Raw genomic sequence first — 56,376 nt, 5'->3', positions numbered from 1 at the left:
GCCGATGAGCCCGTTGCCGGTGGACAGCGCCGGTCCGGCGCCCCCGCCATTATCCGTGATCTCGACCTCCAGCCGGTCGGGGAGGTAGGCGATCCGGATGCGCGCGTCGGCGTCCCCGGCGTACTTGACCGCGTTGGTGAGGGCCTCCTGCACGATCCGGTAGGCCGACAGGTCGAGACCGGGCGCGAGCCGTACGGGCTCGCCCTCCGTCTCCAGCCTCACGCGAAGCCCCGAGGATCCCACCGTCGAGATGAGGTTGGGCACCATGTCGAGCCCCGGCTGGGGCAGCGCCTCGTCCTGCGGCATCCGCAGCGCGCCGAGCATGATCCGCAGCTCCTCGACCGCCTCCCGGCCCGCCTGCTCGATGCCGCTGAGCATCTCGGCCTCCGAGGACGGGCCGTCCTGCTGCCCCGCGCTCATCCGGCGGCGCAGCACACCGGCCTGCATGACCATCATGCTGACGCTGTGCGCCACCACGTCGTGCAGTTCCCTGGCGATCCGGTTGCGCTCGGCGGCGACGGCCTCGGCGGCCCGGCGTTCCCGCTCCACCTCCAGCCGCGCCGCCCGCTCGCTCATCCGGTGCGCGCGCAGGAGGTAGCCGCGCAGGGCCAGTCCCGTGGCGTACGCCGAGCCGAACATGACGGTGAGGTAGATGACCTCGTCGAACGGCAGGAACCGGTGATCGACGGCACCCGAATCGAAGATCAGGATGCCCGCGAGCGCCCAGGCTCCGCCGTGCCTGACCGGCAGACGGGCGCCGATCGTGTGGAAGACGATGAGCAGCGCGGCGAGCTGCCAGACGGGGCAGCCCGGGTGGCCCTGCCGGTGCCAGACGTACTGGGCGAGGATCATGAGGATGAACACCGCCACGGGAGCCCTGCGGCGATACCAGACCAGGACGCCGGTGACCAGCGCCTGCCCGACCCACCACAGCTCGGGCCGCGGCTCGCCGTACGCCGGAGCCACGGTGAACGCCTCAAGGGTGCCCAGCGCCATGATCGCGAGGCCGATCAGGAGGTCGACGCGGGGGACGGAGCGGAGGGGGGACAAGCGCATGCGCGCAGAGTAATCCCTGCCCGGCATAACGCGCATCAGGCAACAGACGCCCCGCAATCGGCCTGCAAGTCAACGTCAAGCGACGGCACGATCATCGCCCTGTATCAAGTGGGTGTCGGTCACGATACTCACCTTGTCGAGCACTGTCCGCGCTGAGACGCTTGAAGCGATCCGAACAGGCCTAGGAGAAGCAGATGCCCCGCCTGTACTCCCTTGTCGCGGGGCTGGGCGCGCTCGCCGCACTCGCGGTGCCCATGCACCCGCACCCCAGCGGTTCCACCGACCGGGTCACCCCCGGCGCCGTACGCGTGGAGTCCTCCTCGCATGTCCGCATCACGCTGCTCGACGACCGCGGCGTGATCAAGCAGCTCGCCCGGGACTACGACGTCGACCTGGCGAAGGGCAGCGGCTTCACGGTCACGCCCGACGGCGTGGTCGTCACCGCGACCCAGGTCGTGCAGGCCGCGGACGACCCCCGGGTGTACGCCGCCAACCGGGTGTTCGCCGAATACTTCAAGGTGAAGATCCCGGCCGACTTCAAGCGGCACTCACTGGACGACGCCGACCTCGACCGGCGGCTCCAGGCGTGCTACCCGCCGCAGCAGACCGACTCGACCTGCATCGCCGACGTCACGACGAACGTCAGTGTCTACCCCAACCTCGACCCGCCGCCGGCCGGGGGCCTGCCCGCGCAGATCCTCACCACTGGGGCGTCCCCCGCGGCCCCGGCCGTATTGAAGGTCACCAAGGGCGGCGAGAAGCAGTCGCTGCCCACGGCCCCGCTGGGCACGGCGATCGGCGGCGCGGTCGAGTCGCTCGACGTGATGACGCTCACCGGCAGGCCGTCGGCGAAGCTGCCGCCCAAGCTCGACACCGCGCACCTCGACCCGCCGGGCAGCCGGACCTTCAAGGAGCGCGACAAGGTCGCCAAGCTGCTGGACGACGGCGCGGCCGGCGCGGCCCTCATCGACGACGGCAAGAGCGAGGTGGTCGGGTTCGTCTCCGGGGGCGGCGGCGAGCCGGTGACCATCACCCCCGCCGACGACATCCGCAGCGCGCTGGTCGCCGCCGGGGTCACCCCCCGCCGCGGCCCGGTCGACGTCGTGTACGAGAACGCGCTCGCCTCCTACCACAACAAGCTCTACAGCGGGGCGATACCGGCGCTGCAGCAGGTGCTCAACCTGCGGCCCGACCACGCGGTCGCGGCCGACCATCTGCGGGTCGCCCAGTCCAAGGCGGGCACGGCGGAGGACGCCGGCGCCAGACCGGCGGCGCGCCCGGCCGCTCCCAAGCAGCCGAAGTCGTCGGTGCCGCCGTACGTGTGGGCGGCCGGCGGCGTCGTGGTCCTCGCCCTGCTGGCCGTGGGGGTCGTGCTGCTGCGCCGCAGGAGCGCCGCCCGGCCCGACACCGGCGGCCAGCCGGACCCGGGGATCGACGGGCACGGTTACGCCGCGCAGGGGGACTTCGCGGGCGAGGCCGGGTCCTACCCGCCCGGGGAGAACTCCTGGCCGCCGTACGCCGTGACGAGGGTGTTCGGGGCCGAGGCCGCCCGCTCTCCCGAGGTCATGGGACCGGCACCGGCGACTCCTGTGCCCGCGGATCCGTCCCCGCCCGGCGGGCAGGCGTACCCCGCGGACCTGTCGCCGCCGCACGGGCACGCGCTTCCGGCCGACCCCTCGCCGCCGCGTGGGCACTCGTACCCGCCGAACCCGTCGCCGCCGCGCGGACAGGCACAGCTGAAGTTCTGCACGCAGTGCGGCATGCGGCTGGGCCAGGGACACCGCTTCTGCGGCTTCTGCGGGAACCCGGCCGATTCGTGATCAACAGAACGTTCAAGGGGGAGACCGCATGACCGAGGGGCCCGTGATGCCGCCGCTTGTCGGGCGGCGGCTCGGCGACTACACGGTCGAGGCGGTCGTCGGGCGGGGCGGCATGGCGACGGTTTACCGGGCCCGCGACCAGCGGCTCGGGCGGGCCGTCGCGCTGAAGGTGCTCGCGCCCCAGCTCGCGCACGACGACCGCTTCCGCGACCGGTTCGTGCGCGAGTCCCGGATGGTGGCGAGCATCGACCACCCCAACATCATCCCGGTGTACGAGGCCGGCGAGCGCGACGACCTGCTGTTCATCGCCATGCGCTACGTCGAGGGCAACGACATGCGCAAGCTCGTGCAGTCGGAGGGCGCGCTGCCGGTCGGGCGGGCCAACCCGCTGTTCGCGCAGATCGCCTCCGCGCTGGACGCCGCGCACGCCCACGGCCTGGTGCACCGCGACGTGAAACCGGCCAACATCCTGGTCACGCGGTCCGACCACGTCTACCTGACCGACTTCGGGCTGACCAAGAGCTCGGCGGCCGAGGCCGGGCTGACCAGCCACGGTCACTTCATGGGCACCCCGCGCTACGTCGCCCCCGAGCAGATCCGGGGCCTGCCGGTCGACGGCCGGAGCGACCTGTACGCGTTCGCCTGCGTCGTGTACGAGGCGCTCGCCGGGCAGCCGCCGTTCCAGCGGGACACCGAACTCGCGCTGCTCTACGCCCACGTGTCCCACGACCCGCCGCCGCTCACGCCGTACCGGCCGGATCTGCCGCACGCGGTGAACGCCGTGATCACGCGGGCGCTGGCCAAGTCGCCGGGCGAGCGGTTCGAGACGTGCCAGGCGTTCGTGTCCGCGCTGCGCGACGCGATCAGCGGCGGCGCGGGCGACCCGGCGCCGGTCTCCCCGTCCTATCCCCCGGTCTCCCCGTCGTATCCCCCGGATCCCCCGATCTCCGCGGGATCCCCGGGGTCCGCCGGGGCCCGTCCGCAGGGGTCCTACCCGCCGGTCACGCCCTCCTCGTTCCCTCCCGGCACCAGGCCGCCCGTCTCTCATCCCTCCGGCTCGGTGCCCGCGGGGTCCCGCCCGCCCGTGAGCCACCCGTCCTCGGGGCCAGTGCAGGGTGCGGCGCAGGGTGCGGTGCAGGGGCACGGGTCGTACCCTCCCGCGTCGCCCCACTCGCAGGCGACGGTCGCGTCGGCGGCCTCGCGGGACCACCGGCGGGGGCTGCCGCTCGGGCCGCTGATCGGCGGCCTGGCGGTCCTGGTGTCCATCGCCGTCGCCGCCGCGCTGCTGCTCACCAAGGGAGGGGACACCGCCGCGACGTGGAAAACCTACCCGGGCAGCACAGCGGCGCCGTTCACCATGTCCTACCCCTCGGCCTGGGGCGAGGCCAAGACCAACGCCGACCAGTGGATGATCGCCTCCCCGGCCGTGGACGAGTTCAACGCGCTGTTCGCGGTGCCGGGCAACACCGACTGGTCGAAGGTGAACCCCATCATCACGGGCCATCCTGACCGGGCCACGGGCGTGTTCGCCCAGGTGAGCAACACCCTGAGCACGTCCGACTCGCCCATGGAGCTGCAGGAGAGCCTGGGCCCCGCGCTCCCGGGCGCGACCACCTACTACGGCGTGCCGACACCGACGACGGTCGGAGCCAGGCCGGCGTTCCGGATCGAGGGCGTGCTCAGCGACCCCCAGCAGGCCGGTCGGCTCGACTTCTTCGCCTACGTCGTCCGTCAGGGCGACGCCGGCACGACCGTCCTCGTCACGTTCTTCTGCCCGACCGGCCGGTGCGACCGATCGAACATCGACCACATGGTGAACAGCATCACGTTCACGTCCTAGCCCGCCAGGTTCGCCAGTCCCGCGCGCCGTCGAGGACGGCCCGGTGGACCGCGCGGGCGATCCGCGCGCCCCAGACGGAGCGCGGGCCGCCGAACGCCTCCGCCGGGCCGTCCTCCCGTACGGCGACGCAGACGGCGTCCGACGCGGTCCCGGTGCAGGGGAATCCCGCCTCCAGCAGCGCCTGCGTCTTCGCCTCGGTGACCGTCATGACGGCGTTGACCAGCGCCGGATCGGAGAACGCGACCGGCACGGCCACCAGGATGTTGATCGTCCCCGGGCGCGGCGCCCGCTCGCCGGCATCGCACACCCTGACGTCGCCCGCGCCGACGGCCTCCCGCGCCGTCCCGGAAGCGGCCGGGCCGGCGGCCTCCCGCCCAGCCTCCCGCGCGAGCTCCTGCCCGGTCTCCGGAGCGGCCGGCAGGCCGGGGTCGGGCACGCCCTCGGGCGCGGCCGCCCAGGTCGGCACGCCCAGGCCGACCGTGGCGACGGCCTCCGCTCCCCCGTCGACCGCCGCGGCGTACCGCTCCACCAGCGCCGCCGTCATCATGCCGACCCCGGCACCGCCGGGACCGAGCGCGTCCATGTGCTCGACCGGGTCCATGCGCGAGTACCCGGCGGCCACCTGCGCGTTCAACACCCACTCGCGGCGGCCGATGCCGCCGCCGAGCATCGCCGAGGAGATCATCCGCCAGCCTGGCCCGAACCGCCACAGCAGCGCGCCCAGCCGCAGTCCGTCCTCCACCCGGTGCGTCAGGGACGGCCGCGGGACGCCCGTCATGCCTCCTCCACCATCGAGGAGATCGACGGGCGGACCAGGTGGACGACCGGGCGCCCCTCGGGGCCTGGCTCCACCCGCACGCGGGCGCCGAAGTGCTCGGTCAGCAGCGGCTCGGCCAGCACCCGCGCGGGCGGCCCGGCCGCGACCGCGCGCCCGGCGGCGAGCAGCACGAGCGCGTCGGCGTACTGCGCGGCGAGGCTGAGGTCGTGCAGCGTCGTCACGACGGTGAGGTCGTCGGCCAGGCGCAGCCGGTCGACGAGTTCGAGCACCTGCTGCTGGTGGCCCAGGTCGAGCGCCGTGGTCGGCTCGTCCAGCAGCAGCACCGGCGCCTGCTGCACCAGCGCCCTGGCGAGCACGACCCGCTGCCGCTCGCCGCCGGACAGGTGCCCGAGCGGCCGGGACGCGAAGCCGTCCAGGTCGAGCCGTTCCAGCACCGACCGCGTCACCTCGCGGTCTCGCGCGCTCTCGCTGCCGAGATAGGGGATGTAGGGCGTACGGCCCAGCAACGCGTAGTCGTAGACCGTCATGTCGGGCGGCAGCGCCGGGCTCTGCGGGGCGTAGGCGATCAGCCTGGCCCGCCGGCGCGGGCGCAGGTCGTCCACGGCCGTCCCCTCGACGAGCACCTCGCCCTCCCTCGACACCAGCCCGGCGACGGCCCGCAGCAGCGTGGACTTGCCCGCGCCGTTCGGCCCGATGACCGCCAGCCACTGGCCGGGCGCGGCCGACAGCGTGACGTCCGTGAGCACCCGCCGCCCGCCCAGCGTGACGCCCACGCCGCGCGCCTCGACGGCCGGTACGGCGTGCCCGCTCACGTCTCCACCCGCCGGGTCACGCGCAGGACGGTGACGAAGAACGGCGCCCCGACGAACGCCGTGACCACCCCGATCGGCAGTTCGGCGGGCGCGAGCACCGTACGCGCGATCGTGTCGGCCAGCACGAGGAACGCCGCGCCGCCGAGGAACGACAGCGGCAGCACGATCCGGTAGGACCAGCCGGCGAGCCGCCGGACCACGTGCGGCACCACGATCCCGACGAACGCGATCAGCCCGCTCACCGCCACCGCCGACGCGGTGGCCAGCGAGGCGGCCAGCAGCACGACGAAGCGCACGCGTGCCGCGCGCAGGCCGAGGCTGACCGCCTCCTCGTCGCCCACCGACAGCACGTCGAGCAGCCGCCCGTGCAGCAGCATGACGACGGTCGACACCACGGCGTACGGCGCGATCATGCGGAGCTGGTCCCAGCCGCCGCCGACGTCGCCGAGGATCCAGGAGTAGATCCGCTGCAGTTCGTCCACCTTGAGCTGCTGCACGAAGGTCTGGATGGCGGTGAGGAACGAGGTGACCGCGACCCCGGCGAGCACGAGCGTCGCGGTGCCGCCGCCCCGGCCCGCCGTGTGGCCCAGCGCGTACGCGAGGAACACCCCGCCGACGGCCCCGGCGAAGGCGGCGATCGGCACCGCGGTCACCCCGGCGTCTCCGCCCAGGAAGACCACGACGAGCGTCACCGTGAGGCCGGCCCCGGCCGCCGCCCCGAGCAGGTAGGGATCGGCCAGCGGGTTGCGGAACACCCCCTGGTAGCCCGCCCCGGCCGTGGCGAGCAGCCCGCCCACGACGGCGGCGAGCAGCACCCGCGGCACCCGGAGCTGGAACAGCAGCCCCTCCTCGACCGGTGCGAGACCCGAGTGCACGGACACCAGCGGCAGCCGGTCGAGCAGTGCCAGCGCGATGGCGCGGGGCGAGATGCCCGCCGCGCCCGCCATCAGGCCAAGCGCGAGACTGGCCACCAGCACGGCGGACGCGACCAACAGCGCCCGGCCGCGCGGCCGGGCCGGCGTCATCACGCCACCACCGGCCGCACCGCGTCACCGCTCACCGCACCACCAGGGGCGTCCGCGTCACCACCGGCTCAGCTCGCCGCCTTCTGTACGGCGTCGCTGACGGCCTGGGCGAGGTCGGCGACCCGGGGCCCCCAGCGGGAGGCGACGTCGTCGTCCAGCTCCACCACGCGGTCCTTCTTCACGGCGGACAGGCCGGACCAGCCCGGCCGCTTGGCGAGCGCGGCGGCGTTCTGGCCGCAGCACTTGGTGTCGCCGAGGAAGATCAGGTCGGGGTCGGCCTTGGCGATGAACTCCGCCGACAGCTTGGGATAGCCGCCCGCCGCGTCGGGCGCCTCATCGGCGATGTTCTTCAGCCCGAAGAGGCCGTAGACCTGCCCGATGAACGTGCTCGACGTCGCCGCGTAGGGCGTGGTGTCCAGCTCGTGGTAGTACGTCAGCTCCTTGCCCTTCGGCGCCGCCGCCGCGAGGGCGTCGATCTTCTGCTTGACGCCGCTCGCCACCTCGTCGGCCTTGGCCGCGTTGCCGGTGGCCGCGCCGAGGTCCCTGATCTGGTCGTAGGTGTCGTCCAGCTTGGTGGCGGCGGGTTCGAGCAGCACCGGCACGCCGACCTTGCCGAGCCCGGCGACCACGCCCTCCAGGTCGTTGGCGAGCACCACGAGGTCGGGCTTGGCGGCGACGATCGCCTCGACGTTGGGCTTGAACCCCGACAGCGACGTCTTGGGCGCCTCGGGCGGGTAGTTCGACTGGTCGTCCACCGCCGCCACCTGCGCGCCCGCGCCGATCGCGAAAAGGATCTCGGTGGCCGTCGGGGACAGCGACACGATGTGCTCGGGCCTCTTGGCGATGGTCACCCCGCCGTTGCCCGCCTGGATCGTGGCGGGGAAGGCGCCCTGTCCGGCGCTGTCCGAGGCGGCGGGGGTGGGGGTCGCGGACGTGGCGGCGCCGTCGGTCTGGCCGCAGCCGGCCAGAGCGAGCACGCCCAGCACCACACCCGCGACGGCCGTGCGTACGGGCCTCACGAGGTCCTCCATCAGGGGGAATGCCGGGAATCGAGGGACCCGCTGGAAGCGACGGATCACCCTTTTCCACGAGGGTCGATGGCGTCGGCACACGGCGCAGGCGACCTGGCTCGTCCCCGGGGGCGGGGAACCACAGTTGCGGGACAGCGCCGGGTTCTCACCGGACTTCGCTGCGCGGTGCGCGTCGGACGCAACGGTATCAACCCCTCACGCGGCGTCCACCCCCGCCCCGTCCGTGCCGGGAATCAACTCGGGGCCTCATCCGACCGTTCGAGGTCGAGCGCGACCGCGCGGACCGCGTCCACGATGGGCAGCAGCCTCCGCCCGAACGGCGTGAGGGCGTAGACCGTCGACTGCTTGCCCCTCGACTCGACGGTCCGGCTGACGACGCCGGCGTCTTCGAGCTTGCGCAGACGGCTGGTGAGAGTGACGGCGTTGGCCCGCGGGATCGCCCGCTGCAACTCGTTGAAGCGCATCTCCGACGCCTGAAGCGTCATCAGGATCGCCAGCGTCCACAGGTCGCCGATGACCGACAGGACCTGCATGCAGCGCGCCAACCTGGGGTCGCCGACCTCTTCCATGACCCGCCCAGTCTAGCCACTGCTAAGCTTCTTTAAGTGGTAAACATTCTTTAGCAGAAGGCAGAGCCAATGCGAATCACGATCTTCGGCGCGACCGGTCGGATGGGGCGCCTGCTGGTCCGGCAGGCGCTCGACGCGGGCCACGACGTCACCGCCTACGCCCGCGACCCGGGGAGGATGCGGACGGCGCATCCCCGGCTCTCGGTCGTCACCGGCGAGCTGGACGACGACCACGCGATCGTCCAAGCGGTGCGGGACGCCGACGCGGTCGTCGAGGGCGTCGGCTCCGTCAGCGACGGCACCCGCAGGATCATCGGCGCGATGGAGCACGCGGGCGTCGACCGGTTCGTCGTGGTGTCGACCTGCAGCGTGCCCGATCCGCGCGACCTGCCCGACGCGGAGTTCGCGAGCCTGGTGGCGTTCGTGAAGACCGTCGCGCCGGGTCCGTACGCGGAGGTCCGCCGCGCCGCGGACCTGGTGCGCGCGTCCAGCCTCGGCTGGACCCTGGTGCGCGTCGCCAGGCTCGATGACGGGCCGGCCACGGGACGCGTCAAGGTCGGCCACTACGGGCACGGCGTCGTGGGCCCGTCGATCACGCGCGCCGACATGGCCGCCTTTCTCCTGGGTCAGGTCTCCGACGGGACCTACCTGCGCCAGGCCCCCGCGATCAGCAACTGATCACGCCGCCTGCCTGGGAGTACGCGGGGATGGTAGGGCTGGCCCTACCCCGGGCGGTAGGGGGCCGCCCATGATCGGAAGTAGGGACCGCGTCGCTGTGCCGGGCGGGGCCGCGGCGGGACGCTTGACGTGCTTGACGGGACCGGAACTCCGCGGCGTCAGAGCCTCGCAGACCCCGAAGACCCGAGCCCCGAAGACCCCGAGCTCCACAGACCCGCACACCGGGGAACCCCAGGCCCCCGGCCCCGCCGCCCGCGGACGCACCACCGCGGCGGCCCGACACAGCGAAGGCGGCCCCCCCGTGTCCCTGACCATGCTTCCCCCCGCACCCGAGAGGGCCCCGGCCGCGCCCGCGCCACGGGACCGCTTCATCGACGTCCTGCGCGTCTTCGGGATGGTCCTGGTGGTCGTCCAGCATTGGACGATGCCGGTCCTGTCGTACGCCCAGGGACGGCTCACCACGGGCAACGCCCTGGCGGCGGTCCCGTACGTCACCTGGATCTCGCAGGTCATGCCGCTGGTCTTCTTCGCCGGGGGCGCGGCCAACGCGATCAGCTTCAGGTCCGCCGCCCGCCGGGGCGGGACGGCCCGGGAGTGGACGGCGCGGCGGGTGCGCCGCCTGGCCTGGCCGGTGGTGCCGCTGGCGGTCGTGTGGTTGCCGCTCCCCCACCTCCTGGTGGCCCTCGGAGTGTCCGCGCAACCGGTGGAGACGGCCGCGCGGACGGTCGGCCAGCTGCTGTGGTTCCTGGCGGTCTACCTGCTGGCCGTGGTGGCCACGCCCCACCTGCTGCGGGTGCGGACCGGGGTGGCCCTGCCGGTGCTGGCGGGCGGCGCGGTGCTGATGGACGTGGTCCGGTTCTCCGGCCTGGAGGCCGCCGGCTACCTCAACGTCGCGTTCGTCTGGCTGGCGGTCCACCAGGTCGGGTTCCGGTACGCCGAGGGCGGCCTGGAGTGGCTGACGGGGCGGCGGGCCGCCGGGCTGGCGGTGGCCGGGTTCGCGATGGTGGCGGCCCTGGTGGCGACCGGGCCCTACCCCGCCAGCATGATCGGGATGCCCGGGATGATCTCGAACATGGCCCCGCCGAGCGCCTGCCTGCTCGCGCTGTTCGCCGGTCAGCTCGGCCTGGCGATGCTGCTGCGCCCCGCCCTTAACACACTGGCCGCCCGGCCGAGGGCCGAGGCGGTGCTCACCGCGCTCGCACCGCGCATGATGACCGTCTACCTGTGGCACATGACCGCGCTCGTCGCCGTCGCCGGTGTGGCGACCGTCGGGTTCGGGCTGGCGACCCCGCACGCCGGCTCGGCGGCCTGGTGGAGCGCCGTCCCGCTGTGGCTGGCCGCCCTGGCGCTGGTCCTGGTCGCGCTCACCGCGCTGCTCGGCCGCTTCGAGGACCCCGCGGGAGCCGCCGCCCACCGGCTCGTGCCGGCGGCCGTCCCGCTCGTCGGCGGCGCGCTGCTCACCCTCACGATCACCGGCTTCGCGCCCGGCCCGGTGCCGGTGATCGCGTCCCTGGCTCTGGTCGCGGGCCTGGCCCTGGTCAGCCGGCCCGCAGCTGCCGCTCCACGTCGTCGATGATCTCCTGCAGGCGCAGGCCGTGGCGGGCGTCGAGCGGATGCCCGCCGCCGTCGCGTACCGTGCCCGCGAACTGCCGGACCACCTCGGGGAAGACGTCGCCGAGTTCGGAGCCGAGCAGCGAGGCGCTGCCGAGCCGTCCGTACACGTCGATCCGGCTGGGCGGGGTCTCGCCCTCGGCCGCCATGCTCAGCGACGCCTCACTGACCGCGCCGCCCTCGTGCTCGAGCAGCAGGCCGACCCAGCCGAGCGGGTCGCCGTGGGCCTTGACCGCGACCACCCGGCCGAGCGCGGCGTCGAGCAGGTCGATCATGTGCGGGCCCACGTCGAGCACCGCCCCGCGCTCCAGCCGCCAGGGGGTGGCGAAGGGGCCGCCGCGCAGGCTCCCGGAGACGTTGGCGGCGTGCCCGCCGAAGGGATCGATCCGCCGGACCCGGTCGAGGAAGCCGACCGTCGCCGCCGAGTAGCGGAACGTGAAGAGCATCTGGGAGGCGACGCCCGCCTCCTCGATCGCCCCGGCCAGGCGCCGGGCGCCGTCGAGGTCGGCCGCGAGCGGCTTCTCCAGCAGCAGCGCCCTGCCCGCCCGGGCCGCGAGCACGCCCAGCTCGGCCTGCACGGCGGGCGGCACGCAGAAGGCGACCGCCTCCGATGTCGCGAACAGGTCCTCCAGCCGCTCGAAGGAGGGCACGCCGTGGGCGTCCGCCAGCGCTCGCGCCGCCTCGGGCCTGCGCGCCCACACCCCGGCCAGCGTCGTGTGCGGCCCGGCCGCGAGGGCGGGCGCGTGCACCATCTCCGCCCACGGTCCCGCACCGACCAGTCCCACCCGCACCGGCTCCATGGCGCCCCCTTTCCGCGGGGACCCTACTGCAGGCCACGGACGAGCGGTCAAGGGGGCCGTCGCGCGTGAAATCGCCCGTACGGGCAAGATGGACCCTCTATGAACGTCATCCTGCTGAGGCACGGCGAGACCGAGTGGAGCAGGGCCGGGCGGCACACGGGCCGCACCGACCTGCCGCTGACACCCCACGGCGAGGAGGAGGCGCGCGCCCTGTCCCGCCTGGTGGCGGGCCGGTCGTTCGCACTGGTCCTCGTCAGTCCCGCGCAACGGGCCCGCCGTACGGCCGAACTGGCCGGCGCCGGGCCGTACGAGGTGGACCCGAACCTGTGGGAGTGGGACTACGGCGGCTACGAGGGCGTCTCCACTCCCGACATCCGCGAATCACGCCCCGGCTGGTACGTCTGGCGCGACGGCGTCGTCCCGGGTGACGAGGCGCACCCGGGTGAGACCGTCGAGCACGTCGGGGAGCGGGCGGACAAGGTCCTCGCCCGGATCCGCTCGACGGACGGCGACGTCCTGGTCGTCGCGCACGCGCACATCCTGCGTGTGCTGGCGGCGCGCTGGCTGTCGCTGCCCGCCGGCCACGGCAGATACCTGCGCCTCGACACCGGGACGTACTCCGTCCTCGGTCACGAGCACGACGACGAGCCCGTCCTGCTCTGCTGGAACGTGCCGACCTGAAACGTGCCGGCCTGAATCACGCCTGTCCGATCGAACGCGCGCCTGGAGCGCGTGTGACACCGTGTCACACCGTGTCACACCTGGGCGACCGGCTGGGGTTGCGGGCCTCGGCCGGTCAGCCATTCCAGGACCTTGCGGTGGCCGTGCCGGGCGTCCTCGAAATGCCCCCACCGCCAGTACCTGGGCTGCTCCCGCACCCCGGTGACCCATGTCCGGTACGCCACCGACCTGGGCCGCCCGTCCGCCGGGTCGGCCGGTGCCGCCACTCCGTAGGTGCGGATCACCACGCGGCCTCCGGGTGCGAACAGTTCGTCGTCGGCCACCGGGTAAAGAGTCATCTGGTCCAGCACGGGGTCCCCCTTGTGAGCTTTCCTGGGACTCACTGTGCCGGATCCGTGTTACGCCTCCCGCGTCGTGCTGTTACGCCCGCGAGAAGCGGATGAACACGGGGTTACCCCAGAACCGGTCAGACCAGGAGGCCGTCGAACTCGCCGTCCTTGACCCCGAGCACCAGGGCCCGTATCTCGTCGCGGGTGTAGATGAGCGCCGGCCCGTCGGGATAGCGGGAGTTCCGGACGGCCACACCGCCGTCGGGAAGCTCGGCCAGCTCCACGCAGTTGCCGGTCGAGTTGCTGTGGGCGCTTTTCCGCCAGGTGACCCCGGCGATGTCGGTTGCGGGCATCCCGTTATATGTCTGCATTCATGTCTCTCTGAGAAGTTCGCCGAGGATCTCGGCAGTGCCGCCGGGCGTGGTGCTCTCCACGCACAGCTGCTCCATGGCCGTGAGGTAGGGATCGATGTCCTCACGTTTGTCCAGGTAGAGCGCACCCCAGAGCTGCTCGACGTAGACCACGTCCGAAAGGTCGGACTCCGGGAAGCGGAGGATGGTGAACGCGCCTCCCTCGGCCGCGTGCATCCCGTAGCGAAGGGGCATCACCTGAAGGGTGATGTTGGGCAGCGTGGACACCTCCAGCAGGTGCTGGAGCTGTTCCCGCATCGTCGCACTCCCTCCGATGGGCCGCTTGAGCGCGGCCTCGTCGATGACGGCCCACAGCCGGGGGCCGTCCTTGCGCGTGAGCCTCTCCTGCCGCTGCATCCGCAGATGGACGCGCTGTTCGAGCTCGGCCTCCGAGGCGTCCGGATAACCAAGCATGATCACCGAGCGGGCGTACTCCGCCGTCTGCAGCAGGCCGGGCACGAACTGCACCTCGTAGGTGCGGATCACGCTGGCGGCCTCCTCCAGGCCGATGTACGTGACGAACCAGTTCGGCAGCACCTCGCCGAACTTGTGCCACCACCCGGGCGTGTTCGCCTCGCGGACCATCTCCAGCAGGCCGCGCCGCTCGGCGTCGTCGTCGACGCCGTACAGCGTGAGGAGGTCTTCGACGTCACGTGTCTTGAACCCGACCCGGCCGAGCTCCATCCGGCTGATCTTCGACTCCGAGGCACGGATGTGGAATCCGGCGACCTCGCGGGTCAGGCCCCGCTGCTCACGCAGGCGGCGAAGGCTCGCGCCGAGCATGATGCGTCGAACGGTGGAACCGGATCCGGGCGGATCTATGGACACGTGCTATTCCTCCGCTTTGTGGACTGGTTCACAGTCTGTCAAAGATCGCCCCCTTCGTCCCAGTGGTGTCGGGGGTAACCGTAGCGCTTGCACAACGCGCTTGCACGTGCATTCGCTCTTGCACATGCACGGGAGTGTCCCTCATCATGATCTCGTGCAGTCCACGAACCTGACTCGTGGCCAGAACCAGTGGTCGGCGCTCGACTGGTGGCCGCCTATCGGCTGGTGGCCGGAGCCCGCACGCGATCTCCTCGAACCCGGGTCGGCCACCGCCAGCGCCACCTTCGTCCTGCCTCCCCGCGCGGAATCGGTCCACTCGGCGCGCAGCTTCGCCGCCGGGACCCTCTCGGGCTGGCAGTTGGCGGACCTGCTCGACGGGATGGAACTGGTCGTCTCGGAACTGGTCACCAACGCCCTGCGGCACGGCATGACGCTCACCGACAGCCGCGCGCGGGAGGCCATGCGGCTGTCGCTGATCCGGCGGGGCGCGCACGTGACCTGCGCGATCACCGACCCCGGAACGTCCGCGCCGGTGCTGCGGGATCCGGCGCCCTTCGAGCCGGGCGGCCTCGGGCTGCACATCGTGGAGTCGCTGAGCGTGTGCTGGGGATGGTGCCCGCTCGTCCCGCAGGGCAAGGCGGTGTGGGCCGTACTGGCGGCCTGAACACCGGCCGGCGGCCGGACGGCGGGGCCACGCGCTTCGCCGTCGGTTTCGGCCGCCCCGCGCGGGGAGTGACCGTCTTCCGGTCAGGAGCACCGGAAAACCTAACCCGATCGCCAGATCTATGTGTCGCCGGTCATGGTCCGCCGGCCGAAGAGCGCTCCCGTGCAGCCCGGAATGCATGGGAGCGCCCTCCGGCCGGCGGCCCGGATTCCCCGGAACCGCCCCTGAGGCCGGGCGGGGCACGCGATGATGGGCTGAGAGCGGGCCGTGACGGCCCGGCGGCGTGCTCGTTCCCCATCGATCGGCGGAGAAATATCGTGATCTCGGGATCCGTGACTTTGCGCTCTTTGTTCGCCCACGGACCCCGCCGAGACTGTGATCTGCACTACGGTGGCTTCCTGGGACTCCCGAGAGATCAACTATGGACGATCACCTAATCGGCTGGCTGACCGGTCTTGACGAAGACAGGCTCGCCCGCGTGCTGGCCAACCGGCCGGACGCGATCGCCGCGCCGTGGCCCCGGCGCCTGGACGCCCTCGCGCAGCGTCTGACCGACACCTTCGCCGTCATGGAGGTCATGCGCGGCCTCCCCCTTCCCCCGCTCGAACTCCTGCAGGCGTGCCTGGTCATCGGCGGCCGTCCGACGGAGGACGAGCTGGCCCGTTTCCTCGGGGTGAGCACCTCCGCGGTGATCCCCTGGCTCGACCGCCTGTACGACCACGCCGTCGCCTGGCCCGGTCGTGACGGCAGGATCAGCGTGGCCGAGGCCGTCGCCCGCTGGTGGACCGCGCCCTGCGGCCTGGGCGAGCCGCTCGGCGCGTACCTCGACTCGTGGAAGCTCAGCACCGACGCGCTGCGCCGCATGTGCCGCGTGCTCGACCTGTCCCCGCACGGCGGCAGACGCCAGGTGATCGCCCGGATCACCGCGCTGCTCGGCGACTGCGAGCGCCTGGGGTCGCTTCTCGACGACGCCCCCGACGGCACGCTCGGCATGCTCGACGACTTCGCGTGGGACGGCCCGGTCCGCAGCGTGAACGGCAACCGGTTCATCACCCCGGGTACGCCGGAGAAGTGGGCGCTCGACCGCGGCCTGCTCTTCCGCACCCAGTGGGACCTGGCGGAGATGCCCCGCGAGGTCGCGCTGGCGCTGCGCGGCCCCGACTACCGCGGGCCGTTCACGCCGTACCCGCCCGACCTGGCCACGGCCGAGGCGGACGCCGACGCCGTCGAGCACGCGATGTGCCTGGCCGCGCCGCACGTGCTCGACCGGGCCACGGCGCTGCTGGAGAACGTCGACAAGACGCCGCTGCCGCTGCTCAAGAACGGCGGGGTCGGCGTGCGGGAGATCAAGCGCCTGGCCAGGGAGACCGGCTGCGCCGAGGACGAGACCCGGCTGCTGCTGGAGGTCTGCGCGGTCGCCCGGCTGATCGCGATCGACGAGGAGGCGGGCGGGCTGACGCCGGCCGGCCGGTACGACGCGTGGCGACTGGAGGAGGCGCCCATGCGGCTGCGCGTCCTGCTGGCCGCCTGGTGGCGGATGGAGCGCTCGTCGCTGCGCCGGGTGGACGGCCGCCACCCCGCCGCGCTCGGCGACGACCCGGCCGGCGAGACGATCGCCAGGATCCGGTGGGCCCTGTTCGCGGCGCTCGCCGAGATCCCCGAGGGCAGGGCCTTCGCGACGCTGCCGGAGCTCGTGCAGCGGGTGCACTGGCGCGCCCCGCTGCTCGACCGGGACCTGCTGGACGGCTGCGCGGCGGCCGTGCTCGAGGAGGCCCGCCTGCTGGGGCTCGTGGCCTGCGACGCGCTCACCGGTCTCGGCCGGGCCCTCGCCCCGCTCGCGGCCGTGGCCGGGGACGAGAGCCGCGAATGCGTGCCCGAGGTCGAGCACGACCCCGCGCTGGCGAAGGCCGCCACGCACGCCATGGCGAGCGCGCGGCGCACGGCCCTGTTCGGCGCCGACCTCACCGCCGTGGTGACCGGCCCGCCCTCGGTCGAACTCGCCGCGCTGCTCGACCGCGCCGCGGACCGTGAGTCGCAGGGCTCGGCGTCGGTGTGGCGGTTCAGCCCCGCGAGCGTACGGCGGGCCCTGGACGGCGGGGACACGGCCGACACGCTCATCGCCGACCTGTCGGAGGCCGGGACGCTCCCCCAGCCGCTGACCTACCTGATCAGGGACGTGGCGCGGCGGCACGGCGAGGTCACGGTGTCGTCGGTCGGCTGCATCGTCCAGGGTTCCGACCCCACGCTGCTCGCCGAGATCGCCGCGCACCGGAAACTGGCCAAGCTCGGCCTGCGGCTGCTGGCGCCGACGGTGCTCGCCGGCGCGGCGCCCGCCGCGGCCACGCTGGCCGCCCTCAGGGAGGCGGGCTACGCCCCCGTGCCGGTGGACGACACCGGAGAGATCACCATCCGGCGCGAGCCGCAGGGCGGGCGGCTGATCCTCCTGCCCGGCGGGCGGGTCGCCGAGCTCGAACCTCCCGGGCCCCTGCTGGAGCCCCCGCCGGACCCGCGCGAGCATGCCAGGCGGCTGCTGGTCAGCGGCGGCCCGGTGGCGGCCGCGGCGCAGCCCCGCCAGACGTGGGCCGTCATCGGGCGCATGGCGACCCGGCTCCCGGCGGCGCAGCAGTCGCTGCTGGGCTTCGTCGTGGACCGCGACGTCCGCGCGATGATCACGCTGGCCGACGGGGTCACCGCCACGGTCAGCCACGGCGAACTGCGCAGCGGCGTGCTCGACGCGTGGTGCGAGGAGGCCGGCGACTACCTGGAGTTCCCGCTCAACGAGATCGCCTCGGTCACCGCCGACTGCTGACAGCGGTCTCAGCGGACGCCGCAGCGGCGCAGGACGAGCAGGGCCAGGGCACGGGTGACGTCGCGGACCTCCCGCAGGTCGACCTGCTCGCGCGGGGCGTGCGCGAAGCGGACGTCGCCCGGCCCGTAGTGCAGGGTCGGCACGCCCGCACCCGCGTACAGGCGCAGGTCGCTCCCGTACGGCGCGGCGGTGCGGCCCGGCCGCGCCCCGGTCACGTCGGCCACCGCGCGGGCCGCCTCCTCCGCCAGCGGGTGCCCCTCGGGCAGCCGGCCGCTCGCGAACTGCCCGCCCGGCCAGGTGACGCGTACGGGGTTGTCCCGCAGCCAGGGGTCGTCCAGATCGGCGAGCGCCGTCTCCAGGGCGGCGCGGGCGTCGGCCGGGTCCTCGTCGAGCCGGACGCCCAGCCGTCCCTCGGCCACGAGCAGGTCGGGGACCGTGCTCGCCCAGTCGCCCGCGCGCACGGTGCCGATCTCGATCGGATACGGCAGCGGGTTGCCCTCGAAGAGGGAGCCGGGATCGGCGTTGCGCTCGCGTTCGAGCCGCCTGACGGCCTGGAGCACCGGCATGAACGCCTCGACGGCGTTGACCCCCTCGTAGCGGGTGGCGCCGTGCGCGGCCCGGCCGGCGACCTCGAGGCGGAAGGTCAGCGCGCCGGCGTTGGCGGTGATCAGCTTCCCGCTCGTCGGCTCGGTGATCACGGCCGCCTCCCCGGTGTGGCCCCTGGCCAGGGTGGCGAACGCGCCGAGCCCGCCGTCCTCCTCGCTGACCACACAGTGGACGGCCAGGGGACGCGCGAGCCGTACGCCGGTCACGCGCAGCGCGCGCACCACGGCGAGGTTGGCGGCGAGACCGGCCTTCATGTCGCAGGCGCCTCGCCCGTGCAGGGTGGTCGCGCCGAGGCGGGCGCCGAACGGGTCCTGCCCCTCCCACTTGCCCGGGTCGCCGATCGGCACGACGTCGGTATGCCCCTGCAGGATGAGCGCGGGCGTGCCCTCGCCCTCGGTGACGCCGACGACGCCGTATCCCTCGGCGCGCTCCGCCTCCATGCCGGGGAACCCCTCGCGGGAACGGAGATCGTCGAGGTCGAGCTTCCACATGTCGACGTCGAGGTCCCATTCGGTGAGCATGCGGGCGCACCTGTCCTGCAGGTCCGACTCGGCGTCGGTGCCGGTGACGCTCGGCACCCTGACCAGGTCGGCCAGCAGGCGCACCGTCTCCGCCTCGTCGACGGCGTCCAGGACTCTCGCTTCCACATCCATGCCGGAGACTGTACGGCCTGCCCCCGACCGGCGTGGAGCCCCTCAATGCACGTGCGGACCGTCGTACGGTGGATCTTTCGGGAAGGAGTCCGGGGATGGCGAGACTGACAGCCGGCTGGGTGGGCCGCCCGGGGGTCTGGCGCGGCCTGCTCGCGTGGCCGGCGGTCGCGCCGTTCGCGCTCTGGGCCCTGCTGCGGCTGGTGCCCGGCGACGTCCATTTCCGGTGGGTGCAACTGGTGGCGTTCACGCCGTACGTCGCCCTCGCCTCGGTCGTGGCGCCGCTGGTCGCGCTGCTCGTGCGGCGCCCGGCGGCGCTGGCCGCCGGGCTGGCGGTCACCGCGACGCTGGCGGCCTGCGTGCTGCCCCGCGCGCTGTCGGACCCGTCCCCGCGCGCCTCGACCAGCGCGGGCGTGCGGGCGGCCGGCGCCCTGGGCGCATCAGGGACACAGACCCCGGCCCTGCGGGTCCTGTCGGCCAACCTGCTCTACGGCTCCGTCCCGCCCGCCGCGCTGGTGGACCTCGTGCGGCGGCTGCGTCCCGACGTCCTGACGCTGCAGGAGCTCACCCCGCAGGCCTCGGCGGGCCTGCGGGCGGCGGGCCTGACCGCGCTCCTGCCGTACGCGGACGACCGGGCCCAGGAGGGCTCGGGCGGCTCCGGGCTCTTCACGCGTTATCCCCTGCGGCCGGAGGAGCTCACGGCCTTCAACGGCCGCCGGCAGGCGGCGGGCGTCATCGAGGTCCCCGGCGCCGGACCCGTCGCCGTCGTGTCCGTGCACCCGTGCGCGCCGCGCTACGTGTACCGGTTCAGGTGCTGGTCGAAGTCGCTCGCCTCGCTGCCCGGTCCGGGCGGGCGCGTACAGATCCTGTCCGGGGACTTCAACGCCACGCTCGACCACGCCCGGGTCCGGCGCCTGCTCGACGCGGGCTACCGGGACGCGGCCGACGCGACCGGCAACGGCCTGGCCGGCACCTGGCCATACCGGAGGTCGTCGGACTTCGGCGGCCTGCCGGTGCCGCCCGTCACCCTCGACCACATCCTGGTGGACCCGCGCGTCGCGGTCCGGGCGTTCGGCGTCCACCGGCTGCCGGTGACCGACCACCGGGCGATCTTCGCCGAACTGGTCCTGCCCTCCGCCGCGCCTTCCAGCTGATCCCGGCGTGCCCCCGTGTCGGACTTCAGCGCCGCGCCAGCGCCAGCACGCTCAGCCCGAACATCAGGACGCCCAGGGGGAGATGGACCGACGGTATGTGCGCGATGCCGAGCGCGACCTGGACGGAGGCGAGGACAAGGAAGCCGGACGCGTGCCAGACGGGCCGGGGCGAGCCGCCGCCCGGCTTCCACGCCAGCACCGCAGCGAGCACGTACAGCATCGACGCGCCGTACATCACGCGGGCTCCGGCACTGTGCAGCGTCTCTCCGTAGGACGAGGTCAGCAGCAGCCCCGCGGAGGCCGCCTGAAGGAAGATGGTCAGGGTCTGCAGGGTGATCGCGATCTGCAGAAACGAGAAGCTGCGACGTGCCGTCGCCTGGGTGGCCATGTCATGTCCCCTGTTCCGCCCCCGGGGGCAGTCGATCGATAAGGTCTCACCAGCCCGACGACGCGGGCCTGCGAAAGGTAAGGTGCGGAGGCGGCCGGGAGCATGGGGATGGCGGGGACGAGCACCGATGGGATAGCCGGTGAGCGGCGCCAACTGATCAATGTCGCCTACCGGTTGCTCGGTTCGCTGGCCGAGGCCGAGGACGCCGTGCAGGAGGCCTACGCGCGCTGGTACGCGCTGCCACGAAGCCGGCAGGAGGAGATCGTGTCCCCTGGCGCCTGGCTGACGACGGTGACCGGCCGCATCTGCCTCGACATGCTCGGCTCGGCGCGGGCCCGGCGTGAACGCTATGTCGGCGCGTGGCTGCCCGAGCCCCTGCCCGAGTCGCTGCCCGGGCGCGCCGAGTGGGACCACGGCCATGGCACCGACCCCGCCGACCAGATGGTCCTGGACGAATCGGTGTCCATGGCCTTCCTCGTCGTCCTCGAGTCGATGACGCCCGCCGAGCGGGTGGCGTTCGTCCTGCACGACGTCTTCCGTTACCCCTTCGCCGAGATCGCGCGCGTCCTCGGCCGGACCCCCGCGGCCTGCAAGCAGCTGGCGGCCTCCGCCCGGCGGCGGGTGGGCGGCGCGCGCGCTCCCGTGACGGCGGCGGGGCAGGGCGACGCGGTGCGGCACGTCAAGGAGGCATGGGAGGCGATGGACATCGCGGCCCTCGTCGACCTCCTCGACCCGGCCGCCGTGATGACCGCCGACGGCGGCGGTATGGCCGGCACCGTCCCGCACCCGATCGAAGGCGCCGCGCGCATCGCCCAGTACATGGTCGCCATCGCCGGCAAGGCTCCGGGGCTCGAACTCCGGGAGCGGTCGGTCAACGGTGTGCCAGGCCTGGTTGCCGAGCGTGCCGGCGTCGTCGTGACCGTGGCCTCGTTCGAAGTCGCCGACGGCCGCGTCACCCGGATCTGGGTGGTCCGCAATCCGGAGAAGCTGCGGCTGTGGCGCGGGGCGGCTGATACTCCGTGAGTTGAACGCCTTGACCACATGGGCGTCCGGCGCGGCGTCCGCCATCAGCCGGGCGACCGATGTCGTGCCTCCCGTGGTCAGCGTCAGCCCGTCGTCGCCCGGCTCGACGGGATTCGAGCAGTCGACGACGGTCCGCCCGGCGAGGACGGCGGCGAGCCCGTGCACCAGCTGCGGCGCCACGCCGGCGGGAACCGCCGCGAGGACGAGCTCGCCGTATGCCGCCGCGTCCGCGAGCGTTCCGTCCTTCGCGGCGCCGGTGCGGGCCGCCGTCGCGGCGGCCGCGGCCCGGTCGCGTCCGCCGACGAGCACGTCTGCCCCGCGCGGACCCAGGCGCCGCCCCGCGTCGACTACGCGCTGACGGAGGCGGGCACGGCGCTGCTCGCCCCTATGCGTGCGATGGGCACGTGGGCCGTGCGCTACGCGGACGCCGTGCTGGACGCCCAGGACCGGTTCACGGCGCGGTTCACGGCGCGGGGACGGGAACGGCGCCGTATCGGCGCGTGAGGGCTACGCGAGTGATACGCGGCTGAAGCGGGTCTCGAAGCCCTTGCCCACCGGGGCGGCGCACATGACCCCGGCGAGGGCCGGCGCCTGCGGCGGGAAGTAGGCCAGGCGCAGCATGTGCTCCGGCTCCGCGCCGTTCACGCCGTACCGGACCGTCACGGCGTCGCCGGCCCGTTCGAGGTCGAACGTCGCGGAGACGAGGCCGCCGGGCGCGGGTGTGACGGACCAGTCGGAAAAGCCCCTGGTGACGACGACGCTGAGCTGGTGGCCGCCGTCGACGAACTCCACCCCCGCCTTGATCCAGTTCTCCTCGTCGATCCGCAGCACGGCCCCGGCCTGGTCGTACTGCTCGGAGTAGTCGGCCTCGAACGTCACGGTGAGCCGCGCGTCCCCGGCGACCTGCCGGCCGAACATGTGGGCGGTGTCGTACGAGTAGCCGTAGTGCGTCTTCTGCCACAGGTCGCTCTGGGCGCCGGCGACGGCCCGCAGTCCCTCCCCGGCCCGCGACCACTCGGCGGGCTCGTTGATCCACATGAAGTCGTCGAACGCCATGCCGGCCCCTTGCCGTCGCTTTGACTGATCTTGCCATGAGAGCGCTTTCCGGATGCCCACGTCAAGGACGATCTACCTGCAATTTAGATCGATTTGTCCCCTTTACTCCCTCTTTCCCTATACTCGTGCCTCACATCACCTTTTGCCCCATAAATCCCCCGTACATCGCATCACCGTCGTATCCCCTTCCCCAGGGAACGCGCGACCCGCTTCAGGAGCCTTCCGTTCCTCCTCTCCGAGGGCGGCTCCGCCACGCCCGGGCGCGCGTGCGGAGCCCGCCGGCCAGCCGGGACTCCTCGACGACGCGAGGCCCTGTTCCCCCGAGGGCCGCCCCGCGACCGAGACGAAAGGACCCTCATGCGCAAGCGAGCCCGTCAGGCGATCACCATGGCGATGGCCGGAACCACACTCGTCGCCGGCGCGGCCACCGCCGCGGACGCCTCGGTGATCCCTCAGGCTCCCTCCTCCGCGCCGCTCACCCGGACGGCGCCCGTCGCCTCCCCGGACACCGCCCGCCCGACCCCCACCGATCTGGTCACCCTGGGCGCGGCCTTCAACGCGACCCTCCGCACGGCGTACGACGAGATGAAGAAGGCCGCCTCCCTGCCCTCCGGCGTCTCCACCGCCACGTCCTTCTGGGACGCCGAGACCGCGTCCGGCAAGCCGATGCGGTACCGGACCGTCGCCAGCCCCTACTGGCCCCTCGGCACCAAGGTGCGGATCACCTACAAGGGGAAGAGCGCGATCGGCGTCGTCGAGGACTTCGGCCCGGCCGAGTGGGCCGTGGCCCAGCACGACATCCCGGCGATCGTCGACCTGTCCGAGAAGATGATGGCCGACCTGACCGGCGTAGCCTCCAACACCGTCCACGTACGGTTCCAGGTGCTGAAGTGGGGCAAGGGCGGCGTCTACCGCCACTCCGGAACGGGCTACGACCTGGCCATGGGCCGCCGGTGAGCCCCCGCCGCCGGTGAACCTCCGATGACGGTGCCCGGGGCCGCTGCGCGTACACTTCCAGCGTGGCTGACCCGAAGTTCGAGATCCAGATGCTGCACGACCGCGTGATGGTCAAGGTTGAGCGGGAGCTTGAGGAACGGCGCAGCAGCGCGGGCATCGTCATCCCGGCCACGGTCAAGATGGCCAACCGGCTCGTCTGGGGCGAGGTGTCCGGCGCCGGCGCCAGCGTCAGGTCGGTCAAGACCGGCGACAAGGTCCTGTTCAACCCCGAGGACCAGTACGAGGTGGAGGTCCAGGGCCAGCTCTACCTGGTGCTGCGCGAGCGCGACCTGCACGCCGTGGCGACGCAGCAGACCGACCACGGCACCGGCCTCTACCTCTGACCTCCCGACCTTGCGCCAAGGTGGACCATGACCCTCCAGGATGATCTCGTCGAGCTCCGCCGCGCGCTGCACCGGGAGCCGGAGATCGGCCTCGACCTGCCCCGCACGCAGGAGAAGGTGCTCGCGGCGCTCGACGGCCTGCCCCTGGAGATCACCACGGGCGAGCGCCTGTCGTCGGTGACCGCCGTTCTGCGCGGCGGCCGCCCGGGCCCCGCCGTGCTGCTGCGCGCCGACATGGACGCGCTGCCGGTGCACGAGAAGACCGACGTGCCCTACCGGTCGCGTTTCGACGGCCGCATGCACGCCTGCGGCCACGACCTGCACACGGCCATGCTGGTGGGAGCCGCCCGCCTGCTCAGCGAGCGCCGCGCCGACCTCGCCGGTGACGTGGTGCTGATGTTCCAGCCCGGCGAGGAGGGCCAGGAGGGCGCCCGGCTGATGATCGAGGAGGGCGTGCTCGACGCGGCCGGGGCGAGGCCCGTCGCGGCGTACGGCGTGCACGTCTTCTCCACGACGATCCCGCGCGGGCTGTTCCTGACCAAGGGCGGACCCGTGCTGGCCGCGGCCGACACGCTGACCGTGACCGTGCGCGGCAGGGGCGGCCACGGCTCCTCCCCGCACCGCGCCCTCGACCCGATCCCCGCGGCCTGCGAGATCGTGACGGCGCTGCAGACCCACGTCACTCGCGGCTACGATGTGTTCGACCCGGTCGTGGTGACCGTCGGCAGCTTCCACGCCGGCACCACCGACAACGTGATCCCGGACGAGGCCGTCTTCGAGACCACCGTGCGCACGTTCTCGGCCGGCTCGCGCGACCGCGTCAGGGAGGGCCTGGTCCGGCTCGCCCGCGGAATCGGGGAGGCGCACGGCCTCACCGTCGACTGCGCGTTCGGCCTCGGCTATCCCGTGACGGTGAACGACGACGCCGAGGCGGAGTTCGCCGCCCGGACGGTGCGGGAGGCCCTCGGCGAGGACCGCTACTTCCCGCTGCCCACCCCGGCGACCGGCTCGGAGGACTTCTCGTACGTGCTGGAGCAGGTGCCGGGGGCGTTCCTCGTGGTCGGCGCCTGCCCGCCCGGCCGGGATCTCGCCACGGCCCCGTCCAACCACTCGGCGGAGGCGGAGTTCGACGACGCCATCCTGTCCGACGGCGCGACGCTGCTCGGCGAACTGGCGGTCCGCAGGCTGGCCCGCGCCTGACGGTCAGCTCAGAAGCTCGCGGGCCTTCTGGATCAGGTCGATGCCGAGGGTCAGCCGGACCGACACCCAGACGATGGCCCCGGCGCAGAGCAGGGTGAGCGCGCCCGCGACGATGCGGACGAACCAGTTCTGCCGCTTCAGCCAGTCGGTCGCCGCCCTGACCCTCTCCTTGGCGAACTGCAGCAGCCGGGACGCCCAGGCGAACTCCGTGGCCAGGACGGCGAGCCCGGCGAAGACCACCAGCCAGCCCGGGCCCGGAAAGGGCACCATGATCAGGCCGGTGACCACGAGCGCGGTGCCGATCACCCCGATGACGATCCGCAGCGTCAACCGGCCCGCCGGAGTCGCCCGGACCCGGTCGAGCCAGCCCGGCGAATCGGCAGTGCCCTCTTTCCCACCCGTACGACTGTCCTCAGCCGTCGCCACACGGCTCACCCCCATTCGCTGCCCACGATAGCCAGCGGACGACCGCGGCGGCGATCGGCCGGTTCACGCGTCACCGAGGCAGGCGGCGGTCTGCTCGGCGATCTCCAGTTCCTCGTTGGTGGGCACCACCAGCACCGTCACCTCGGCGCCCTCCGGCGAGATCACCCTGGCCTCCGCCGACTCGGCGGCGTTGCGATCGGGATCGATCTCGATGCCGAGCCTGGTGAGCCCGGTCGCCGCGAGCGCGCGGACACGGGGACTGTTCTCCCCCACCCCGCCGGTGAAGACGAGGGCGTCCACGTGGCCGAGCGCGGCGTAGTAGGCGCCGATATAGGCCCGCACGCGGTAGCCGTAGACGTCGAGCGCGAGCCGGGCGTCCTCGTCGCCGGAGTCGGCCAGCCGCCAGACCTCCCGCATGTCGTTGGCCCCGCACATGCCCAGCAGACCGCTCTCCTTGTTCAGCGCCGTGTCGACGCCGGCGAGGTCCATGCCGGCGACTCTGCCGAGGTAGGCGCCCAGAGCCGGGTCGACGTCCCCGGAGCGGGTGCCCATCACCAGCCCGGCGAGCGGGGTGATGCCCATCGAGGTGTCCACGCTGCGCCCGCTCCGCACCGCCGTCGCGCTCGCGCCGTTGCCGAGGTGCAGCACGATCGAGTTCACCTCGTCGTACGGCCGGCCGAGCAAGGCGGCCGCCCGGCGGGAGACGTACGCCGTGGAGGTGCCGTGGAAGCCGTAGCGGCGCACGCCGAGCTTGCGGGTCCACTCGCGGGGGACGGCGTAGGTGTGCGCGTGGGGCGGGATCGTGCCGTGGAAGGCGGTGTCGAAGACGGCGACGTGCGGCAGGCCGGGGAAGGCCCGCCGGGCGACCCGGATGCCCTCCAGGTTGGCCGGGTTGTGCAGCGGCGCCAGCGGCGCGATCTCCTCGATGGCCCGCTCGACCTCGTCGTCGATCAGCACCGGCGTGACGAACCGGCTGCCGCCGTGGACGACCCGGTGGCCCACGGCGGTCACGCCGTCGAGCGGCGGCCCGTGCTCGGCGAAGGCCGCGAGCACCGCCTTCAGCCCCTCCTCGTGGTCGGCCACCCGGCGCTCGGTCCGCACGCCGTCGTGGGTGAGCACGCTCTCGTCCTCGCCGATGCGCTCGATCAGCCCGCCGGCCACGGCCCGGCGCGTCCCCATGTCGATGAGGCGGTACTTGATGGACGACGACCCCGTGTTCAGGACGAGGACCTGCCCGCTCACTGTGTCTCCTCCCGCGCCCGCGCGCTCACTGTGTGCCCTGCCGCGCCTGCGCGCTCACTGTGTCTCCCATCGCGCCCGCGCGCTCACTGTGCCTCCCCGTGCGCCTGCGCCTGGATGGCCGTGATCGCGACGGTGTTGACGATGTCGCCCACGGTCGCGCCGCGGGACAGGTCGTTGACCGGCTTGCGCAGGCCCTGCAGGACCGGCCCGATCGCGACCGCGCCGGCGCTGCGCTGCACGGCCTTGTAGAGGTTGTTGCCCGTGTTGAGGTCGGGCACCACGAACACCGTCGCCCGCCCGGCGACCGGGCTGCCGGGCATCTTGGTGCGCGCCACGCTCGGCTCGGCCGCGGCGTCGTACTGGATCGGGCCCTCGACGGGCAGATCCGGCCGCAGCTCGCGGACCCGCGCGGTGGCCTCGCGCACCTTGTCCACCTCGGGCCCCGCGCCGGACTCGCCGGTCGAGTACGACAGCATGGCCACGCGCGGCTCGACCCCGAACCTGGCGGCCGTGGCGGCCGACGAGATCGCGATGTCGGCGAGCTGGACGGCCGTGGGGTCGGGGACGACGGCGCAGTCGCCGTACACGAGGACACGGTCGGCCAGGCACATGAAGAAGACGCTGGACACGACGCCGACGCCCGGCGAGGTCTTGATGATCTCGAACGAGGGCCTGATCGTGTGGGCGGTGGTGTGGGCGGCGCCGGAGACCATGCCGTCGGCCAGCCCGAGGTGGACCATCATCGTGCCGAAATAGGAGACGTCGGTGACGATGTCGCGGGCCTGCCCGACCGTCGCGCCCTTGTGCGCGCGCAGCCGGGCGTACTCCTCGGCGAACAGCTCGCGCAGCTCCGGGTCGAACGGGCTGACCACGCGGGCGCCGTCGACGGCCAGGCCCATCGTGGCCGCCGCCAGCCGGATCTCCCGCTCGTCGCCCAGCAGGGTCAGCTCGGCCACGCCCCGGCGCAGCAGGCTGTCGGCGGCGCGCAGGATCCGCGGCTCGGCGCCCTCCGGCAGCACGATGTGCTTGCGGTCGGCACGGGCGCGGTCCAGCAGGTTGTACTCGAACATGAGCGGGGTGATCGCCGCGGCCTTGGTGACCTGCAGGTTGCGCAGCAGCGCCCCGGCGTCGACGTGCTCGGCGAAGACCCCGAGCGCCGTGTCGATCTTGCCCTTGGCGTCCGGGCTGAACCGGCCCTCGGCCTTCGACAGCCTGGTCGCGGTCTCGAACGTGCCGCCGCCGGTCGTGATGATCGGCAGCCGGATGTCCATGCCCTTCAGCAGGCGGACGACCGCGTCGGGCAACTCGAGCCCGCCGTTGAGGATGATCGCGGACAGGGCGGGGAACGTGGGGGCCTTGTGCGCGGCCAGCAGCCCCGGCACCAGCGCGGCGGCCCGGTCGGCGGGGACGACGACCGCCAGTCCCTCGGTGAGGCGCTCCAGGATGTTCGGCAGCGACATCGCGCCGATCATCAGCCCGCCCGTCTCCCGGCCGAGCTGGTCGGCGTCGCCCATGAACAGGTCGCCGTCGCAGGCGGCCATCAGGTCGCTGACCGTCGGCGCGGACAGCCGCCGCACCTCCGGCAGGACGTACGCGGGGACGCGGGCGGCGACCTCGTCCACCAGGCCGGGGGCGACCCGCGTGACGACCGTGGCCAGCTCGGTGGCGTGCCGCTCGGCCAGTTCCTTGCGCGACATCTCGACCGCCGCGGCGATCTCGTCGGGGGTGCGGTCGAGCCCGGTCACCACGTTCATCACCGGTGTGCCCAGGTTTGCGGCGAGTTCGGCGTTGAACACGAACTCGGTGGGCGCGCCCACGTCGGTGTAGTCGGTGCCGATCACCACGACCGCGTCGCACCGCCCGGCGAGCGCCCGGTAGCGGGCCAGGATCTCCCCGGCCGCGCGCTCCTCGTCGGCGTGCACCTCCTCGTAGGTGACGCCCGTGCACATGGCGTAGGGCAGGCCGATCCCGAAGCGGCTGCGCGCGGTGTTGACCAGGCTGTCCTGGCGGCCTGACCGGACGACCGGCCGGAACACGCCGACCGTGCCCACCTGGCGGGTCAGCAGTTCGATCATGCCGAGGGCGATCGTGCCCTTGTTGCTCCTCGCGTCGCCGGCCGCGACGTAAACTCCGATCGCCATCGCGCAGTCACCCCTGTCCCGGCGCGGCCCGACGGCCCGCCCAGGCAAGGCTATGCGAAGGGCCCTGCGGAGATACCAGTCGAAGGTCACATCCGTAGGGTCTTTCCTCACCAGTCGCTCCGTCTCACAGGCGCGGAAGTGCCCGCGGTCCGCAGTGACAACCAACGTCCCGCGGCTTCGAAGGTCTTGAGCGGCTCACCGGCGACCATCTCGTGCCGTACGACCAACGGCTCCTGCCGCAGGACGTGAGGGATCGGGACGGGCAACGGCAGCCGCTGCGCGGGCCACGGCATCAGGCGGGTCTCCATGAGCAGCCGCGCGGCCACCTCCGGCCGCGCCCCCTGAGAGGGGGAGAGGAAGTGAGCCCGGGCTTACCGCCGGAATTGACGGGAATCCGGCGTTCTCCGGATCATTCGCAGGTCCGGCGCGAGACTGTCGAGCTCGGCTGCTCGCCGGAGGTCCTTGGGGCGGCCTATGGCCCGCCGCATCCGGATGAGGTCCTCCCGGGACACGTAGTGAACTTCCAGGGCGCCCGGGCCGTATGCCGTGACCGCCCTGTCGAGGATCTCCCGGACTCGCAGGTTGCCCCAGGGGAGCGCGGGGGTGCAGCAGTCGCCGCTCGCTCCGGGCGCGGTGAACTGCACTTTGGGGCGGAGCAGAGCGTCCGGATGAGTCGCCATGGGGGCGCCCGTTTCGTCGGAGAGCCGGGCGTCGACGGACATGAAGGCGGCCGCCAGGGCCGGGGCGTGGACCGGTTCGCCGTCCCAGAGCAGATCCAGATCGCCGGTCAGTTCGGTGGATCCGTGCATGATGCCGGCGACCTGCCCGATCACCGCGGCTCGTACGCCATGGCGGTGGAGGGCTTCGAGCAGGGGAAACGGGTCGAATCCGAGGGCGCCGTCCGTGCCGATCGTGCCGACGTCGTCGTCGGCGTCCTCGTGGCCCAGGCCGGTGCCCGCCCGCTTGAGGGCGAGTTCACGCGTGCGCCGGGCGGCGGCGCGCAGTCGTTCCAGCGGTTCGTCGATCATCGGATTCATGCAACACCCGGCCGCCCTCGGGGCGCACGCGAATTTCCCCGAGTAGGGCCGGGTCGCTGACGGACGGGCCGTACGGATGTGCCGCCTCGGCGGCCCATCCGTACGGCCGTTGTCGTGCTATCTCACGAGGCGGTGCAGGTCACCGGCGACGGGACGGCGTTGGTGCCGTTCCAGCTCGCCTGAAACCCGAACGTGGTGGACGCCCCGGAGCCGACCGAGCCGTTGTAGCTCACGTTGGTGACCGTGACGTTCGCCCCGGACTGGCTCACCGTGCCGTTCCAGAGCTGGCTGATCGTCTGGCCGTTCGCGAAGGCCCACTTGACGCTCCAGCCGCTGATCGAGGCGCTGCCGGTGTTCTTCACCGTGACCTCGCCCTGGAAGCCGCCGGGCCACTGGTTGACCACCTTGTACGTCGCCGAGCACCCCTTGCCGCCCGACGGGCTCGCCGAGGGCGACGGGCTCGGGGAGGGGCTGGGCGAGGGCGACGGGCTGGCCGACGGGCTCGGGGACGGCGACTTCGACGGAGAGGCCGAGGGCGACGCGGACGGGGACGGCGACGGGGACGCCGACGGTGAAGCGGACGGCGACGGCGACGGGGAGGACCCGCCGTTGCGGTCGCCGTAGATGATGCCCCGGCCGTTGGTGCCGAGGTAGACCCGGCCGTAGATCCGCGGGTCGCCGGTCAGGGCCTCGCCCATGTTGCCGTACTGGTGCTGGTCGTCGTTGATGCGCACCCAGCTCGCGCCGGTGTCGTCGGACCGGAACAGGCCCTGCACGCCGTCGACGGTGCCGGCGAGGTAGAGGGCCTGGTACGTCTTGCCGGGCGCCGCCTTGCCGAAGCCGATGTTGATCGAGCTGCTGACGTTCGACAGCTTGGTGAACGAGGCGCCCGAGTCGGTGGAGTGCCACAGGCCGCCCTCGCCTGCCAGCCAGACGTCGCCCTCCTTGCCCGGCAGCGCCTTGAAGTGCACGCCGGTCGTGGGCAGCCCGGTCGCCGCGGTGGCGCTGAAGCTCGCGCCGCCGTTGGTGCTCACGTAGAACTTGCCGCCGGAGAAGGCATAGAACTTCTGCGCGTTCACGCGGTCGGACTCGACGATCGCGTTGGCCGGGACGCCGCTGGAGGCGGTCCAGCTGTTGCCGTAGCCGACGGAGTAGACGACCTGCTGGCCGGCGTCGGCCGGCGCCCAGACGAAGCGGCTGCCGTCGGCCGCCGCCGCGACGGTGCCGCCGCTGTTGATCCCGCCCGGCTCTGTGCCCTGGAACCAGTTGGCCCCGCCGTCGGTGGAGAAGGCCACGTGGCTGTCGTTCGGGCGGTCGGAGTCGGTGAAGTTGCCGGCCCGCACCATCACGCTCGGGTTGGTCTCGGCGTAGTCGAGCGAGGTCGTGGAGGTGAAGACGGGCTGGGTGAACATCATGGACGGCACGGCGTCGAGGTTGGTGTGCCGGAAGCCGCCGATGTCGCCCAGCGCGCTGACCAGCGGTGCGCCGCTCGGCGGGCTGATCAGGTCGAGGACGGCGGTCTCCTCCAGGCCCTTCACCATCGGCGTGATCGTGAACTGGCCGCCGGAGTCCCACTTCGTGAGGTCGGTGGTGCCGTAGATCGTCGCGCCGGTGCCGTACATCATCCGGTCGGAGTTGAACGGGTCGATCTCCACCGACTCGTTCATCCAGCCGAGCTTGGGCGTGACCTCGGGCGGCTGGGGGTTCGTGCCGAAGGTCAGCCACGGAGCGGCGGAGATGTCCATCTTGTAGCGGAAGCTACGGTTCGGGTAGGACGTCCAGTCCCAGACGCGGGTCCAGGTCGCGCCGCTGTCGGTGCTCCTGAAGAAGATCGCGTCGGGCCACCAGGAGACCTGGGTGGCGACCATGATCGTGCCGGGGTGCTGGCGGTCGATGGTCAGGCCGCTGTAGCCGAAGTAGTCGTCGGAGCTGCTGGACGGAATCGGGCTGATCTGGGTCCAGGTGCCGGTGGCGGTGGCGTAGCGCCACACGTCGCCCTTGGCGCCGTCGTACGGGCCGCCCGTGTCGCTGGTGGCGATGTAGAGGTAGCCGTTGGCCGTGTCGAGCACGCCCTTGTGGGCGATGTAGCCGGTGGGCTGACCCGCGACCCGCTCCCAGGAGGTGCCGCCGTTGGTGGTCCGGTAGACGGTGTTGTCCTTGTCGGCCACGCCCACATAGACGGTCTGGGTGGCGTTGCCCGAGGTGCCGGTCCGCTTGTCGAAGGTCACCCAGACGACGCCCTGGTTGTCACCGTTGTAGGCGTCTCCGGGGCTGGCGACGTAGTTGCCGACGTTCGGGAAGTTGGTCACCTTGGACCAGGTGGCGCCGGAGTCGGTGCTCCGCCACAGGCCGTTGCCGCTGGGCGCGCCGAAGTAGAGGATGCTGTTCTTGTTCGGGTCCACCGCGAGGCGCTCGCCCATGCCGCGGCCGGGCATGTTGCCGCCCAGCTTGAACGGCAGGGGGCTCACCTGCCAGGTGTCGCCCTTGTTCGACGAGCGCAGGATCGCGCCGTTGTTGGGGTCCCAGCTGTTGGTGTACATGCCGACGGCGGCGTACACCTTGTTGGCGTCCGCGGGGTCGGGGGCGATGCTGACCACGCCGTTGTAGCCCCAGTTGGACTGCCCGACCCAGTCGAGCAGCGGCGCCCAGGTCTGGGACGACTGGTTCCAGCGGTACGCGCCGCCGATGTCGGTGCGCGCGTAGATCAGGTCCTTCTGAGCGGGGCTGAAGACGATCCCGGGGACGAAGCCGCCGCCGAGGATCTGCACGTTCTTGAACGTGTACGAGTCGGCGGCGACGGCCGACACCGGGGACATTCTGATCACGGCCGTGACCAGCGCCACGGCGGCGACCACGAGCAGGGTTGCGAATCTTCGCATGGACGGTTTCCCTCCGAGCACGGACAACCGGCCATGCACGACCAGGCGGGGACCCTGACCGTCCTTCTCCCACGTGCATGGAAATCTGAAGGGAAGATTCACACACCGGCGGAAGCGCCGTCAATAGTTTGGCGTCCACACTAATCGCAACCGGTTTCACCCCGGCCCGAGCACGCGCCTACGTGGAACATAATTCTGGCTATGACTACTGCTCTCGTGCTCGGCGGCGGAGGAGTCGCCGGCATCGCCTGGGAGGCGGGGATCGTCACCGGCCTGCGCCGCCTCGGCGTCGACCTGGGGACGGCGGACCGGATTGTCGGCACCTCGGCCGGCTCGGTCGTCGGCACGCTCGTGGCCACCGGCGCCGACCTGGAGGAGGCGATCGCCCACCAGGCCGAGGTGGACACCGGCCCGCCCCCGGCCGTCGACCACATGGACGAGGTCCTGCAGGCGTTCGCCATCATGTTCGATCCGAACCTCGACCGGCGGGAGGCCCGCCGCAGGGTCGGGCAGATGGCTCTGGCGGCCAGGGTCGACCACTACGCCGAGCGGCTCGCGGCGGTCGGCGAACGGCTGCCGGTGAAGGAGTGGCCCGAGCGCGAGCTCCTGATCACCAGCGTGGACGCGGCCACCGGCGAGTTCGTCGTGTGGGACCGGTCCTCCGGCACGCCGCTGGTGCTCGCCGTCGCGTCGAGCTGCGCCGTGCCGATGGTCTTCCCGCCAGTGGAGATCAACGGCCGCAGGTACGTGGACGGCGGGGTCCGCTCGGCGACCAACGCCGACCTCGCGGAGGGCGCCCGTGCGCTCGTGGTGCTCGAACCGCTCGGCAATCTGACCCCCCGGGCCGTCCTGGAGGCCGAGATGGCGCAGGCGGGCGCGGCCACGTCGTACGTCGTCCACCCCGACACGGCGTCGGTCGCGGTGTTCGGCCAGAACGTCCTCGATCCGGCCCTGTGGGGACCGGCCTTCGCGGCGGGGATCGACCAGGCCGCCGCCCTCGCCGAGCCGATCGCCGCCGTCTGGTCCTGACACCGCCGCCCCTGACACCGCCGCCGCTCGCGCCGCGCGCCTCCGGCGCTGCCGCTTCACGTCCGCGGCACGCCGGGCGGCTCAGCGGCGCGTGAGCAGCGGCACCACGACCTCGTCGACGATCTGGACGATCAGCTCGTCCGGGATGGGTGGTCCCGCGAACAGGAAGTGCTGCCTGAGCAGCGCCTGGCCGGCGTCCAACCGGCGGGGAGTGACGGCGCTCGCGTCGATCTCGCCGCGTTCGACCGCCCGGCGGGTGATCTCCTGCATCAAGCTGCGGCCCAGACCGTGGGACCTGCGCCGGAACGCGGCGGCCCTCGCCTCGTCGGCCAGCGCCTCGCTGAGCAGCCCGCGCATGGCCTCTCCCGCCGGTCCGGACAGCAAGCGGGCCGCCTCCCGCAGCGCCGCCAGGACGTCGGTACGCAGGGAGCCCGTGTCCGGCACCGACGACGGGACGGGCAGCACGTGGTAGACGGCGTCCATCACCAGCTCGATGCGGGTGGGCCAGCGCCGGTACAGCGAGGCCTTGCCGGCCCGCGCGCGCTCGGCCACCCGTTCCATCGTGAGCCCGGCGTAGCCGGCCTCGGCCAGCTCGTCGAGCGTCGCCTGGAAGATCGCCGCGTTGAGCGCTTCTCCCCGGCGACGCGGCAGCTTGCGGTGGTCGGTGACCATGCTGGAATCCTACGGAGGCCGTTCCCCGGCGGGGACGCGCGCTCCGTGCTCAGGCGCGGGCGCCGTGGACGTCCGCACGGCCCTCCGCGTCGTCCGCCGGCGCCGGGAACACGTGGCCCGTGCCGCCGTCCACGGTCACCACCTGGCCGTCGTCGAGGATCGAGGTGCCCCGGCCGGTGCCCATGACGGCGGGGATGCCGTACTCCCTGGCCACGATCGCGGCGTGCGAGGCGATTCCACCGGTGTCGACCACGACGGCCGCCGCCCGCTGGAAGAGCGGTGTCCACGACGGGTTGGTGTAGGGGCAGACGAGCACGTCACCCCGGCTGAGGCGGCCGAAGTCCGCGGGCCGGCGGATGACCTTCACCGGTCCCGTGGCCCGCCCGCCGCCGGCGGGCGTCCCGGACACTAGGGCGCCTTCCTCCGAGCGGGCAGGGAAGATCGCGGCAGGGTCGATGAGCCGGACACCCGCCAGCTCCTCCCTTTTGGCCGCTCTGCGCAGCACCGCCGCGCGCAGCGCCTCCGTCCGCTCCGGCCCGGCCGTCGTCAGGTCGCCGATCGCCTCCAGTTCCTCCAGGCGCAGGTGGAAGACGTCCTCCTCCTTGTCCAGCACGCCCGCCTCGCGCAGCCGGCGGCCGATCTCCAGCAGGGACCCGCGCAGCACGGGCAGGGGCAGAGTGAAGTAGAAGTGGCTGTCCTCGCGGAACGCGATGCCGGCGCGGGCGGCCCGCACCCGGCGCGCCATTCGGTCCCGCCGGGCGCGATCGCCCCGCAGCCGGGGATGGGCGAGCAGCCGCTCGAGCGCCGTGCCGGAATCGGGGCCGGACGTGGACGCGAGGCCGGAGTGGGCGCTCGGATCACGCCCCTCGGCCAGCACGCGGATCATGCCGAGCACCGTCTCCGGGGCGTCGGACCAGGTGGGCGTGGTGACCAGCAGCGGGCTCGCGGTCTCGCGGTGGCCGTACTCGGCGAGGAACGCCCGCAGCCTGGCCGCGAACTCCTCGGGCATCGGGTCGGCGTCGAGCGCTCCGGTGCGCCCGGCCTCCTCGGCCAGCTCCGCCAGGGCCCTGTTGGCGTCGCCGGTGCGGGTGCGCGCACCACTGATGAGCTCGCCGAACCGGTCCGCCTCGCCCAGCCACCGCAGCGACAGCAGCAGCCGCAGGAGCGCGAACCCGGTCCGCGGCAGATAGTCGATGCGCAGGCCGGCCACCGGCTGCACGACGTCGAGCGCCTCGCGGGGCACCCGGAGCAGCTCGCGCCACGGCAGGGCGGACAGGTCGCGCCCGGACAGTTCCCTCGCAGCGGTCAGGAGCCGGAGGAACCGCGGGTCCTCCGTCCACCGGGCGGGGTCGAAACGCCGGGCCCGGGCCGCGACCCGGAACGGCGCGGCGAGCAGGCCGAGCGCGGGCCGCGGACGCGGCGGCACCAGCCGGTAGACGACCCCGTCCTCCTCCTGGAGGAAGTCGGCGAACGCGCCGCGGATGCCGAAGCTCTCGGTCACCTTGGCCATGAGCCCGGCGGGGCCGTACGGCAGCCAGGTCGACATGTCGATCGGATAGGGCCGCACCGGCACGTACTCGACGAGGACCGAGGCGATCCTCCGGCGCAGCGGGTTGAGCCGCCCCACCGGGGGTGGCGGCAGCGCGGTCATCGGCCGGGCCTGCAGCAGCCAGAGCCGGCCGTCCGCACGGGCCCACTCGATGTCCTGGGGACGGCCGAACAGGGCCGCCACCTCACCGCCCAGCTCGGCCAGCTCCCGCAGGGCCGAGGGAGGCAGCCCGGGGCCGGCCGCCGCCTCGCCGCTCTCGCGGGTGACGCCGCCGCCCGCGACGGCGCGGACGACCGCCTCGCGGCGGCCCGCCGTATGGGAGACGACCCGGCCGGCGGCGTCGAGCACGTAGTGGTCGGGCGTGACCAGACCGGAGACGACGGCCTCGCCCAGGCCGCTGCTCGCGTCGACCACGACGCGGGAGCGGTCGCCGCTCACCGGGTCGGCGGTGAACATCACGCCCGCCGTGTCGGCCTCGACCATGCTCTGCACCACCACGGCGGTGCTCACCCCGTCGTCGGGGATGCCCAGCCTGCGGCGGTAGGCCACGGCACGCTCGTTCCACAGCGAGGCCCAGCACCGGCACACGGCGTCGACCAGCGCCTGCTCGCCGACGACGTTGAGATAGGTGTCCTGCTGCCCGGCGAACGCGGCGCCCGGCAGGTCCTCGGCGGTGGCGCTGGACCGCACCGCGACGGGCCCGCGGCCGAGCACCGTGTAGGCGGCGACCACGGTTTCCCGCACCTCGCGCGGCATGTCCGGGATCGCCGATGCCGGTCCGCCTGCCCCGGCGCTCCGGGCGGCCATCTCGTGAGCGGCGGTGGTGACGACGAACCCGGCCGGGACGGGGAAACCGCCCCGGACCAGCTCGCCCAGATTGGCTCCCTTCCCTCCGGCCAGGTCGAGGTCGTCTCGCCCGAAGGCCTCCAGGGGGGCGACGAGTGCCATGCCTTCTCCTCGCGAGCCTGATCCACGTGAATTAGAGAACCCAACGTTCTCTATTCAGAGTAAAACTCACGCGTTGGAGACGCAACGTTCACTAAAGGTGCGTACACACCTCGGCGGCCGTGGCCGCGGTGCTCGCGACGCCAGGGCGGATCACCACCCCCGGCACGCGTCGGGCGGGCGGGGCACGGAATGTCTCCGCCCACCGCCCGCCCGACGTCATCCGGTGGTTGCCGCCCCGCTCGGCGGCGGGGCGCCGGACATCACCGTCCCGGGTTCGCCCGGCGTCTCACCTGGCCTCGGTGACCGCCTTGCTGACCGCGTTGGGACCGTCGTACTGCCGGTCCGGGATGCGTTCGAGCGCGTTGACGATGGTGTCGTCCGCGCCCTGATCCCGAGCCGTACGGACCAGGTCCGACTTCCCTGCCGGATAGTCCACGCCCTTCAGGTGCTTCTGCAGCTGGATCGGGTTCGGTGCGTCGGCCATGACGTTCCTCCCTTCGTCGGTGTTCTCCTGCTCTCCCTCGCCTACCCGGTTATTCCTCGGCGAGTCCGCCAGTCGAAGCCGGCAGTCGAGCTCTCCGGCCTACGGCCGGGGCAGCGGGAGCGCCTGGAGGCAGGCCGCGTCAGCGTGTTCTCGCCACCTCGGCCGCCACCGCGCGGAAGGCGGACAGCGCCTCTCCCTGGTCCTGCGAGGCGGAAAGGGCCGACTTGACGATCACGACCTGGTGTTCGGGCGAGACGTAGATGTACTGGCCGCCGAATCCCGCGGCCATGAAGTCGTCCTGGCCCCCGCCACCCAGCCACCAGTGCAGGCCGTAATCCGGATTGAAGGAGGCGGAAGGCCGGGTCGACTCCTCCACCCACGCCCGCGGCACCACCTGGCGTCCACCGGCGCGGCCCTTGCCGAGGTACAGCAGGCCGAACCGGGCGAAGTCGCGGTCAGTCGCGTAGTAGCAGCAATATCCCAGGTCGTCATGGGAGTCGCCGCCGATGCGGGCCGTGGAGGCCATACCGGCCGGCTTCCAGATCTTCTCCTCGACGTAGCGGTGGTAGGGCATGCCCGTCACCTCGCTCACCAGCCGGGCGAGGACGAACGTGTTCATGCTGGTGTACTCGAATCTGCTGCCCGGCTCCCAGCCGCGTACCTGCCGCTGCGCGAGCCGCTTGACCGGGAAACCGCGATGCGCGGCCAGTTGCGTCTTCGGCACGTCGGCCCGCTCGTTCCAGTCGATCCCGGACGACATCCGCAGCAGGTTCCGGATGGAGACGCCGTCGTAGCCGGAGGCGCGCAGTTCGGGCAGGTACCGCGTCACCGGGTCGTCGATGGAGTGGATGCGGCGTTCGTACAGGGCGATGCCGACCGCCGCCGAGGTGAAGGACTTCGCCATGGACCAGGACTGGAACCGGGTGTTCGGCCCGGCGGCGCGGTAGCGCTCGTACACGACCTTCTGTCCGTCGAGGACGACGAAGCCGTTCGCCTTCGACCTGGCGAGGTAGTCGTCGAGCGTGTACTTCCTGCCCTGGAACGTGTACGTCACCGACAGGGAGCGCGGGGCACTCCGCAGTTCGACGGGGTGGGCGGACGGGCGCAGCACGGCGAACGCCATCGGATCGAGCGGCGACGACGTGGAGGGAAGGAAGGCCGCCACGGCCGCAGAGCCGGCGGGCGGCCCCCCGGTCCGGGCTGTGGCCTGGGCGGGGGTCGTGCCCGCCGCCAGAGCCGCCGCGGCCGTCGCCGCGGCGACCGGGAGGAATCGTGATCGCATCGAATGCTCCGCACTGATCTCGGGGGTGCCGGGGGAACGGCCGCGTGAGCCGCTCGGCAGGGATGATGGCGAACGTTTCTGGCATATCTCTGGCAAGCCGTCGCGGCTCTTCGTGGATGACTCCCGCCGCCGGGCTCCTTGCGAAGGCCGTGCGAAGGCCGTGCGAAGGCCGTGCGAAGGCCGTGCGGCCCTTCGAGGATCGCCGCGCCCCGGCGGACGGTCCCTGACGCGCGACGTCCCGGCCCGCGAGCGGTGCCGTAGATTGGAGATCGACTTCCGCCGTCGGCGCCTGGTAGGTTCCCGCTCCTGGTCCACCCCCCGGCCGTACGCCGACGCCCCCGCCCACTCCCGACCTCGGAAGAGATCACGAGGGCGGCCGGTCATCCTCCCGCCGGTCGCTCCCGAAGCAGCAGGAGCCCTGCCATGACGAGATACCGGGTTCTCGTCGTCGACGACGATCCGGCCATCCTGCGCGCGTTACGACGTGGTCTGCGCGTGGAGGGATTCGACGTGGACGTGACCACCTCGGGACGCGAGGCGCTGGAACTCGTCCACCGCGCGGCACCGGATGCGGTCGTCCTCGACGTGTCGATGCCCGGCGTGTCGGGGATCGAGGTGTGCGAGCGCCTGCGGTCGGGCCGGTCGGAGGTTCCGGTGCTGATGCTGTCGGCCATGGACGAGGTGACCGACCGGGTCGCCGGCCTCGCCGCCGGGGCGGACGACTACGTGGTGAAGCCGTTCGAACTGCGGGAGGTGGTCCTGCGGTTGCGCGCCCTGCTGCGCCGGGCGGGCCGTCCTCCGGGCGCCGTCGTGCGGGTGGGCCGCCTGACCGTGGACCCGGCCGGGCGGCGGGTCGTGATCGACGGCCGGCCGGTCGAGCTGAGCCGGCGGGAGTTCGACCTGCTGGAGGTGCTCGCCCACAACGCCGGGATCGTGCTGTCCCGCGACACGCTGCTCGAACGGGTCTGGGGATACGACTTCGCGGTGACCGGCAACGCCGTGGACACGTTCGTCGGCTACCTCAGGCGCAAGCTCGAGGCAGGGGGCGAGCCGCGCATCGTGCACACCGTACGCGGAGTGGGATTCGTGCTCAGGGAGGCGGCCCAGTGAGTGCTCCGGAGGCCGCTCCATGAGGCTGTCCACCCGGTTCGCGATCTGCCTCGCCGTCGCCGTGCCGCTCCTCGTTCTGCTCGCCGGGCTGCTCGTGCTCAGCCTGGTGTCCCGCGACCTGCGCGCGGAAAGGGACACGCAGCTGACCGTACGGCTGCGCGCGCTCGCGCCCATGGCCTCGGCGTACGCCTGGCGGGCGCGGGCGACGCCCCGGATCCCGCCGGACTTCCTCCAGCGGCGGCTGTCGGAGGCCACGGCGGGCGCCGACAGCCCGGGCGGTGTGTACCTCGACATCGCCGGGGCCGAACCCCTCGTCATCGGAGACGTGCCGCACACCCTGCCGCCGGCCGGGACGCCCGGCCCCGCCGACTTCGCCGAAGGGGGGCGCACGTGGCGGTTCGTGGCCGAAGACCTCGGCATTCGCGAGAATCGCGCCCGCCTGTGGGTCTTCGATCCCCAGGCGCGTCTCGCCGCGCAACTCGACCTGCTGCGCCGACGGGTCGGGCTCACCGCGCTCGTCTCGGTGGTGGTCGGCGCCCTGGCGGGTCTCGCCCTCGGCCGGTTCGCCGTACGGCCGCTCGAGGTCCTCCACCGGCAGGCCAGGGTGATCGACGTGCCCTCCCGGCCCGGCGCACGGCTGGCCACCGCGTCGGGGGTCAGCGAGATCGACGAACTCGCCGGCATGCTCAACACGTCGCTCGACCGGCGGGACGCGGCGGTGGCCCGCACCGGCGAGGCGCTGGAGACGGCCCGCGCCTTCGCCGCGACCGCCGCGCACGAGCTGCGCACCCCTCTCACCAGCATGGGCGCCAACCTCGGGCTGCTCGACCATCCGGACGTGGACGCCCGGGAACTGGCCGAGATCGTCGCCGACCTGAGGGCCGAGCAGGGCCGGATGCAGCGGCTCATCACGGCCCTGCGGCAGCTCGCGCGCGGCGAACTGCTCGATCCGGCGGCCTTCACCGAGATCGACCTGGTGGAGATCGTCGACGACGCCGTCGAGGACGCCAGGAGGCGCCACCCCCACGCCGCGATCAGCGTCTCGGTCGCGGGCCGCCTGGTGCTGACGGGGTGGGCCGAGGGAATACGGGGGATCCTCGACAACCTGCTCGACAACGCCGCCGTCCACGGCGCGGACGGCAGGGGCGCCTGCGAGATCTCGGTCGGCGTGTGCGAGGACGGCGCCGCCGCGCTCCTCGCCGTGCGGGACTCCGGGCCCGGCATCCCACCCGCCGACCGCGAATCCGTCTTCGTCCGCTTCCACCGGCGCAGGGGCAGCCCCGGCTCCGGGCTCGGCCTCACCGTCGTCCGCCAGCACGTGCTCCTCCACGGCGGCTCCATCCGTGTCACCGACGCCCGTGCGGGAACCGGCACCTGCGTCGAGGTCCGGTTGCCCCTCGACGCCGTACCGGCCGCGCCGCCGGAGCGTTTCCTCAGGGAGCGATCAGAACCGGAGTCCCCAGGGGCAGCCCTGCCAGCACCTTGAGCGCGCGAGCAGGCACCCTGACGCAGCCGTGGGTGACCGCCTTGCCGAACACCTTCCGGTCCGGCCATCCGTGGAAGGCAACCGTGCCGGGACCGCCGCCGAAGGTGTCGAGCGTCGCCGAGTGCGTGCCGAGCGGCAGGATCAGCGGGCTGTAGGTCTTCTTCTTCGGCGACATCAGGGCCAGCAGGAAGGTCCTGCCCACCGGGGTGGGCGTCTCGGGGCCGCCGATGGCCACCGTCCAGGTGCCGAGCTTCTTGCTCGCGTTCATCACGGTCAGACGCCTGGTGCCCAGCGTCACGATGGCGCGGTAGCGGCTGCGCGCCTTCTTCAGGCCCTTGTCCTTGATCCAGCCGGTCACGTGGTTGGGCTTGCTGGGCAGGAGCACGCGATACCAGCCCTTGCGTGCCTCCACCACCGGCACCCAGGTCTGGCTGCCGAGCTGTTTCGCCGGGAGGGTGGCCGCGGGCTTTCCGCCGGGCTGGGCGTAGACGGCCACGGTGCGGGCGGGGTGGACCACGATGCCGCTCAGCTTGCCGTACAGGTCGGTGTCCTGCGGGAGGCCGCTCAACTCGGTGAACGTGGTGGCCGCGGGGAGTGCCGTCGCCGCGGCCGACGCGCCGGCGGCGAGGGTGACGGGCGACGCGGCGACGCCGGCGGGGGCCGCGGCGACGAGGCTCATGGCGACGAGCGCGGCGCCGATGAGTCGGCGGGGGGCATCGAGCGGCACGATCGGCTCCTGGGATATATGGCCAATACGACACGAACGCGTAACCGCCTGGCCTCGATGGATAACGGTTTGGACCGTTTTAAGAGTCTTGGCCAGCGGGTGTGACATTTTTACATAGGTGAGCCCAGAGAGGCTCGAGCTCTCTCATACATCCCGAGGTGCGGTCGTGACAGCCCCCAGACTCTCTTCAGCCCGTCGCTGGCTCACAGCGGCGCTCATGCTCGCGGTGGCGGCGCTCGGGGCGCTCGCCATCTCCACCACCGCCTCGGCGGGAGCGGTCCAGAGGACGGCGCCCGGCGACAACGGCGACGTCAAGATCCACAAGTGGACGACGCCGGAGGACGACCAGCGCGACGAGCCGCACGTGTGCGTGTTCTACCTGGTCGGGTTCAACTTCGACGCGGCCGAGCAGGTGAGCTGGGAGATCAAGTCCTGGCCCCCCACCGGCGACAAGACCACGGTGAAGAGCGGGACCCTCGTGCTCGACCACAGCGGGCACGGCCGCACCGTCGACATGACCCTGCCGAGCGGGCACTACAAGCTGTTCTGGACCTTCGCCGGGAAGAAGGGCGCGCCCAAGCAGAAGGTGTTCTGGGTCGAGTGCGAGTCCACGCCCAGCCCCACGCCCACCCCGACGGCGACGCCCTCGCAGACGCCTACGCCGACGGTGACGCCCTCGCAGACGCCTACACCCTCCCGGACGCCCACGACGTCCCAGACGCCGACGGTCAGCCCGACTCCGACGCCGACCCCCACCGCGTCGCCCACCCCCTCGCGGACGCCCACCCCCACCCGGACGCCCACTCCCTCGCGGACACCCACCTCGACGCCGACGCCGGGCAGCCCGCCGATCGACGTGTGGATCGAGTGGGACGAGGACGTCACGCCGACGCAGGGCAAGCCCAAGCCGGCGCCCACTCCGACGCCGGTGAAGACCAACATCCCGGTCACCGGCTGACCCCGGCACCGAACGACGGAGGGCCCGGATCGACTCGATCCGGGCCCTCCTCGTCTGCACGGGAGCCTTTGCGACGCCTTAACCTGCGATTTTGTCACGATTGGGTATACCGGGGTCGGGTCTGTGACAGGACGAGACGTACGGGTAGCTGGCGTTGCGTGCCTGATGCCCAATTGCTGGCCGCACAGGATCTGCGGCTCGACGTCAACGTTCTGGACTACGCGATCCTCGCGCTGTACTTCCTCGTGGTCCTGGGAATCGGCTTCGCCGCGAAACGGGCCGTACGGACGAGTCTGGACTTCTTCCTCTCGGGCCGCGCACTTCCCGCCTGGATCACCGGCCTGGCCTTCATGTCCGCCAACCTCGGCGCCACCGAGGTCCTCGGCATGGCGGCGAACGGCGCGCAGTACGGCGCGATGACCCTGCACTATTACTGGATCGGCGCGGTCCCCGCCATGGTGTTCCTCGGCGTCGTGATGATGCCGTTCTACTACCGGTCCAAGGTGCACAGCGTCCCGGACTTCATGCGCCGCCGCTTCAACGGGGCGACCCAGCTGCTCAACGCCGGGACCTTCGCCGTCGCGCAGATCCTCATCGCCGGGATCAACCTGTACGCGCTGGCGCTGATCATGGACGCCATGCTCGGCTGGCCGCTGTGGCTGTCCATTCTCGTGTCGGCCGCGATCGTGCTGGCATACATCACGCTCGGCGGCCTGTCCTCGGCGATCTACAACGAGGTCATGCAGTTCTTCGTGATCGTCGCCGGGCTCGTGCCGGTGGTGATCATCGGCCTGACCAGGGTAGGCGGCTTCTCCGGCCTCGGCGAGAAGGTCAAGCAGAGCGTGCTCGGCGAGGGCGGGCTGCACACCTGGGCGCACACCGCCGGCACCGGCAACCCGCTCAACGCCAACTGGATCGGCCTGGTCTTCGGCCTCGGCTTCGTGCTGTCCTTCGGCTACTGGACCACGAACTTCGCCGAGGTGCAGCGCGCGCTGTCGGCACGCAACACCAACGCCGCCCGGCTGACCCCGATCGTCGCGGCCTACCCGAAGCTCGTGATCCCGATCGTCACCGTGATCCCCGGTCTCGTCGCGGTCGTGCTGTTCGGCGACCTCGGCAAGGACGGCGGGCCGACGTACAACGAGGCGATCCCGCTGCTCATGAACGAGTTCCTGCCCAACGGCGTGCTCGGCGTCGCGGTGACCGGCCTGCTCGCGTCGTTCATGGCCGGCATGGCCGCCAACATCAGCGGCTTCAACACGGTCTTCACCCAGGACATCTGGAAGGCGCACATCAACGGCGACCACCCCGACGAGTGGTACGTGCGGCTCGGCCGCATCGCCACCGTGGTCGGCGTCGTCGCCGGAATCGGCACGGCGTTCATCGCCGCCGGGTTCGGCAACATCATGAACTACCTGCAGTCGCTGTTCTCGTTCTTCAACGCCCCGCTGTTCGCGACGTTCATCATCGGCCTGTTCTGGCGCCGGATGACCGCCTGGGCGGGCTTCTGGGGCCTCCTGAGCGGCACCGTGTGCGCCTTCGCCTCGTACATCCTCTACAAGGCGGGCGTGTTCGACTTCGGCACCGAGCTGAACGCGAGCTTCTGGGGCGCCGGCATCGCCTTCGTGGTCGACGCGATCGTCTCCGTCGTGGTCACGCTCGCCACCACCCCCAAGCCGGAGAGCGAGCTGCGCGGGCTCGTCTACGGCCTGAGCGACGCGTCCGTCTCCGACGACGCGCTGGCGGGAGACGCCGCCTGGTATCGCTCCCCCGTGATCCTCGGCGCCGGGGCGGTGGTCCTCGCCGCGGCGTTCTACCTGCCCTTCCTGTAGGAGGTTCGCATGGCCGCCCCGCAACGACTCTTCGACATCCGCCGCGTGATCGGTGGCCTGTTCCTGGTGTACGGACTGATCCTCATGGTCACCGGGCTGTTCGACAGCGCCCAGGAGATCCAGAAGGCGGAGGGCATCCGCATCAACCTGTGGACGGGCATCGCGATGCTCGTCGTCGGCGGCGCGTTCCTGCTCTGGGAGCGCCTGCGCCCGTCCGACGCCCCCTCCCCCTCCGACGAAGAGGAGTGAACCGGCTGTTCCCGGCCGCGGTCGCGTTCTCCGCGCTACCGCGGCCTTTTCATTCCGGCGATTCGGCGGACGCCGGGCGACGGCACCGGGGCATCCGCCGGGTGGGGTCCTGCTGCCGCCCCACGGCCCACGCCGCGTTGGATGTGTCAGTGCGGTCGTGCGTTCTGTCCGCGGGCGGTCCCGGGGGCGGGGGCCTCGTTAGCCGTCGCCTTCGTGATCAGGGCGGGCGGGAGCAGCACCGCCGGGATCGAAACCGTCGTCCCGTTGGACACGACGGCCGTGCCGTACACGGTCCTGCCGGCCGCGACCTCGACCGCCAGCCTGGCGGCGGCCGACGCCTGGGCCGCGACGTCGGTGCGGACCGTCGCGGTCTGCGTGCCGTCCCTGACACGCCCCAGCGCCGCGGGCCGCCCGCCATGCCCGATCAGCGGCACCCCGGCCATTCCCGCCCGCGCCATCTCGGCCGCGACGGCCTCCGCCACCGCGTCGCTCGCGCAGCACACGCCCCCCACCTTCGTGGCCCCGCCGATCGCGGCGACGGCCGCCGCCACCTCGCGCACGGCCTCGTCGGGCCGCGTGAGGTCCCGTTCCCAGCCGATCTTCACCCGGCCGTCGAGCACGGCGTGCAGGGCCCGCTTCACCGTCGCGGCGTACGGATCCGTGGCGGGGCCGTTGAGGAGCAGCACCGGCCCCGCGACCTTCATGGCGCCGAGCAGGGCCAGCGCCTGCTCCCGCCCGACGCGCGCCGGGTCCGTCGCCACGTAGGCGTCCACCGGCCCGTTCGCCAGCCGGTCGTACGCGACGACCTTCGCCCCGGACAGCTTGGCCCTGGCCACCCAGGGGGCGACGGTCCCGGGATCCACCGCGCCGAGGACCAGCACCCGCACGCCGTCGGCCAGCATCCGGCCGATCTGCCGCCCCTGCCTGGCCCGGTCGCCCGCGGCGTTCGCGTACTGGACATGGCAGCGCGGGCAGAGGGACGCCAGGGCCCGCGTGAACAGAGGCCGGTCGGGTCCCTCGCCGGGGAGCAGCAGGCCGACGGTGAAGCCCTCCCGCACGTCGCCGACCGCTCCGAGTTCCGCTCCTGGCTGCCGCCCGCCCTGCCCGCAGGCGGGAAGGGACATCAGGAGAAGCACGCAGACGCCCGCCAGTCGTCTCCCCACGGGGCACCCCCGATTCGTTGCGGAGCCACGTTTCGCAGAGCCGCCTTCTGGAGCGATGTCGTCTCAACAGTCACATACCCGGACATACGCCCCACAACTCTCGCCACGGCAGCTGTACCCCAGCACGGACGATCACGGCAGGGGTGATCGGGCGGGGATTACGCCCACGGCCGAAGGCCGCCGCTCGCCTCCGCGCACAGATCCCCTCACCCGCTAAGTTGTGAGAGACTCCACCATTGCGGGGCGGTAGCTCAGCCGGTCAGAGCATCGGACTCATAATCCGTGGGTCGTGGGTTCAAGTCCCACCCGCCCTACCACGTACGACCAGCCATCCGCGGCCTCACCTGCGGTTTCGTGGTTGATCACGCTTGTCCGGACATGCAGCCGACAGCCGCCGGAAGCAGCCGCATGCCACCGGTCGCGGAACATACGCGGAATGCCCGCGGCGCCGTTTCCCCAGGTGAGCCACGCGATTTCGGTGCCCTGCGCAACAATTCCGCGCCCGTACGCCGAAGGACCCCGAGAGATCTCCCGGGCCGACAGTGCGCCGCCGACCCAGCGACAGAACTGCACCTCGACGGCGACTGAGGCCCTCATCCCGTGAGGGCTTCCAGAATGCGGCGGTTGGCCATCTCCCGTTGCCCCTCGATGCACTTGGCGTAGACCCTGAGCATCACGTCGACGCCATGTCCGGCCCGCTCCGCGGCTTCCGGCGCGTGGACCCCCGCGTTGAGCCAAAAGCGACACAGCCGCGTGACCCAGGTCGTACGGTCGGGCCGCCAGGGGCGAGGCGACCACCTCCGGAGGGAACGCATAGCCGCGCGCCTCCTTCCAGACCTTCGAGACGGTCGAGCCGGAGAACGCCTTGCCGCTCGCGGTCCGGAACAGCCGACCGTCCTCGGTCACGCCGTGTGCCTTGATATGATCGCGCAGGATCGCCACCAGCTCAGGCGGAATGGGAACCGGCCGCGTCTCCTCCTTCTCCCGGTGCTTCAGGCCGCGCTCGTCGTGCGTCTCCCCCGAGTCGGTATAGCGCTTGCTGCTCTCCGGCCGGGTCCTGGCCAAGGTGAGCAGGCCCCAACCCTTCTCGGGGAGGTAGCAGTCCTTCTCACGGAGGCCGGCGGCCTCACCCGGGCGCAGGCCGCCGAAGTACATCGCGGCGAACATCGCCATCATCATCGGACCGCGCGATCGGCCAACGTGGGTGACGGCGGTCAGCAGTTGATGGAACACGGCCCGCTTGCGCCGGTACGTCGAAGTGGGCGCCGCCTTACCGTCGAGGAGCAGCGCCAAGGCTTGCAGGGCCGTCCGCGCGCGCTTCGCCCCCTCCAATGCCGGCAGGGGAAGCGAGGCCGCTTCCAACCAGCGCAGGGCCGCCGCGACCTCCTGTGTGAGAGCCGGTCGCCGTTCCACCGGCAGGAACGCGAAGTGCCGCAGGGCTCGGCGAAGGACCTCGTCGTCAGGACGGCCGGGATGCTCCTTGGTGAGCACGAGCGTGACGCTCGTCAGCGCATCCGTCATGCCCTCGCGGGCTCGCCCCGTTTTCGCAGGAGACGACGTCCAATCCGATGTCATTGACAGCCACTTCGTCCCCTTCGTGTTGATATGGGCGAATCGAAGGATTACGAAGTGGCCGTCTCTTGTCCCGTGGATCTCTCCCGCCCCACCACTACGGGAAGATCACCCCTACACACTCCCGTGGACGGCCAACCTAGCCCCCGTCTCATTCGCCCGTCCCTGGCCGAGATCCGCCGGGTCCTGGCCCGGCTCTTCCTTCCCGCCGCATGCCTGGTCGAGCACGTCCTGACCTGGTCGAACTTCCGTAGACAGCACCAAGCGCGAGCGCTGATCAGCCATCACCGACGGCGAGGAGACCCACCGCCGGTCGATCTACGAATGTAGTACCAGTAGGTGGGTCAGTTCATATTCCGGGTCGGCCGCGACGTTGACGAGGCGCTGCTCGAAATCCGTCAGGGGGTGCTGGGTGAGATTCACTTGAACTCTTCAGTCGACGCCAATGCACACGCTACCCTCGATCAGCGCGACTAATGCGATGTCCGGCTCAGCAAATAGCCCACCCATGGTGATACACACGCCCCCGACAACCGTCAGGCGCTCACCTTCAATTGGTGGACACGCTGCTTGGACAAACCCATGACACGAGCCGTGTCCGGCTCCGACCAGTGGCTCGTCAGTACTCTCGCGGCCTTGACCGCGAGTTCCGCGGCGCGCTTGGCATGCGTTTCGGCTAGTTCCTTCTCGCGGCTGTATTCCGCCACCACCCCCGCCACCTCCTCGGGAAGATCGAAGACGAACTCCACCGCGGGAGTCTCCTCGGGCCATGCCCAGGCGTGAATCTCCGCCAAGTCGCGCTCTAGTTGGGACAAGGAGCTTGCCACACCGACTCCGTCAACCTCACCGGTAGGGCAGCGCGACACCCACCGTCGGTTCTCGTAGGTGACGACATACGTAATCGTCTTGCTCATCGGCTCATCCTTTCTACGACCGCCTCCAGTCGCTTCACGGCTTCACGAAAGAGCTCAGGATCGCGATCCGGGTCGGCAGGAATCATGACGGGAACCGAGATGACGCCATCCCTGATCACACGCAGCGCACACATGTCGCCCTTGAGGTGGTACAGCCAATCAGCTGTGGCACCTGCGGCCGCCACGATCGTTGCCACCTCGGCGAGCTACCGCACGTGCGGGGGAAGGATCTCGGTCACAACGAGGATCCTACTATGCTAGGAAGCTTCTTCCTAGCGTAGTAGGAGATGCCCTCCTAGCATGGGATCTTCCCTGGTCGCAATCGACCGGGATCGCTGGCTTCGCCCGAACGGCTCGGCCATACCCTGGCGCCTCCACTGATGCAGGAGGTTCCGCATGCCGCAGCTCGCCTTCGCCAACAGTTTCTGGGAGAGTTTTGCGACGATCGCCGAGATGGCCTTGCCAGCCGGGCCCGGGCGCCATGCCGACCTCCTATGTGGACGACATGGTCCGGGGTCCACCTGACCGACCAGGCGCCAACCTCGGTGCGCCGGCGAGTCACCCGTGAGGAACGCGGCAGGCGCGGACGCGGACGCGCCGGCCGCGCTCAGGGATCTGTTCCAGCGGGTCAGTCGCCGTGTAGACCGTCCGGATCGCAATAGTCGATCTTGTCCGTCGGAGTGAAGGTGGAGACGATGATCTCGCGCTTGAACGGCCCGCCCTTCGGCACGTCCTCGGCCGACACCTCGAACGTGAACTGCTGCATCGCGCGCAGCCTCCGGCCCGCGATGACCACCGGCCGCCGGACAAGGTAGATCGCGGCGAACGGGCAGCAGTAGAAACTTCCGTACGGCTCACCGCTCGAATCGGTCGCGAAGGTGACCGCGCCCTGCTGGAGGGCGGCGTCGATCTCGGCCTGGATCCGCAAGGTCTCGGCGGGGTCCGGGTCGTAGTCCCACATCTCCTTGATGGCCTGGCGCGCTCGCGGGTCGGCCTGCCAGTTGCTGCGCCTCTGCGGGTCGGTCAAGCACCACGGGTCGAAGTTGCGCGCGTCGACCACGGCCAGGTTGGCGGGCGGCACGGCCTGCCGTGCGTCCGGGCCCCGGTAGCCGGCGATCAGCTGAGGCATCGCGATCAGCTGGCCCAGGTGGTAGTAGATGTCCAGCGCGCGCTGCAGACGCTGCTCGATCGCCTCGTGCATGCGCGGGGCCGGGTCGGTGTCCAGCAGGCCCTCCGCGTAGTCAGCGGCCGTGGCCGCTTCCGCGGCGAGCTGGCGCAGCCGCTCCAGATCGGCTCTGTGCTGGTCGGCGTCGGCCACAGTCTGCTCGAACGCCCCCAGAGCGACTTCGGCGTGCTGGCGGATCGCGCGCGAGGCGGCGAGCATGCCGTGCAGGTGCGGCAGCGGGCAGGGGCTCGCCTCGGCCCACTCGGGCAGGTCGGCCGGGAGCAGTATCTCCTTCTCCACCAGGTAGCGGGAGTTGCCTGCGGCCTGGCGTGCCCGCGACACCCAACCCTCGACCTGTGCGAAGCAGGCGCCGACCTGAAGGCTCGTGACCTGCGGAACGTATCCGACGGTGCGCGGATCCGCCGCGTAGTCGGCGTCCAGCAGGTGCTCCCCGATCGCCTGCAGGACGAACGCGTTCCACGTGCACAGCAGCTGGCCGGCCGCCGCCTGCGGGCCGTGCCACAGGTTGACTCCCTCGGCGGCCAACTTGCTACGCAGGGCCTCCGTCTGCTGCAACTCGGTGTAGACGAACCCGCCCGCGCGCCGGTAGGCCTCGAGTTCCTCGGCCGAGACCTCCCCCTTGAAGGCCGCGGCCATCCGCGTGATTAACGACATCTACGCCTCTCCCCGTCTGGTCAGCTGATCAAAAGCGTACGTTCTGGACACGCAACCTGTGAGGAAACAGCCGACCCCACCGGCGCGCCGCCTTCTGATGGCTCGGATGTACGTGACACGCGTGAAATAAACCGCCACAGTTTGGCACGTCAGCAGGGACAAGGACAGACGGAATCATGGAAACTGGTATGACGAGACACAGGGTGGCATTCATTATTCAGATCATGACCCGTCCGGAAATCCGACTCCGACAGCTTCAACCCGCCGACATCGAGGCCGTTCACTCCTGGGCCGGCCTCCCCGAGGTCTGCCGGTACCAGGCATGGGGACCTAACTCCCTTCCGCAAACGCGCGCCTTCGTGGAAGAAGCCACAGCCGCATGGCATGGAGAACCACAGACACGTTTCACCTACGCAGCTCTCCTGCACGACGAGGTCATAGGAATGGGCGAGTTCCACATCCGCAACGTCACGCACGCCCAGGGAGAGATTCAGTACGTCACCCATCCCCGCCTGTGGGGCAATGGCCTGGGCACGCCATCGGCCGGCAACTACTGCACATCGGTTTCCACCAACTCGGCATGCACCGCGTCTACGCCACCTGCGACCCCCGAAACACCGCCTCCGCGGCCGTCCTGAACAAACTCGGGATGACGTATGAAGGCCGCCTCCGCCACACCATGAAGCTGCGCGACGGCTGGCGAGACTCCGCCATATTCAGCATCCTTGCCACCGAATGGAGGACCGACACAAGCAACTGACGCCCAACGCCTTCGGCGGGGGCACTCCGACTCCGGGATGATCAGACCGGCGAACTTCGACGGGGTCTATGGACCCTCGTCCTTTTTCCACGGGCTGACGCCGAGTTTCCCGGTGGTGCCGAGATCGAGCTCCGGCGTCACCATCACAGGTCGAGCACCGGCCTCGGCGTTCACCCTGACGTACGGCAGGTTCACGGGAGTGCCGACAGTGACGGTGTTGCGCCACATCAGGCCGGCGGACGCGCTCTGGCCCGGCTTCAGGGTCACCGGCTGGGGCGGGTCGTCGAAGCCGGTCACGGTGGATATGCCGCCACCGCCCTGCATGACCTCGACACTGGTGACGGGCTTTCTGTCCTCGTCGAGGAGCTGGAGCTGCGGGTAGCCGTTGATGTGGTAGACGCGGCTTGAGCAGTTCTCCAGATGGAGTCCCACGACGCGGAGCCCCATGGCGGCGTCACCGTTGCCCAATGTGACGCGGATACCGGAAGGCGGGCAGGGACCTGCCGGGGCGGGCGCCTCGTCCGCCGGGACTCTTCTGACCTTGGCGATTCGCACACCCACCGTGGGGGACGTCTGCGGAGGAAGCTCGCCCAAGGCGACCGTGCGCTTCACCGTCTGACCGGGCTTGACCCCTGGAACCGTCTGTTCCGTACCTGCCAGCACCTCTCCGGAGTGGGACACGAACGCGAAGGTGACGGTGTACGTGAAGGGTTCGGTTTCGTGGTTGGTGACCCGAAACTCGGCGGAGAACGGGGAGAGGTCGCAGTTGCGGGACCGTCCGCCCAGGCCGGTTATCTTGACGCCGTCCTTCTCCAGATCCTCGGAGCCGCCAGGAAATATCGAAGTGCCGGACGTGGGTGGCGTACCGGTGGACGGGGCACCGCATGAGGGGTCACCGCGCCGGTATGCCGAGTCGGGTCCCTGGGTCTGCTGCCAGCCGTCGCTCCCTGCGGCGACCCTCTCCGATCCGCAGGCCGAGAGGAGCAGGACGCCGGCGAGAACGGCGGGAAGGCTGAGGGGAGTGGTACGCATCCGACCGTGACGCATAGCAAACCTTAATCCGCCGATTGGCCGTCTCGCGTTGCCCGGGCGGCGACCGGACGCCCACGGTGGTGATGGCGTGGCTTCGGGTACCCGCGTGATCAACTACCAGGCGCAGTCGGGGCCGGATCACGCACCATGAACACGTCCACCTCGTCCTCGGTCTCGACCGTGAACCCGTGCCGCTCGTACAGCCGCCGGGCGGGACTGCCCTGCAGTACGTTCAGCCGGATCAGGGCGCCTTCTCGGTCACACCGTTCCAGCAGCCTGCCCAGCACGGCGGAGCCGATGCCGCCACCCTGCAGGTCCGGGGCCAGGTAGAAGTGCTCCAACCAATAGGCGCCGTCGGCCGGCCGCAGCGCCACGCAGCCGGCCAGGACACCGCTCACCTCGATCGTCCAGGTGTGCGCCGGTGTGAAGCCGGCCCGGAGCCGCTGCCGTACGCGCTGCTCGTCGTACCGGCCGAGCCGCTCGAGATCCGCTTTGAGCACCACGGCCCGCAACTCGGCCACCGCCTCGACGTCCGCCATCGAGGCCGGCCGAAGACTCCAGTCCAGCATGATCCCGATGTTATCGAGCCGGGCTCCGCCGACCTGGGAAGTCTTCTCGCAGGCGCCGGCCCCGGGGCTGCGGGCGTCGGCGTACGAGGGTGGCCGGCGGCCAGACCGGCCAAGGCGCCTTGGGACTGCCTGAGACCAGCGCACGGCGCCGAAATCGCCGAGCTATTCACCCCGCTCCGCGGAGGCCACCTGGCGCGGCCTTCCCGATGAGGCCTGTGCGAGCAGCCCGTCGACGAGGGCCCGTAGTCCCTGGGGGTAGGTGTCCTGCGCCGACAGCGTTCGCCATCGATCGCCGAGGGCGACCAGGCGTGGCATCCGCGACTTGTCGAGGCCGCTGAAGAGAGGGTCGCGGTCGGTGGGTCCCCCCGCGTCCGCCGGTTGGTGAGCGGAGTGGGCGCGAACGAGGATCTCGCCGACCGTGTAGTACCAGATGTGGCGGAAGACGTGCACGGCCTGGTCGGGTGTGCACCCGTGGTCGATGGCTCCGGCCACGATGGTTTCGACCATCCACACTGATTCGCCGAGCCGGCCGATGAACCCGTCGGCCGTGAGGACCTCCGCGGCCCACGGCCAGGCCGCGAGGGCGTCGTGGATCAGAGTGGCGGTCGCGATGATGCGGTCCCGCGGTTCGCCGGGCAGGTCGGGTTGCGGGACCTGGTCCGCGTATTCGGTGATCAGCAGAAGCAGCAGGTCCTCTTTGTCCCGCACATGGTGATACAGGGTCATCGTCCCGATGCCGAGCTCCGCGGCCAGCCGACGGATGCTCAGCTTCTCCCAGCCGTCCCGGCCGATGAGCCGACGAGCCGCGTCCAGGATCTGCGCCCGGGAGGTCACCGGGGGACGGCCGGTGCGGCCGTGCGGGGCATTGCGTCGGGACACCGTCCCATCATTCCGTCCGGCCACTCCCTTCCGCCAACCGGGGCTTCGGCCGTCGACACCGGACCGGTTCCGATGTACTTTCAGTACATGTACGAAAAGCGCACGAGAACCGGCCAGAGGGCGGAGGAACGGTGACAGACACGAGATCAGCAAGCGGACAACCGGTCGTTCGTACGGCCGCCCGGCCAGGGCTCACCCTTGCCGCGGTGGCCGTGGTGCAGTTCATGGTGTCGGTGGACCTGTCGGTCGTGAACCTCGGACTCCCGCGGATCGCTGCCGGCCTCGGCTTCAGCGCAGTGGGCCTCACGTGGGTGATCCATGCCTACGCCCTCACCTTCGGCGGGCTGCTCCTGCTGGGCGGCAAGATCGCCGACCGCTACGGCCACAAGCGGGTCCTGCTGCTCGGGCTCGCCGTCTTCGGCCTCGCCTCCCTCGCCGGCGGCTTCGCGCAGGAGCCCGGCCATCTGGTGGCCGGCCGCGCCCTGCAGGGCATCGGGGCCGCCGCGCTGTCTCCGGCCGCGCTGGCGCTGCTGACCGTCACGTTCCCCTCCGGCAGGGCCCGTGTCCGGGCCTATGGCATCTGGAGCGCGGTGAACGCCGCCGGCGGCGCCCTCGGCGTCCTGATCGGCGGTGTGCTCACCCAGTACGCGGGCTGGCGCTGGGTGATGTTCGTCAGCGTCCCGATGGCCGCCATCGCGCTGGCCCTGGCCTGGCGGGGCGTCACCGGCGCTCCGCCCAGGGCTCCCGGCGGCCGCCCGGACGTGCTGGGCGGCATCCTGGCCACGGCGGGGATGTCCCTGCTCGTGTTCGGCGTCGTCCGCACCGACCAGTACGCGTGGACCTCGCCGGTCACCCTGACGACCCTGGTGATCGCCGTCGCACTGCTGGCCGCGTTCGTCTACGTCGAGCGGACCACCACCCGCGATCCGCTGATCCGGCTCGGCCTGCTGACCAACCGCTCGGTCGCCGGCGCCAACTCCTACAACCTCCTCCTCGGCGCCGCCATGGCGTCATCCTTCTACTTCGCGTCCCTCTACCTCCAGCAAGTGCTCAAGGCCAGTCCGACCATGGCCGGGATCCAGCTGCTGCCCTTCGCGATCGGTGTGGTCGCCGGCGCCGCGGCCGCCATCAAACTCGGCTACCGTCTCCCGCTCCGCACCCTGCTGATCATCGGCGGGCTGGTGACCGCGACCGGGTTCGCCTGGTTCGGCCTGATCAGTGCCGACGGCTCTTTCCTCACCGACGTCCTGGGCCCGTCGCTCGTCACCAGCGTCGGTTTCGGGCTCTGCCTCGGACCGGTCGTCTCCGCCGCCACCGTGGGTGTCGCGCCGAGCGAGACGGGCACCGCCTCCGGCCTGCTCTCCAGCTCACGCCAGATCGGCGCATCACTCGGACTGGCCGCTCTCGGCACGGCCGCCCACGCGCGCACCGGCCAGAGCACCACGATCGAGAGCCTCACCGAGGGATACGCGCTCGGCATAACACTCGGCGCCGTACTCCTGGTCGGTGCAGCCCTCATCGCCTTCGCCGTCCTGCCGCGTACGAGCACGGCGACACCGGCGGAGCACGGCAGCCACGACTTGGTCCCCGAACCGGAATAAGCGGCCATGCCGCGCGATCTCGCGGTTGCCGCGCCGCGGTCCATACGACCCCGTTCGGCCACCGCGAGCAGCGGCGTCAGAATGGAGCGCGCGCGTCCCGCTTCCTCGACGGCGGTCACGACAACCTCGAGAACCCGCGCGGTTTCGGTCAGCGACTCACCGTAATAACCCGGAAGGGGCCGGAGACGGGACTCCGGCCGAGGATGTGCGATCACAACCAATGTGCCTCAATGATGTGGAAGGAATCCAGGCACCCACGTAAAGGAATTGTCGGCACGGAGAAACGGACCGACAACACCTCCGATTGAATTTGTTTTCTGTTGCGAAAAGCGGTTGTTTGCGCATTGCTGGGTGACGGGGCCTTTTGTTACCTCTAGCGTGAGAATCAGGGTCTGGATCCAAGGTTCGATGGATCGATTCGCGCTTCGTGCGTCCGGGTGTTCCCCGGCGACGGTCACGGAGTCGACGGAGTGATACTCATGCTCAAGGAAGCACTGGCTGCTGGCGCGATCATGGCGTCGGCCCTCATCGTCCCGGTGACGATGCAGACGCAACCGGTCAATGCGGCCGGCAGCACCGCGCAGGTCATGCAGAACCCGACACAGCCCTGCCCCGGAGGCAGGTGCCGTGGCCGTGAGCGCCAACGGACGTACGGCCACTACGGTCGCGAACGTGGCCGCGAACGGGGCCGATTCGAGGAACGTGGCCGTGAACGCGGACGCGAGCGCGGGCGCATGGAAGAACGCGGACGCGAGCGCGGACGGTTCGAGGAACGCGGGCGCATGGAAGAACGCGGACGTGAACGCGGACGGTTCGAGGAACGCGGACGCGAGCGCG

The 56,376-nt window shown here is 71.7% G+C and carries 51 protein-coding genes, 1 tRNA gene and 3 pseudogenes (1 of these 55 only partly in view); 22 read left to right on the top strand and 33 right to left on the bottom strand.

All coding sequences use genetic code 11. The features are described from left to right. Positions 1-1,056 carry the 5' portion of a sensor histidine kinase gene (locus tag FH610_RS28475; protein ID WP_161628097.1) on the bottom strand. 126 nt of this gene lie to the left of the window's left edge, so only the first 1,056 of its 1,182 coding nucleotides appear in the window; the start codon lies at positions 1,054-1,056; its stop codon lies beyond the left edge, outside the window. 194 nt (positions 1,057-1,250) lie between these two features. Here FH610_RS28475 and FH610_RS28470 point away from each other — a divergent pair, with 194 nt between their 5' ends. After that, entirely contained in the window at positions 1,251-2,876 is a 1,626-nt protein-coding gene (locus FH610_RS28470) for a zinc ribbon domain-containing protein (RefSeq protein WP_139578108.1), read from the top strand. A 28-nt stretch (positions 2,877-2,904) separates the two neighbouring features. Then, positions 2,905-4,716 carry a serine/threonine-protein kinase gene (locus FH610_RS28465; protein ID WP_139578107.1) on the top strand — a complete coding sequence of 604 codons (1,812 nt, stop codon included), beginning with the start codon at positions 2,905-2,907 and terminating at the stop codon, positions 4,714-4,716. On the opposite strand, the gene FH610_RS28460 is transcribed toward FH610_RS28465, so the two are convergent. The 5 genes from FH610_RS28460 to FH610_RS28440 form a co-directional block, all read right to left on the bottom strand. Next, positions 4,706-5,494: an adenosylcobinamide amidohydrolase gene (locus tag FH610_RS28460; protein WP_139578106.1), complete on the bottom strand. Its 789-nt coding sequence runs from the start codon at positions 5,492-5,494 to the stop codon at positions 4,706-4,708. The genes FH610_RS28465 and FH610_RS28460 overlap by 11 nt on opposite strands. Further along, complete coding sequence (locus FH610_RS28455; RefSeq protein WP_139578105.1) at positions 5,491-6,306, bottom strand: ABC transporter ATP-binding protein; 816 nt, start codon at positions 6,304-6,306, stop codon at positions 5,491-5,493. Before FH610_RS28455 ends, FH610_RS28460 begins: the two co-directional genes overlap by 4 nt. Beyond that, a complete protein-coding gene (locus FH610_RS28450; protein ID WP_139578104.1) occupies positions 6,303-7,331 on the bottom strand; it encodes a FecCD family ABC transporter permease in 1,029 nt (342 codons plus the stop codon). The genes FH610_RS28455 and FH610_RS28450 overlap by 4 nt, the downstream gene beginning before the upstream one ends. A 68-nt stretch (positions 7,332-7,399) precedes the next feature. Next, the gene (locus FH610_RS28445; RefSeq protein WP_139578103.1) at positions 7,400-8,350 is read right to left on the bottom strand and encodes an ABC transporter substrate-binding protein; all 951 of its coding nucleotides are present in this window, start codon (positions 8,348-8,350) and stop codon (positions 7,400-7,402) included. 245 nt (positions 8,351-8,595) lie between these two features. Continuing rightward, positions 8,596-8,931 carry a winged helix-turn-helix transcriptional regulator gene (locus tag FH610_RS28440; RefSeq protein WP_139578102.1) on the bottom strand — a complete coding sequence of 112 codons (336 nt, stop codon included), beginning with the start codon at positions 8,929-8,931 and terminating at the stop codon, positions 8,596-8,598. A 69-nt stretch (positions 8,932-9,000) separates the two neighbouring features. On the opposite strand from FH610_RS28440, the gene FH610_RS28435 reads away from it, so the two are divergent. Further along, a complete protein-coding gene (locus tag FH610_RS28435) occupies positions 9,001-9,609 on the top strand; it encodes an NAD(P)-dependent oxidoreductase (RefSeq protein ID WP_139578101.1) in 609 nt (202 codons plus the stop codon). A 301-nt stretch (positions 9,610-9,910) separates the two neighbouring features. Continuing rightward, the gene (locus FH610_RS28430; protein ID WP_240809247.1) at positions 9,911-11,185 is read left to right on the top strand and encodes an acyltransferase; all 1,275 of its coding nucleotides are present in this window, start codon (positions 9,911-9,913) and stop codon (positions 11,183-11,185) included. Here the strand turns inward: FH610_RS28430 and FH610_RS28425 are convergent. Then, on the bottom strand, positions 11,148-12,020 hold the full coding sequence (locus FH610_RS28425; protein ID WP_139578100.1) for a Gfo/Idh/MocA family protein: 873 nt from the start codon (positions 12,018-12,020) through the stop codon (positions 11,148-11,150). The genes FH610_RS28430 and FH610_RS28425 overlap by 38 nt on opposite strands. A 99-nt stretch (positions 12,021-12,119) precedes the next feature. On the opposite strand from FH610_RS28425, the gene FH610_RS28420 reads away from it, so the two are divergent. Next, positions 12,120-12,701, top strand: coding sequence for a histidine phosphatase family protein (locus FH610_RS28420; RefSeq protein ID WP_139578099.1), 582 nt, complete (start codon positions 12,120-12,122; stop codon positions 12,699-12,701). A 74-nt stretch (positions 12,702-12,775) separates the two neighbouring features. Here FH610_RS28420 and FH610_RS28415 read toward each other — a convergent pair whose 3' ends face one another. The 3 genes from FH610_RS28415 to FH610_RS28405 form a co-directional block, all read right to left on the bottom strand. Beyond that, positions 12,776-13,051: a hypothetical protein gene (locus FH610_RS28415; RefSeq protein ID WP_139578098.1), complete on the bottom strand. Its 276-nt coding sequence runs from the start codon at positions 13,049-13,051 to the stop codon at positions 12,776-12,778. A gap of 116 nt (positions 13,052-13,167) precedes the next feature. Beyond that, positions 13,168-13,401 (bottom strand): DUF397 domain-containing protein, encoded by a 234-nt coding sequence (locus FH610_RS28410; RefSeq protein WP_079314287.1) that lies wholly within the window; start codon positions 13,399-13,401, stop codon positions 13,168-13,170. After that, positions 13,402-14,223, bottom strand: a complete 822-nt coding sequence (locus FH610_RS28405; RefSeq protein ID WP_139578097.1) for a helix-turn-helix domain-containing protein — start codon at positions 14,221-14,223, stop codon at positions 13,402-13,404. It lies immediately after the preceding gene. A 199-nt stretch (positions 14,224-14,422) separates the two neighbouring features. Here FH610_RS28405 and FH610_RS28400 point away from each other — a divergent pair, with 199 nt between their 5' ends. Continuing rightward, positions 14,423-14,932 carry an ATP-binding protein gene (locus tag FH610_RS28400; RefSeq protein WP_240809246.1) on the top strand — a complete coding sequence of 170 codons (510 nt, stop codon included), beginning with the start codon at positions 14,423-14,425 and terminating at the stop codon, positions 14,930-14,932. A gap of 421 nt (positions 14,933-15,353) precedes the next feature. Beyond that, the gene (locus FH610_RS28395; RefSeq protein WP_139578095.1) at positions 15,354-17,741 is read left to right on the top strand and encodes a helicase-associated domain-containing protein; all 2,388 of its coding nucleotides are present in this window, start codon (positions 15,354-15,356) and stop codon (positions 17,739-17,741) included. 8 nt (positions 17,742-17,749) lie between these two features. Here FH610_RS28395 and FH610_RS28390 read toward each other — a convergent pair whose 3' ends face one another. After that, positions 17,750-19,000, bottom strand: coding sequence for an ArgE/DapE family deacylase (locus FH610_RS28390; protein ID WP_139578094.1), 1,251 nt, complete (start codon positions 18,998-19,000; stop codon positions 17,750-17,752). A gap of 95 nt (positions 19,001-19,095) precedes the next feature. On the opposite strand from FH610_RS28390, the gene FH610_RS28385 reads away from it, so the two are divergent. Beyond that, positions 19,096-20,151, top strand: coding sequence for an endonuclease/exonuclease/phosphatase family protein (locus FH610_RS28385; RefSeq protein ID WP_139578093.1), 1,056 nt, complete (start codon positions 19,096-19,098; stop codon positions 20,149-20,151). Between the two features lie 25 nt (positions 20,152-20,176). Here the strand turns inward: FH610_RS28385 and FH610_RS28380 are convergent, their stop codons facing one another. Beyond that, complete coding sequence (locus FH610_RS28380) at positions 20,177-20,539, bottom strand: hypothetical protein (RefSeq protein ID WP_139578092.1); 363 nt, start codon at positions 20,537-20,539, stop codon at positions 20,177-20,179. A 108-nt stretch (positions 20,540-20,647) separates the two neighbouring features. Here FH610_RS28380 and sigJ point away from each other — a divergent pair, with 108 nt between their 5' ends. Next, entirely contained in the window at positions 20,648-21,562 is a 915-nt protein-coding gene (gene sigJ, locus FH610_RS28375; protein ID WP_240809245.1) for an RNA polymerase sigma factor SigJ, read from the top strand. A 168-nt stretch (positions 21,563-21,730) separates the two neighbouring features. On the opposite strand, the pseudogene FH610_RS45715 reads toward sigJ, so the two are convergent. Next, positions 21,731-21,871: pseudogene (locus tag FH610_RS45715) on the bottom strand (hypothetical protein); the annotation flags it as partial. Positions 21,872-21,898: 27 nt separating this feature from the next. On the opposite strand from FH610_RS45715, the pseudogene FH610_RS45710 reads away from it, so the two are divergent. Beyond that, positions 21,899-22,066: pseudogene (locus tag FH610_RS45710) on the top strand (hypothetical protein); the annotation flags it as partial. A gap of 3 nt (positions 22,067-22,069) precedes the next feature. Here FH610_RS45710 and FH610_RS28365 read toward each other — a convergent pair. Continuing rightward, the gene (locus FH610_RS28365) at positions 22,070-22,618 is read right to left on the bottom strand and encodes a DUF1349 domain-containing protein (protein WP_139578089.1); all 549 of its coding nucleotides are present in this window, start codon (positions 22,616-22,618) and stop codon (positions 22,070-22,072) included. 357 nt (positions 22,619-22,975) lie between these two features. Between FH610_RS28365 and FH610_RS28360 the strand changes: the two genes are divergently transcribed. The 3 genes from FH610_RS28360 (at position 22,976) to FH610_RS28350 (ending at position 25,158) form a co-directional block, all read left to right on the top strand. Continuing rightward, the gene (locus FH610_RS28360; RefSeq protein ID WP_139578088.1) at positions 22,976-23,575 is read left to right on the top strand and encodes an RlpA-like double-psi beta-barrel domain-containing protein; all 600 of its coding nucleotides are present in this window, start codon (positions 22,976-22,978) and stop codon (positions 23,573-23,575) included. A 62-nt stretch (positions 23,576-23,637) separates the two neighbouring features. Beyond that, positions 23,638-23,958 (top strand): GroES family chaperonin, encoded by a 321-nt coding sequence (locus FH610_RS28355; RefSeq protein WP_139578087.1) that lies wholly within the window; start codon positions 23,638-23,640, stop codon positions 23,956-23,958. A gap of 27 nt (positions 23,959-23,985) precedes the next feature. Beyond that, complete coding sequence (locus tag FH610_RS28350) at positions 23,986-25,158, top strand: M20 metallopeptidase family protein (protein WP_139578086.1); 1,173 nt, start codon at positions 23,986-23,988, stop codon at positions 25,156-25,158. Between the two features lie 3 nt (positions 25,159-25,161). Here FH610_RS28350 and FH610_RS28345 read toward each other — a convergent pair whose 3' ends face one another. The 6 genes from FH610_RS28345 to FH610_RS28320 all read right to left on the bottom strand — a co-directional run bounded on the left by FH610_RS28345 (position 25,162) and on the right by FH610_RS28320 (position 32,883). Then, the gene (locus FH610_RS28345) at positions 25,162-25,584 is read right to left on the bottom strand and encodes a TIGR02611 family protein (protein WP_240809244.1); all 423 of its coding nucleotides are present in this window, start codon (positions 25,582-25,584) and stop codon (positions 25,162-25,164) included. 63 nt (positions 25,585-25,647) lie between these two features. After that, positions 25,648-26,826 (bottom strand): acetate/propionate family kinase, encoded by a 1,179-nt coding sequence (locus tag FH610_RS28340; RefSeq protein WP_139578084.1) that lies wholly within the window; start codon positions 26,824-26,826, stop codon positions 25,648-25,650. 83 nt (positions 26,827-26,909) lie between these two features. Continuing rightward, positions 26,910-28,967 (bottom strand): phosphate acetyltransferase, encoded by a 2,058-nt coding sequence (gene pta / locus FH610_RS28335; RefSeq protein ID WP_139578083.1) that lies wholly within the window; start codon positions 28,965-28,967, stop codon positions 26,910-26,912. Between the two features lie 107 nt (positions 28,968-29,074). After that, entirely contained in the window at positions 29,075-29,293 is a 219-nt protein-coding gene (locus FH610_RS43920) for a hypothetical protein (RefSeq protein ID WP_205826137.1), read from the bottom strand. Positions 29,294-29,338: 45 nt separating this feature from the next. Further along, a complete protein-coding gene (locus FH610_RS28325; protein WP_240809243.1) occupies positions 29,339-29,995 on the bottom strand; it encodes a hypothetical protein in 657 nt (218 codons plus the stop codon). Positions 29,996-30,126: 131 nt separating this feature from the next. After that, positions 30,127-32,883, bottom strand: a complete 2,757-nt coding sequence (locus tag FH610_RS28320; RefSeq protein WP_139578081.1) for a cellulose-binding domain-containing protein — start codon at positions 32,881-32,883, stop codon at positions 30,127-30,129. Positions 32,884-33,084: 201 nt separating this feature from the next. On the opposite strand from FH610_RS28320, the gene FH610_RS28315 reads away from it, so the two are divergent. Beyond that, the gene (locus FH610_RS28315; protein ID WP_139578080.1) at positions 33,085-33,912 is read left to right on the top strand and encodes a patatin-like phospholipase family protein; all 828 of its coding nucleotides are present in this window, start codon (positions 33,085-33,087) and stop codon (positions 33,910-33,912) included. Positions 33,913-33,993: 81 nt separating this feature from the next. Here the strand turns inward: FH610_RS28315 and FH610_RS28310 are convergent, their stop codons facing one another. From FH610_RS28310 to FH610_RS28295, 4 genes are all read right to left on the bottom strand, one after another. Further along, entirely contained in the window at positions 33,994-34,584 is a 591-nt protein-coding gene (locus FH610_RS28310) for a TetR/AcrR family transcriptional regulator (protein WP_139578079.1), read from the bottom strand. Between the two features lie 49 nt (positions 34,585-34,633). Next, a complete protein-coding gene (locus tag FH610_RS28305) occupies positions 34,634-37,081 on the bottom strand; it encodes a PEP/pyruvate-binding domain-containing protein (protein WP_139578078.1) in 2,448 nt (815 codons plus the stop codon). 286 nt (positions 37,082-37,367) lie between these two features. After that, entirely contained in the window at positions 37,368-37,565 is a 198-nt protein-coding gene (locus FH610_RS28300; RefSeq protein WP_139578077.1) for a DUF2795 domain-containing protein, read from the bottom strand. A 139-nt stretch (positions 37,566-37,704) separates the two neighbouring features. After that, a complete protein-coding gene (locus FH610_RS28295; RefSeq protein WP_139578076.1) occupies positions 37,705-38,847 on the bottom strand; it encodes a serine hydrolase domain-containing protein in 1,143 nt (380 codons plus the stop codon). A gap of 423 nt (positions 38,848-39,270) precedes the next feature. Here FH610_RS28295 and FH610_RS28290 point away from each other — a divergent pair, with 423 nt between their 5' ends. Beyond that, complete coding sequence (locus FH610_RS28290; RefSeq protein ID WP_139578075.1) at positions 39,271-39,957, top strand: response regulator transcription factor; 687 nt, start codon at positions 39,271-39,273, stop codon at positions 39,955-39,957. A gap of 19 nt (positions 39,958-39,976) precedes the next feature. Next, the gene (locus FH610_RS28285; RefSeq protein WP_139578074.1) at positions 39,977-41,443 is read left to right on the top strand and encodes a sensor histidine kinase; all 1,467 of its coding nucleotides are present in this window, start codon (positions 39,977-39,979) and stop codon (positions 41,441-41,443) included. On the opposite strand, the gene FH610_RS28280 is transcribed toward FH610_RS28285, so the two are convergent. After that, positions 41,391-42,170 carry a L,D-transpeptidase gene (locus FH610_RS28280; protein WP_240809242.1) on the bottom strand — a complete coding sequence of 260 codons (780 nt, stop codon included), beginning with the start codon at positions 42,168-42,170 and terminating at the stop codon, positions 41,391-41,393. The genes FH610_RS28285 and FH610_RS28280 overlap by 53 nt on opposite strands. A 166-nt stretch (positions 42,171-42,336) precedes the next feature. Between FH610_RS28280 and FH610_RS43915 the strand changes: the two genes are divergently transcribed. The 3 genes from FH610_RS43915 to FH610_RS28265 all read left to right on the top strand — a co-directional run bounded on the left by FH610_RS43915 (position 42,337) and on the right by FH610_RS28265 (position 45,209). After that, positions 42,337-43,128 (top strand): hypothetical protein, encoded by a 792-nt coding sequence (locus tag FH610_RS43915; RefSeq protein WP_205826136.1) that lies wholly within the window; start codon positions 42,337-42,339, stop codon positions 43,126-43,128. Positions 43,129-43,286: 158 nt separating this feature from the next. Continuing rightward, positions 43,287-44,960 carry a sodium:solute symporter family protein gene (locus tag FH610_RS28270; protein ID WP_240809241.1) on the top strand — a complete coding sequence of 558 codons (1,674 nt, stop codon included), beginning with the start codon at positions 43,287-43,289 and terminating at the stop codon, positions 44,958-44,960. Positions 44,961-44,969: 9 nt separating this feature from the next. Beyond that, positions 44,970-45,209 (top strand): hypothetical protein, encoded by a 240-nt coding sequence (locus tag FH610_RS28265; RefSeq protein ID WP_139578072.1) that lies wholly within the window; start codon positions 44,970-44,972, stop codon positions 45,207-45,209. A 146-nt stretch (positions 45,210-45,355) separates the two neighbouring features. Here the strand turns inward: FH610_RS28265 and FH610_RS28260 are convergent, their stop codons facing one another. Then, complete coding sequence (locus FH610_RS28260) at positions 45,356-46,372, bottom strand: substrate-binding domain-containing protein (RefSeq protein ID WP_139578071.1); 1,017 nt, start codon at positions 46,370-46,372, stop codon at positions 45,356-45,358. Between the two features lie 240 nt (positions 46,373-46,612). Here FH610_RS28260 and FH610_RS28255 point away from each other — a divergent pair. Beyond that, a tRNA-Ile gene (locus FH610_RS28255) sits at positions 46,613-46,689 on the top strand. Between the two features lie 1,791 nt (positions 46,690-48,480). Here FH610_RS28255 and FH610_RS28245 read toward each other — a convergent pair. The 3 genes from FH610_RS28245 to FH610_RS28235 form a co-directional block, all read right to left on the bottom strand. Further along, positions 48,481-48,858 carry a hypothetical protein gene (locus tag FH610_RS28245; protein WP_139578070.1) on the bottom strand — a complete coding sequence of 126 codons (378 nt, stop codon included), beginning with the start codon at positions 48,856-48,858 and terminating at the stop codon, positions 48,481-48,483. After that, entirely contained in the window at positions 48,855-49,055 is a 201-nt protein-coding gene (locus tag FH610_RS28240) for a hypothetical protein (RefSeq protein WP_139578069.1), read from the bottom strand. Before FH610_RS28240 ends, FH610_RS28245 begins: the two co-directional genes overlap by 4 nt. A 431-nt stretch (positions 49,056-49,486) precedes the next feature. Beyond that, the gene (locus tag FH610_RS28235; protein WP_139578068.1) at positions 49,487-50,698 is read right to left on the bottom strand and encodes a hypothetical protein; all 1,212 of its coding nucleotides are present in this window, start codon (positions 50,696-50,698) and stop codon (positions 49,487-49,489) included. 176 nt (positions 50,699-50,874) lie between these two features. Between FH610_RS28235 and FH610_RS45705 the strand changes: the two are divergent. Then, positions 50,875-51,458 (top strand): annotated as a pseudogene (locus tag FH610_RS45705) (GNAT family N-acetyltransferase). A 66-nt stretch (positions 51,459-51,524) separates the two neighbouring features. Here the strand turns inward: FH610_RS45705 and FH610_RS28225 are convergent. The 3 genes from FH610_RS28225 to FH610_RS28215 all read right to left on the bottom strand — a co-directional run bounded on the left by FH610_RS28225 (position 51,525) and on the right by FH610_RS28215 (position 53,938). Next, positions 51,525-52,490: a DUF4232 domain-containing protein gene (locus tag FH610_RS28225; RefSeq protein WP_139578067.1), complete on the bottom strand. Its 966-nt coding sequence runs from the start codon at positions 52,488-52,490 to the stop codon at positions 51,525-51,527. A 110-nt stretch (positions 52,491-52,600) separates the two neighbouring features. Further along, positions 52,601-53,059: a GNAT family N-acetyltransferase gene (locus FH610_RS28220; RefSeq protein WP_139578066.1), complete on the bottom strand. Its 459-nt coding sequence runs from the start codon at positions 53,057-53,059 to the stop codon at positions 52,601-52,603. Positions 53,060-53,221: 162 nt separating this feature from the next. After that, on the bottom strand, positions 53,222-53,938 hold the full coding sequence (locus FH610_RS28215) for a TetR/AcrR family transcriptional regulator (RefSeq protein WP_205826134.1): 717 nt from the start codon (positions 53,936-53,938) through the stop codon (positions 53,222-53,224). A gap of 206 nt (positions 53,939-54,144) precedes the next feature. On the opposite strand from FH610_RS28215, the gene FH610_RS28210 reads away from it, so the two are divergent. Then, complete coding sequence (locus tag FH610_RS28210; RefSeq protein WP_240809240.1) at positions 54,145-55,539, top strand: MFS transporter; 1,395 nt, start codon at positions 54,145-54,147, stop codon at positions 55,537-55,539. A 227-nt stretch (positions 55,540-55,766) separates the two neighbouring features. Here FH610_RS28210 and FH610_RS42985 read toward each other — a convergent pair. Then, positions 55,767-56,376 (bottom strand): hypothetical protein (locus FH610_RS42985; RefSeq protein ID WP_205826133.1); only part of this gene is annotated, 610 nt, incomplete at its 5' end.

It is taken from the genome of Microbispora catharanthi, assembly GCF_006334915.2.
In the GTDB taxonomy this organism is placed as follows: Bacteria; Actinomycetota; Actinomycetes; order Streptosporangiales; family Streptosporangiaceae; genus Microbispora; species Microbispora catharanthi.
Note: the sequence above shows the minus strand (reverse complement) of the source record. Positions and strands in the feature narration are given on the sequence as shown.

What these genes read in the sequence shown, in the direction of transcription:
- FH610_RS28265 (WP_139578072.1), top strand. Translation starts at nt 44,970, where the DNA reads ATGGCCGCCCCGCAACGACTCTTCGACATCCGCCGCGTGATCGGTGGC.
- FH610_RS28465 (WP_139578107.1), top strand. Translation starts at nt 2,905, where the DNA reads ATGACCGAGGGGCCCGTGATGCCGCCGCTTGTCGGGCGGCGGCTCGGC.
- FH610_RS28365 (WP_139578089.1), bottom strand. Translation starts at nt 22,618, where the DNA reads ATGGCGTTCGACGACTTCATGTGGATCAACGAGCCCGCCGAGTGGTCG.
- FH610_RS28285 (WP_139578074.1), top strand. Translation starts at nt 39,977, where the DNA reads ATGAGGCTGTCCACCCGGTTCGCGATCTGCCTCGCCGTCGCCGTGCCG.
- FH610_RS28320 (WP_139578081.1), bottom strand. Translation starts at nt 32,883, where the DNA reads ATGCGAAGATTCGCAACCCTGCTCGTGGTCGCCGCCGTGGCGCTGGTC.
- FH610_RS28460 (WP_139578106.1), bottom strand. Translation starts at nt 5,494, where the DNA reads ATGACGGGCGTCCCGCGGCCGTCCCTGACGCACCGGGTGGAGGACGGA.
- FH610_RS28390 (WP_139578094.1), bottom strand. Translation starts at nt 19,000, where the DNA reads ATGGATGTGGAAGCGAGAGTCCTGGACGCCGTCGACGAGGCGGAGACG.
- FH610_RS28420 (WP_139578099.1), top strand. Translation starts at nt 12,120, where the DNA reads ATGAACGTCATCCTGCTGAGGCACGGCGAGACCGAGTGGAGCAGGGCC.
- FH610_RS28350 (WP_139578086.1), top strand. Translation starts at nt 23,986, where the DNA reads ATGACCCTCCAGGATGATCTCGTCGAGCTCCGCCGCGCGCTGCACCGG.
- FH610_RS28310 (WP_139578079.1), bottom strand. Translation starts at nt 34,584, where the DNA reads ATGGTCACCGACCACCGCAAGCTGCCGCGTCGCCGGGGAGAAGCGCTC.
- pta (WP_139578083.1), bottom strand. Translation starts at nt 28,967, where the DNA reads ATGGCGATCGGAGTTTACGTCGCGGCCGGCGACGCGAGGAGCAACAAG.
- FH610_RS28380 (WP_139578092.1), bottom strand. Translation starts at nt 20,539, where the DNA reads ATGGCCACCCAGGCGACGGCACGTCGCAGCTTCTCGTTTCTGCAGATC.
- FH610_RS28410 (WP_079314287.1), bottom strand. Translation starts at nt 13,401, where the DNA reads ATGCAGACATATAACGGGATGCCCGCAACCGACATCGCCGGGGTCACC.
- FH610_RS28395 (WP_139578095.1), top strand. Translation starts at nt 15,354, where the DNA reads ATGGACGATCACCTAATCGGCTGGCTGACCGGTCTTGACGAAGACAGG.
- FH610_RS28245 (WP_139578070.1), bottom strand. Translation starts at nt 48,858, where the DNA reads ATGAGCAAGACGATTACGTATGTCGTCACCTACGAGAACCGACGGTGG.
- FH610_RS28385 (WP_139578093.1), top strand. Translation starts at nt 19,096, where the DNA reads ATGGCGAGACTGACAGCCGGCTGGGTGGGCCGCCCGGGGGTCTGGCGC.
- FH610_RS28450 (WP_139578104.1), bottom strand. Translation starts at nt 7,331, where the DNA reads ATGACGCCGGCCCGGCCGCGCGGCCGGGCGCTGTTGGTCGCGTCCGCC.
- FH610_RS28315 (WP_139578080.1), top strand. Translation starts at nt 33,085, where the DNA reads ATGACTACTGCTCTCGTGCTCGGCGGCGGAGGAGTCGCCGGCATCGCC.
- FH610_RS28470 (WP_139578108.1), top strand. Translation starts at nt 1,251, where the DNA reads ATGCCCCGCCTGTACTCCCTTGTCGCGGGGCTGGGCGCGCTCGCCGCA.
- sigJ (WP_240809245.1), top strand. Translation starts at nt 20,648, where the DNA reads ATGGCGGGGACGAGCACCGATGGGATAGCCGGTGAGCGGCGCCAACTG.
- FH610_RS28220 (WP_139578066.1), bottom strand. Translation starts at nt 53,059, where the DNA reads ATGCTGGACTGGAGTCTTCGGCCGGCCTCGATGGCGGACGTCGAGGCG.
- FH610_RS28235 (WP_139578068.1), bottom strand. Translation starts at nt 50,698, where the DNA reads ATGTCGTTAATCACGCGGATGGCCGCGGCCTTCAAGGGGGAGGTCTCG.
- FH610_RS28325 (WP_240809243.1), bottom strand. Translation starts at nt 29,995, where the DNA reads ATGATCGACGAACCGCTGGAACGACTGCGCGCCGCCGCCCGGCGCACG.
- FH610_RS28405 (WP_139578097.1), bottom strand. Translation starts at nt 14,223, where the DNA reads ATGCTCGGCGCGAGCCTTCGCCGCCTGCGTGAGCAGCGGGGCCTGACC.
- FH610_RS28300 (WP_139578077.1), bottom strand. Translation starts at nt 37,565, where the DNA reads ATGGCCGACGCACCGAACCCGATCCAGCTGCAGAAGCACCTGAAGGGC.
- FH610_RS28360 (WP_139578088.1), top strand. Translation starts at nt 22,976, where the DNA reads ATGCGCAAGCGAGCCCGTCAGGCGATCACCATGGCGATGGCCGGAACC.
- FH610_RS28440 (WP_139578102.1), bottom strand. Translation starts at nt 8,931, where the DNA reads ATGGAAGAGGTCGGCGACCCCAGGTTGGCGCGCTGCATGCAGGTCCTG.
- FH610_RS28435 (WP_139578101.1), top strand. Translation starts at nt 9,001, where the DNA reads ATGCGAATCACGATCTTCGGCGCGACCGGTCGGATGGGGCGCCTGCTG.
- FH610_RS28305 (WP_139578078.1), bottom strand. Translation starts at nt 37,081, where the DNA reads ATGGCACTCGTCGCCCCCCTGGAGGCCTTCGGGCGAGACGACCTCGAC.
- FH610_RS28290 (WP_139578075.1), top strand. Translation starts at nt 39,271, where the DNA reads ATGACGAGATACCGGGTTCTCGTCGTCGACGACGATCCGGCCATCCTG.
- FH610_RS28225 (WP_139578067.1), bottom strand. Translation starts at nt 52,490, where the DNA reads ATGCGTACCACTCCCCTCAGCCTTCCCGCCGTTCTCGCCGGCGTCCTG.
- FH610_RS28295 (WP_139578076.1), bottom strand. Translation starts at nt 38,847, where the DNA reads ATGCGATCACGATTCCTCCCGGTCGCCGCGGCGACGGCCGCGGCGGCT.
- FH610_RS28425 (WP_139578100.1), bottom strand. Translation starts at nt 12,020, where the DNA reads ATGGAGCCGGTGCGGGTGGGACTGGTCGGTGCGGGACCGTGGGCGGAG.